This is a genomic window from Paenibacillus campi (genome assembly GCF_034659835.1).
GTDB lineage: Bacteria > Bacillota > Bacilli > Paenibacillales > Paenibacillaceae > Saccharibacillus > Saccharibacillus campi.
The window spans coordinates 1-57,671 of the sequence record NZ_JAXSQZ010000004.1; the positions used below are offsets into that span (position 1 = coordinate 1).

A 57,671-nucleotide genomic window follows, 5' to 3' on the forward strand; every position below is an offset into this window, starting at 1 on the left:
GAACAAAGGCATGACGCGCGCGATGTTTGCGGCAGTCATGGGTCGTCTGTATGAGCGCAGTTATGGCACATTGTCAACGAGCGGTGCAAGCCAGTTTAAAGACGTATCCGCAAGCAGCTGGTACGGCACGTATGTAAACTGGGCAGCGCAAAACGGGATTATCAAAGGGATAAGCGACACATCATTCGAACCAAACCGCAACATCACGCGCGAAGAAATGGCAGCACTGCTGTATCGTTTTGCTTCGTTCATGAAAGTGAACAATACGATCAATACCGATCAAAAGTTAACGTTTAAAGATGCAAGCAGCATCGGAGCATGGGCGAAACCAGCTGTTCAATTCTTTGCACAAAAAGAAATCCTGAACGGACGCAGCAGTACGCAATTTGCGCCAAAACAGACGGCGACGCGTGCGGAAACAGCCGCTGTATTGGAGCGCTTTATCGAGCTGGTCGTTGCACAAGCAGCTCAATAATGTGACCTTAACGCGTTTTCGATAATTAACTAGAACCAAATCAATAGCGACCTTACCCGATGCGCATGTTGGGTAAGGTCGCTATTGATGTTAAACAAGTATGGGCAGTCAATCGTACATATGTATAATCGTCTTGTAGTGCAACAGAAACGCTTCCTTCCATTGTGCGTGTATCTAGCCACTCATTTATCTTATATAGGAACGGATCGTAATTTACGACTTTCAGAGAATGGCTTTAAGGCAATGAGTGATATCTAGCATAGTACGGTATTGCCCTTATTTCTGTATATTCTCAAAAATATTTTGCGAATGTTGGCGAAACGAAGCGTTTAGTTAGTATTAATGATGAATTTGTAAGTGATTTGTAAGTTTTTTGTAAGTAAAAACGTTTAAACTGTGCCTTAGTAGTGAATGGTTATATTGTAAAAAGTCAAACAGGAGATATCGTCTGTTATGGAAGCTATACAGATATATACGATACAATCCGACACTTGTTCGGACAAAAAAGGTTTTATATTTTAGGCGGAGGCGATGAAATGAGGCAACAACATCAATGGAAGAATCGTATTGCAATCATTTGTATGACAGTTTTAGTGATGATGGGTGCGATTCCGGTACAGCCAGTGCATGCCCTACCGTCTGCGGTAGCAATTAATGTGAATACACAAACTGCCTATAGTGATCTTCAAGCTGCGTTTAACGGAGCGAGTGACGGAGATACAATCCAATTAACGAATAATATTACGATTAGTACTTCCGGTAGTACGATCTTGTATAACTATCCCAATACATCAGTCACGCTTGATCTGCACGGCTATAATCTGATTCGCCAAGCACCGGCAGGTATGCTGGACGGCGGTGACGGTGCGACGATTCAAATCGGTTTCGGTAAGCTGACGATTCAGGATAGCAGCGTCGGTCAAACTGGCTCCGTTCAGTTGCAAAATCGTACTGCTAGCGTGGGTTCCGCAGTCAATATCGCTGCTGCTGGTACGCTGAATTTGAAATCCGGTGCACTGCTTGGTGACGGACAAGGGATTTTCGCGTATGAAGCGGGTGCACATTTCGATATTAGCGGTGGTATGGTATACGGCAGCGCCAATACAGGCAGCTCGGAAGGGATTGCCGCCACAACGAATGTATACGGTACGATTTCTGGTGGATATATCGGTACGAAAAACTCAGCTTCCGTGATGATCTGGACAGCGTCTCCACTACGTGCTGCTTACTGGAGCATTACCGGCGGTTACTTTACCTCTGACTCATATAACGATTCCGGTACGCATACGATCGCCAGCTTTATCACAGCCGGTACGATGATTACATTAAATCCGCCAGTAACCCAGCCGTTATCAGGTACAACGAAATATATGTACCAACTGTCGCCATTATCTAGGGAAAATACTCCTCTGGCGTTTCTGAATCCATACAATGAAGCATTGTTTAATTTTGTCCCTAATGAAAGTTATACGGTCAATGGTGATACGTATACAGCAGATGCAGGTGGTGTGATTCCACTTCAAGCGAACTGGATTAACAGCAATCTGAGTATTGTAAAAACAGGCACTCCGAATGTATCGTTAGACAGCCTACCGCAATTGCTAACGATTCCCGCACGTCCTGCCGCACCAACGGTAACAGCGAATGATACGCTGGATATCATTGTCGGTATTACGAGCAGTATGGAACTATCGATCGATGGTGGTAGCTGGAGTTCTTATGTGCCCACTAATCCTCCACAGCTTAGTGGCGCTCATACCGTAAAGGTGAGATATGCAGCAAGTTTAATACCAGCAGCAAAGCTAGCGAGTGATGCAACCGTGCTGACCTTTACTGTTGCAACACCGACACCGACACCGACACCGACACCGACACCAACACCAACACCAACACCAACACCGACACCAACACCATCGACAGGCTACAATGTGCTTGGAATGGTTGTTGAGTTAAACGGCAGTACCCCCAATGCGGTAGCTGGCGCAAATGTCCAACTGGATCAAGGCAATACGGCGGTTGGCACTGCGGTCGTTACTGATACGTATGGTGATTTCAAACTATCTGGCATCAGCAATGGTGCATACAATCTGGTAGTGAGTAAAGGCGGGCGTATCGCGACCTATCTCGTGATCGTAAATAATGCCGACTATACGTTTGCGCAAAGCATTATTTTACCATCACGCAATACGAACAGTCAGGTACAAATTAGCAGCAATGGCACACCGGATGTTGCGGTTGGTGGTTTGACGAATCTATTCCAGGATTCGCTCAGCTTCACACCAGATGACCAGCAATTGATCAACAATGGTGGTAAGGTCAATATCGCATTGACTGTGCAAAAGCAAGACGCAGCGACCGCAACCGGAGCAGCCGCGATTCAAACGCTCTCAAGCGGGCAAACGATCAATCTATATTTGGATATGACACTGGTCAAAACGACGACGACAGCCGCGAATCAATCTGCGACTAGCACGATTCCGACTGTAAGCAGTTTGCTGCAAATTGTAGTGCCATACGACTCTACCGGACAAAGTAATGTAGCTGTATACCGCTATCATAACGGAGGTACACAAACGCTGACAGCATTGCCGTACAGCACAACCGCCCCAAATACAGAAGGATTTATGGTGGATGCCAGCGGCAAGCAGATCATCATCTGGTCGCAAAACTTCTCCACCTATGCGATCGCTTCCGGTGCCCAAACGACAACGACTGTAGTGAATAATGGAGGGGGAGGGGGCAGCTTCGGCACGGGCGCCACCCTTCCGCGTTCATTTGCCTTTACGTTAACACCGACTGCGGGCGGTACAATTAACCCATCCAGTCTGCCTGCTGTACTGACAGGCAGCAACCAAACGCTCACGTTTACGCCGGACGCAGGCTACAGCATTCAAGACGTGATTATCGACGGTAAAAGCGTAGGTACAGCGAGCACACACACATTTACGAATGTAGCGGCAACGCATACGGTAAAAATTATATTTGCGAAGACGGCAACCACTACGACAACACCAACAGGTAATACGAGCAGCGAAGGCTTGCCGTACTATATGGACGGTAACCAAAAAGTATTTATCGGCTTTGCAACGACGATCAATGGAATGATGAAATATATCGCACCAGCGGGTAAAGAAGTACTGTTCCAAGCAAACACGTACTCATTCTCCGATGTGAACGGAGGCTGGGCAGCCGCACCGGTGAGCTTTGTCGCCGATCGTGAAATTTTCCTCGGCACTGGAGACGGCAAGTTTGCACCGAACAAAGGCATGACGCGCGCGATGTTTGCGGCAGTCATGGGTCGTCTGTACGAGCGCAGTTATGGCACATTGCCAACGAGTGGTGCAAGCCAATTCAAAGACGTATCCGCAAGCAGCTGGTACGGCACCTATGTGAACTGGGCAGCACAAAACGGCATCATTAAAGGGATGAACGACACATCGTTCGGACCAAACCGCAACATCACACGTGAGGAAATGGCAGCACTGTTGTATCGCTTTGCTTCGTTCATGAAAGTGAACAATACGATCAATACCGATCAAAAATTGACGTTTAAAGATGCAAGCAGCATCGGAGCATGGGCGAAACCAGCTGTTCAATTCTTTGCACAAAAAGAAATCCTGAACGGACGCAGCAGTACGCAATTTGCGCCAAAACAGACAGCGACGCGTGCGGAAACAGCCGCTGTATTGGAGCGCTTTATAGAGTTGGTTGTCGCACAAGTGGGGAAATAATCAGCTTGTACGATTAAACGACACTCGATGAGTGAGCTGGAAGTACAACGGATGGACGGGGCTGACCGGAAACGAATGAATAGGTAGGTCAGTTCCACAGATTATTGTACGGATATAGTGTGGATGCGAAATGTGTAACTTCAATAAATTAAAGATAATATTAAAAACGACCTTTCCCGTCTTTTATATCGGGGAAGGTCGTTTTGGCGTACGATATATTTTATTCTAGTTTTATGAATTTTTTTTGTTTTTTGCTAATTTTTTAGAAATAACATCGTTGACTCGTAGAATACAACCTTTTTGTAAGTGTTTTGTAATTATATTGTAAGTTATAAAGAATACAATACAGCTTAGGCACTAAGTTACTGGAATGCAATTAGTCAAAAGGGTGTGTTGTATGTGATGGCGTATACGTATATGAGCGTCATGACATGCGGCGAAAGTAGTACGTTTAGACAAAGGTTTTTACATTTTAGATGGAGGCGATGTAATGAGGCAAGGGGATAAGTTGAGAAAGCGTATTGCAGCAATTGGCTTGATCATTTTATTGATGGTGGGCATGATTCCGCCACAACATGCTCTGGCTAGCGGAGATGTAGCAAGGAATGTGACGAAGAATACTTCATATAGTGATCTTCAAAGTGCACTCAACGCAGCAACAAGTGGCAACACCATTCAGTTATTGGACAATGTAAGTGCAGATACGTATTTCAAGTACAATGTCCCAAACCGTACAGTAACACTTGACTTATACGGATATAATGTTGTCCGTTATGCTGGCAATAGTATGGCGAATGATGGCGACGGTTCAGCGATCCAAATCGCCGCAGGTACACTGACGATTGAAGATACTAGTCTTACTGCAAGCGGTTCGGTTAAAGTGACCAATGATTATGGTAACACTGGTTCGGCGGTAAGTATTGGCTCTACCGGTACATTGAACCTGAATTCCGGTTCTCTGATCGGTCCAGCAGAAGGGGTACTCGCTTACCAAGATGGTGCCACGGTGAACATCAACGGTGGTCTCGTATATGCGAGTGCCGATGATAAGGCTACCGCAAGCATCTCGGCAACGGCTGCTGTATACGGTACAATCTCAAGTGGATATATCGGTGCGAAAAATGCAAGTGCAACGGTATTCTCCACTACGTATGCAATCGGTACGATTTCGAAATTGAGTGTTAAGGGTGGCTATTTTACAGGTAACTCCTATTACACCGTAACGGGAAGTACGTATGCGGCGCTCTCCGGTCTGGTGACAACCGGTACATTAGTAACACTAAAAACACCGGTAACACAATCGCTGTCCGGTTCTACGCAGTTCCTGTACCATGTGGAACAACCAGCAGCGACACCGACTGCGGCACTTGATCCTGTAAATGAAGTATTAACAGGCTTAAATGCTAAGGCAGGCTATACGGTAACTGCAACGACGTATACAACGAACCCATCGGCGTATACAGTTGGTCAAGCAACGTATGTTATAGCCGATACGTACGGAACGATTCCGCTGAATGCAAGCTGGATTGGCACGACACTTAGCATTGTGAAGGCAGGTACGGTCGATCAAACGACGGACAGTGCGGCACAATTGCTGATCATTCCGGCACGTCCATCCGCACCAGCGGTAACAGCGGACGATACGAATAATCTGATCGTCGGTATAACGAGCAGTATGCAATATTCGATCGACGGGGGCAGTTGGACGACGTATTCGTCAAGCAATCCGCCACAGTTGAGCGGTGATCATACGGTGAAAGTACGCTATGCTGCTACAGTTTCACCACCAGCACTGGCAAGTACTGCGACAACGCTGACGTTTACAGCAAGTACAACACCGACACCAACACCGACGCCAACACCGACACCATCGACATCAACATATACGGTAAGCGGTAATGTGATCGAGTGGAACGCAGGTGTAGCTAGCGCTGTAACTGGCGTAACGGTTCAATTGTATCAAGATACGACAGCGGTTAGTAATGCTGTCGTAACCGATACGTATGGTAGTTTCGCTATTACAGGCGTAAGCAACGGAACGTACAGCCTCGTGATCACTAAAGGCGATCGTACGGCAACGTATGTCGCGATCGTTAACAACAGCAACTACACATTTGCAACCAACAGCGTGTTCCTGCTGCCAGCGAATGTGCAAATCGAGACACAAATCGGCCCAGGTACACCCGATATCGTTGTTGCTGGACTGAGCGATCTGTACTTGGATACACAGTACAGCTTTACGGCAGAAGATCAGCAATTGATCAACAGCGGCGGTAAAGTCAACATTGCGATGAGTGCACAAACACTAAGCGCAGCGAATGCGCCAGGTGCAGCAGCATTGCAAAAGCTCGCCAATGGTCAAACGATCAATATGTATCTTGATCTGACGCTGAACAAAACAAGAACGACAGCAGCGAATGTCTCAACTACAAGCACACTGCCTGTCGTCGGTAAATTGCTGCAAGTTATCGTTCCATATGATACCGTAGGTCAAAAGAATGTATCGATCTATCGTTATCACCAAGGTGTAGCACAATGGATGTCTTCCTTGCCATACAGCACGACTGCACCGAATTCCGAAGGCTTTATGGTTACTCCGGATCAACAACAAGTGATTATCTTCTCGCAAAACTTCTCGACTTATGCATTCGCTTCCGGTAGCCAAACCGTTATCGGTGGCGGCGGTGGTGGTGGCGGATTTAGCAGTGGTGGCGTAGCAGCTACATCGTACGCGATTACACTGACTGCTTCCGCAGGCGGTACAATTAGCCCAGCGAGTTTGCCTGCTGTACCAAAAGGCAGCAACCAAACGCTGACATTTACACCGGATGCAGGGTACAGCATTAAAGATGTACTGATCGACGGTAAAAGCGTAGGCGCGGTCAGCACGTACACGTTTACCAATGTAAGTGCAGTGCATACCGTCCAAGTTATTTTTGCGAAAACAGCTGTGTCGTCAAGCAGTGAAGGTCTGCCATACTATATGGACGGCAGCAAAAAAGTGTTTATCGGCTTCTCCGCTACCATCGATGGAACGATGAAATATATCGCACCAGCGGGTAAAGAAGTATTGTTCCAGCCAAACGCATACTCGTTCTCTGATGTGAACGGAGGCTGGGCAGCCGCACCGGTAAGCTTTGTGGCGGATCGTGAAATCTTCCTCGGCACTGGGGACGGCAAATTTGCACCGAACAAAGGCATGACGCGCGCGATGTTTGCGGCAGTCATGGGTCGTCTGTATGAGCGCAGTTACGGCACATTGTCAACGAGCGGTGCAAGCAAATTTAAAGATGTATCCGCAAGCAGCTGGTACGGCACGTATGTGAACTGGGCAGCGCAAAACGGTATCATCAAAGGCATGACGAGTAGCTCATTCGAACCGAACCGCAACATTACACGTGAAGAAATGGCAGTATTGATGTATCGCTTTGCTTCGTTCATGAAAGTGAACGATACGATCAATACGAATGAAAAGTTGACGTTTAAAGATGCTAGCAGCATCGGAGCATGGGCGAAACCAGCCGTTCAATTCTTTACACAAAAAGAAATCCTGAACGGACGCAGCAAAACGCAGTTTGCACCAAAACAAACTGCGACGCGTGCGGAAACGGCAGCTGTATTGGAGCGCTTTATCGAGTTGGTTGTCGCACAAGTTGGGAAATAATAAGCTTGTACGATCAAACGATTATCGATGAGTGAGATTGCAGCAAAATGATTCAATCAAAAACGATCTTTCCTGGCTTAATCGGGAAAGGTCGTTTTTTTATACATAACGATGTGTTGATGGATTAACAGGAAGATATCATATACTGCAACCAATAGCAGGCGATAACTCGACTGAACGATGCCTATAGGGCGGATACGTTTTAATATGTTGCACGTAGCGCATCGTTGCCGTATAATTCATGACCAATCGCAGCGGCTAGTAGCTAGTAATTTGACCGCTTTCAATATTTGCTTTGACTCCACTTTATGCCCTTATTTGTAGCAGTAATCTACATCGTTTTAAACGATATATTTAAAATGGTCAGAGTACTAATACCTTGTCTCAGATACATTCAGGATATGCCTTTGTCATCATCGCTTGATCATGAACGTACCTTAACCTATTTATCATCAAGTGATTGTTAGACAGACTGTAAATGTACTTAACACAGCCCCAGCTACTGTTTGGCTCGCTTAACGACCGAGGTGAGGTTATAATTTGTTTTGTTAAGCTATTTTTAGTCGTTAGTGATCTATAATTGCCATAGTGTACAATTTGGTGTACACATTTGAATTAAATGTTCAGTCACTGATTTTTTTATAGTAAGTCTGGTTAAATAAAAATGTAGGACATCTTGAATAGAGTCTTTATCCAGAGGAGGGCTAATGACAATGAGTACAGAAGCAATCTTTGAGGCGATGAAGAAAAGAAGAAGTATTTATGGGATTAGTAAAGAAGCCGTAACGTCAGATGAGCGGATTCAGGAAATTGTGGAGCAGGTTGTACTGCACACACCATCCGCATTTAACTCTCAGAGTGCCAGAGTCATTATTTTGCTTGGTGATAAACATGACCAGCTGTGGGATTACACGACGAACATACTGAAAGAGATCGTACCTGCAGACAGCTTTGAGTCCACTCAGCAAAAGATGGATAGCTTCAAAGCTGGGTATGGCACCATTTTATTTTTCGAAGATGAAGCGGTCATTCGTGGCATGCAAGACCAGTTCCAGGCGTATCAAGATAAATTCCCAGTCTGGTCACAGCAAGCATCCGGCATGCACCAATATTTGATTTGGACGTTGCTGGAATCGGAAGGTTATGGCGCATCGTTGCAGCATTATAACCCGCTAATTGATGAAAAGATCAAAGCCGAGTGGGATATTCCGGAAAGCTGGACGCTAATTGCACAAATGCCATTTGGCAAACCGACAGCGCCGGCAGGAGACAAGGAATTCAAGCCGCTGGAAGAACGTATTCGTACGCTACGTTAAGTTTGATCGTCCGCTTAAGGTCGCAGATGAATAGCGCTAATGTAGCGTATAATGCGGTCGATTTCAAGCGATCCAAACGGATATCCATAGGATGGAAAGAAGTAAACAAACAGCCTTTTTCGCTGCCTGATATGGTAGCGGAAAAGGCTGTTGTTGAGTTTGCATGTGCAGGGTATATAAATGGATAATATTTGCAACCGCAACCGCAACCGCAACCGCAACCGCAACCGCAACCGCAACCGCAACCGCAACCGCAACCGCAACCGCAACCGCAACCGCAACCGCAACCGCAACCGCAACCGTAAAATGAACTGAACGGAGTGCTAATTTTCAAGCATTGCCCTTCAAACCGTATTCTCGTTACACATCAAGCAAGCGCTGTTTTTTCCATTTGCGTATACGGGTGCGAAAGGTGTGGAAAGGCGCTACAGCGTTCATATGCAGCCATTTCCACAGTTGCCATCCGGCTGGGGTCGTTGCCCAGCGGCGTTGTACGTCGCCAAACAATTCCTGTTCGCTCAATTCCTCAATCCATTGACACCATTGCTGTACCGATTGGCGTAGCTGCTGCCGTAATTGTGTGAGCGTATACTTTTTGTATCGTTCATAGAAGCTGGCATACAGCTCGCCAAGCTGATGCCAGCGCAGCCCTGGTGCTGGCGTGATCGCTGTTCCGTCTTGTTGCTCGCTTCGTTCCCATTGCTGGATAAGCTGTAACGAGCCGAGCAGGTAGGCGAGCATTTCATATGGCGTACGATCGACATCTTCCAACCGCAAGTGAAGCTCCGCCTCGTCAAGATCATCAAATTCCGCGTCAAAGCGCAAATACGTATACCGTATCCGCTCGATCAGCTCGGTGCCGGACAAATAGGCGATCATACGGCATCTCTCCTCATAGTATAGTTAATAGGGCATGTGCGCCAACTCGTATGTTGCGAGCAGCACGGGAATCTACCATTTACTGCTCATCCGTAGATTCCTGTACAAGAAAGGAATCCGCCCTCTTATTCCGTACCGCAGTGGGGCTGTCCCCACAAGCTAGGTTTGCATACACGCCCTATCGTATGTTATTCATATGTTATTCGGCAGCAGTCACTTCAAACGATACTTCGCCCATTTGCACACCGTTCACATACAGATGCACATGATGCAAGCCGGGATAATAGACCCGTGTCGTGATAAGTTTAAACGAGTGTTTTTTGCGCATCACATGGCGTCCGGGGGCAAAGTTACGCGATACCCAGCGGAATCGTTTGGGTGCTTGCTGTCCGTTTGCTTTTATAAACTGCATTTCGTAATCGATCCGTACATTTTGTACGGTCGCCGCTTCATTATGCAGTACGAACGACAATTCTACTTCTTCACCAATCGGGACGGTGGTGCGGCTAATCTGCAGATCGCTTAGGCGGATATGCTCGCTAGGCAAATAGCCAAACAGCTCCATCATTGCTGGATGATCCTGTTTTAACAATGTGCGACAGCCATGTTTGACAATCCAGTCGGTATCCGCATGCTGTCCGTACCAGCTTTGTGCCACGGCAACGATGCGCTCCGGGTGATCTTTGGCGATATCGTTCAGGTGATTTGCTACACTTTTGCGCACATAGAGCGAAGGATCGCGTTTTAGCAGCTCCAACACTGCCAGTGTTGGCTCAGGATCAGCAACAAAGCTGCGCAATTGAAACGACCACGGCAACCGTGGTCGAAAGCCTTCGCTAGCAAGTCGCCGCACATGTTCATCTTTATGCAACGCCCACATTCGCATTTGCGCCAGCATCCATTCCATATCCTGCACGATAAATGGACGTACCGCAAATTCAGAGCTGGAATACGCCGTCAACTTCTCCAGCGCGTTCATCGACAGTTCCGGTTGCGTCAATCCATTCAACTCGATACAATCCGGGACAAATAAATACTCCACTCCCCGACATTCCGGTGCCATCGCGATTAGCAGCTCGCTCAGTTCCGCAAACGACAGTTGCAGCGCACCGGTCAATGCTTCACTAATGCGCCGAATACGCTGCTTAAACGCCAGTTCCTCCCAGCCGTCCCCATGCACCAGTTCATCAAAACGCTGCTCATCAAAAGCCGCTGTATGTCGCTGCACAATCCCGGCAAACCGCTGCAAAAATGTATCGCTATATCGCTCTTTAAACGTCTCCATCTATACCTCCATCGTATCGATCCGATCTCGCCTGTAATCGGTTATTATGACTTCTAATCCAACATGATCGCTCGTAATCGATCATTATTTGTTCCCAGCATAGCATGGAATGGTGACAAATCCTGTCGCCATTTCTGATAAAATAAATACAGGCGTAGTCATCGCTATCATCGTGCAGATAAGAAAATGCTGGCAGAGTCTTTTGAGCATGGGAATTTACGATGTCCTCCTCATCCGTAGATTCCTATGCAAGACAGGAGTCTGTCGCCTTATTCCGTACCGCAGTGATTGTTGTTACAACGCAATAGTTTGCGTATATGTCCTTGTACAATGAACGAGTTAAATTTTAATTTAAATGATGTACTGGAAGTTTTATACATAAGAGTTTTAACCAGCTTTAAAAATGGAATTATACTTGGTCAGTTCAGCCTGCTAGTGGCTTGACCAGCTTACATTCAATGTCTGATTGATTACATCTTATGAAAAATAAACTGAAATCGTAGCACAAAAATTTTGCTGTTATGTAATATCGAACTGCATATTTAATGCGGTCAGCCTACTAAGCTAGTAGCTTGACCAAGTTAAATGTTAATTTGGATTGTGTGCTGAAATTGTGATCCATGCGATCTTAAAACAGATTCAACACTCCAATTCATCTCGGTCAATGTACTAGTTAATGCAACGATCAAAAAGGAGCGATCCCATGTCCAAAGCACAGCGTCTGATCGAACTGATGCTCACCGTCAATACGCGACGCCAATTTACCGCATCCGAGCTGGCGCGTCAGTTTGGTGTGTCGCGTCGTACGATTCAGCGTGATTTGCAAGAGCTGGCGGCGGCTGGTGTGCCGTTGTATGCAGAGCCAGGTGCGGCGGGCGGTTATCGCGTATTGCGTGAACGGATGCTGCCGCCGATTTTATTTTCTGAAAATGAGGCGGTGGCGATGTTTTTCGCTTATCAATCGCTGCGTAATTATCGTTCGCTGCCCTTTCAAAAAGAATCGACTTCGGCGTTGGACAAGTTTTATCATTATTTGCCGTCAGAGACAAAGCAGCGTATTCGGGAACTGCAAGCTCGGTTTGCCTTTTGGACGCCAGCACGTAATTTGGCGGTGCCGTACGTAGCAGAGCTGGTGGATTATTGTGTGGAGCAGACGGTAGTGCAGATGATGTACGATTCCAGCAGTGGCGAGCAGCAGCGGCGTGTTCAGCCGCTTGGTGTGTATGCGAGCAGTGGGCTATGGTATTGTGTCGCCTATTGTTTTGCACGCAAGCAGCTCAGAACATTTCGTGTCGATCGTATCAAACAACTGGTCGTTGATCCGCATCCACGCGGCAAAAAGGACTTTTCTCGCTGGAACATTAGCGACTATCTCGGTCAGACGTCAGCGGAGCGTACATTACCAATGAAAGTATGGCTGGAACGTGAAGGGGTACGCCGCTGTGAGACCGATCCGTGGATGGAGCAAGGACTAACGGTAGCAGCGGATGGTACAGGGGTGTTGGAACTGGCATTGCCGGAATCGTATGTACCGTGGGTCGTGCAGTTTTTTGCGAGCTGTGGCACAGCAGCGAGGGTAGAATCCCCGCCAGAACTGCTGGCAGGATTGCGCGCATGGATTGCCGGGCTGCAACAGCAATATGGACAGGAGCAGTAAACGGTGAGTGCAGAGAGGCTGGAATACAAAGAGCAGAGGAGTATGGAATGCAAAGAGCAAAGAGGAACGGATGGAGGGGACATAGCAGCATCAAATTACACGCTATATGACCGAATGATACAAATAAACCGGTGCGCCCATTCACCTCTTTCAGGAGAAAATGGGCGCACCGGCTAAGGAACTATCGGTACAAATGAGCGGTTGAGCACTACATTGCCATGATCACTCGCTCACTTGCTCTACATAACCGTCAAGCCAGCATACTTCCAAGCGATCCGATTCGCTCTCACTTGGCGGTTAAGCTAAGCACAATAAATTGATCTTACACATGGCTTGCTCATTTGACTGTGAACGTTTACGGCGGTTTAAGCTTTTTCCGTATTTTGATCTTTAGCTGCGTCTTGCTCGTGCGCTGTACCTTGTTCTTGCTCTGTATCTTGTTCTGTAGTTTGATCCTGTTCTGCATCTTGTGTTTGCGCAGTTTTTTCCTCTATCGGCTCAGCTGGCTCAATGTTCAGCAGATCGGAGCCTTCTTCCAGCACGCCTTCTTCCGGCAAAGCGATACAAGGTAGACTGGATTCATAATACGCTTCCACTTCATCTTCGGTCAGGTCTTGTTCAGGCTGTGCCCATACCGACACACTGCCACCATTGACCGGGAATGTTGCCCAGCCGTCTGTTTCGATCTGCACATGGTGACGACGGTTACCGGTCAGGTCGATCCAGATTTGTCCGGCGCGTGCTTCACCGACAAACATCCGTTTCTCGCCTTCCTCGCCATTGGTCATCACGACCGCACAGCCAGAGCGCTCGATGTCGGTACTGCCTTTGCGTACCCAGCCAATCGTATTCGGATGGTCAAAATAATCATCCTGCTCGCCATACGATTTGTGATAGCGTGCATACAGCATACAGTTGATCATATCTTTTTTGTCTGGAACGGGATGCTCGCCGCCAATGCCAAAATAGTCGCCATAAAATACGCATGGATACCCATCTTGACGCAGTAAAATGAGCGAGTACGCCAGCGGCTTGAACCAATCTTCAATCCACGATTCCAGCGCTTCATTCGGCTGTGAATCATGATTGTCCACAAAAGTAACCGCATGGGTCGGGTGCGTCTGTACGAGTGTATCGTTAAAAATCGTCGACAGATCAAACGAATTGCCTGATGTGGAAGCTGCATGTAACTTATAATGCAGCGATACGTCAAACAGATCGATCTGGTAATCTACCGTATCCAGAAACTCCTGACATGCCGCCAGCTCCGGGTTCCAAAACTCACCGACAATGTAGAAGTCCTGTCCACGCTTGTTAATCATCGAGCCTACAAATTCGCGAATAAATTCGTAGTTAATATGCTTGATCGCATCAAGCCGGAAGCCATCACAACGGGTCGTATCGATCATCCATTTCCCCCAGTTGGTCATTTCTTCACGCACTTCCGGCATATTGTAATCAATGTTGGCAAACATCAGATAGTCGTAGTTGCCAAATTCGTTATCTACGTTTTCATTCCACTGTTTGCCCTCATCAGCAATGCGGAAAATGCCGGTTCGCTGTTCCCGATTGTCATAATCGGTGCCGTTAAAATGGTGATAATTCCATTTCATTGGCGAATACGTATCGCCACGTCCAGGGAATGTAAACTTAGTCCAGCCTTCGATCTCAAACGATTCCTCAGAAATCTGTTCGGTGCGGTTGTTCGGATCGACTTCAACGACATGGAATGTCTCGGTTTCATCGGCACCTGCTTTATGGTTCATAACTAGGTCGATATACACATTCATACCGAGGCGGTGACAGATAGCGATGCCATCAAGCAATTCCTTTTTCGTGCCATATTTGGTACGTACCGATCCTTTTTGATCGAATTCGCCCAGATCGTACAGATCATAAATACCGTAGCCGGTATCTTCGGGCGTATGTCCTTTCGTTACAGGTGGAATCCACAGCGTGCCAATGCCTGCGCGCTTCAGTTCAGGCGCCAGCTCCTGCATTCTTTTCCAATGTGAACCATCAGCCTCTACATGCCACTCGAAAAATTGCATCATCGTTACATTGCGATTCATGCATACCTCTCCTTTTCTAGACCCCGGGCAGTTTACGCGCATCGTCTAATGAAAATTGGCTTTCGCAAACACAAAGCTCTTTCATTTCATTCATTTCCATACAAGCAGACGGCCTGCCAATCAAACCAGATACGGAGGGTCATATGACCACATCATGCACATCTGTTGCAGGCGGCACGCGGCTGTGAGAAACATTACCCATTTAGTTATTAAGATTAAACATACAACTATAGTCGAGACGATGTATATTTTTACATCTCTAGTGAAAATTGACGGAAACAGAAATCGTTTATTCGTCATACACTAATTACCCCCGAAGCGAATCGCCTCAGGGGTAGTGTCAATGTATAAACGGTTAGGGGTATTGATACGCTAAGGTTGCTTTGCAGCATGGGTAGAACAGAATGGAGCATATAGCGTTATGCATGAAGCATTGTGTATTGATGTGCGTTTAAGCATTATGCATGAAGCGCTGTACATTGATATGCATTAATGATAAATCTGGTATTTACGCTTCTTCAACGTCAAAGCCTGCTTGTTTCCATGCAGCTGTACCACCATCGATGTAAGCGACATCGGTAAAGCCCATCAGTTTCAGTGCATATGCGCCCAATGCAGCTTGGCCGCCAGCGCCACAGGTGATCAGAATCGGACGGTTGCGATCACTCAGACGCTCGTCACGCAGTTCAGCCGGTACACCCAAATCAGCGCGAATCGGCAGCATACCAAGCGAGATGTTTACGCTGCTTGGGATCAGACCGCAAGCGCCTGCATCCTTGGAATCTTGTACGTCAATAACGAGTGTGTCCGGATTGCTGTTGATTTTCTCGCGTGCTTCCTGGGAAGTTACGCCTGGTACGTTGTTTCTTGCTTGAGTAACCATGTCTGTGAATGTTAATGCCATTGTTCATCATCCTCCTGAGTTTGGGGTTTGTACATTTGGAGCATATGCGTTTTAAGTATAATGTCGGGTCTGTCCTGCTATACGATAGGAAAAAGGGAGATTTACCCTTTTGTGCGTGCAGGATCAGTTTACGGTTACCGCTGTTAATACTTACAGCTTGTACAGAACACCGTTTCACACAGCTTCGGTAAACGTAACCCACGTATATTTACCCTGAAAATCGTAATGAGCTTCAGGAAATAGACTCGCCAGCAAGCAATTTCTGAATATCCTGTTCGATTTCGGCAGGATCAAGACGGGATGGATATTGTTTGACAACATGACCATCGCGATCAACGAGGAATTTGGCGAAATTCCATTCGATATCTCCAGTACGAGAAGGTGCAGGCGCTTCATCTACCAGATAACGGTACAGCGGATGAGCATGTTCACCTTTAACATCCACTTTGGCAAACAGTGGGAAAGTTACGCTGTAATTCATTTGGCAAAAGTCCTTGATTTCTTGCTCGCTGCCTGGCTCCTGACCCATAAACTGGTTACACGGAAAGCCGAGTACTTCAAATCCGGAATCTTTGTACGTATCATAAAGCTTTTGCAATCCTTCATACTGAGGAGTCAAGCCACAGCCGCTTGCGGTATTCACAATTAACAATGTTTTGCCTTTGTAATCGGACAATGATTGCTCCTGCTTGTCGATCGTCAGGGCAGAGTAATCATGTACTGACATTTTTGAATCCCCTCACTTTCATTTTGCAAAATTATATTTTATAAAACATAATTCAATTATAACGCACCGTCAGCAAAAGTCAAATAAAACCTGCTGCCAATTTCAATGCGTCTATCGTCTATTGTACGGTATGGAAAGCGACAGTTCTATTTTACGATCAATATGGGTATGAGTAACCGCTTTTGTCAGCCTCGATCATGCTGTTCGCAATTGCAGACTGATACAGTTGAGCTGAAATTTTATATTAGTAAACGATGATCATTGGACAGCCTATCGTTTTACTGGCAAGGTTTAAATGTTATTTATGTTTATATTTTCTATTATTTTAATTTCAGTTGATTTAGTTATGTATGTCTGTACTCGTTACCGTTCATTTTAGACGTGAAAATCGCAAGAAATGTTAAAAGTTTACACGATTACACCTGTTCTGTTCCGAATTGTTAAGGTAAGATAAAAATAGGTTTCAAAATGTGAAATACAGGTTCAAACGTTTTATCCATCCATCTGGGAGGTAGAAACAATGAGAATACTGATATCCGGATTTGAGCCATTTGGCGGACATGCCATTAACCCGACGGAATACTTGCTTGAGGCGGTACAAAATTATGCGTTTGCAGATATTGGGGTTGAACTGCGAACCGTATTATTGCCAGTACATTATGATGAATGTGTCGATTTGCTTGTGCGCGAGGCGGAAGCGTTCCAGCCAAACGCCATTATTATGTGCGGTTTGGCGGCAGGACGGAGCGCGGTGAGTTTGGAGCGTGTTGCCGTAAATGTAAAAAGTGTGGAGCTGGACGCAGAATATGCGGATAATCGCAATAGTAGGCCGCGAGATATGCCGATTCGTGAAGGCGGAGCGGATGGTCTATTTTCAACATTGCCGATTCGCAAAATGACGGAACGGTTGCTGGATAACGGCATTCCGGCGGTGATTTCCAATACGGCGGGAACGTTTATTTGTAACAATACGATGTACGGTATGCTCGATTATTTGCAGACAAATCATCTGAACGTACGCGCAGGTTTTGTGCATTTCCCTGCTTCGACCCAGATGGCGGTGCATAAACCGACATTGCCGTCTCTGCCGATGGATTTGATGACAAGGGCATTGCAACTCATCATTCGTACGACTGCCGAGCAATTGCATCATGATGCCGAAAGGCTAGACCCGGCTTCGGCATGAATGAAGCGAAAACATATAACGATTTATATTGGTTACTGGTATGCTCACAGTTGTTGTCCGCATACCGGTTTTTTTTGTCCATTTATAGTGAATAGTGGAGATGCCGAGTCGCTATTGCAGCGCGGGTGAGCTAGCGCTAATGGTGCGTATGTTCACAATGTTGCTAGTAAATAGCAGATGGAGCAGTTTGTCGTAGCTAGTAGGCTGTCTCAAATGAAAATCGTGTTTGAACGTACCTTAGTCCATTGATAATCAAGCGGTTGTGAGATCGACAAACTGTACATGTACTTAAGACAATCTACTAGTAGTAACGATAGCGATTTCGATCGTTGTCGGAGAGTATGTTGGGTATGTTGCAAAGTTTAGTGGCAGAAGCTATGCCATAAAGAGGTATACAATAAAAGAGAGTTGACTTCAGAATTTGTTGTAACTATAATGGTTACAACGGTGGTGAATACATTATGAAACAGATTAGCACGCGCTTTTCGATGGCAGTGCATACATTATCACTGATCGAGATGTGCCCGCTGGAATGTACAGGCGATTTTATCGCTGCCAGTGTGAATACGAATCCGGTCGTAATTCGCCGCCTGATGAGTATGCTCAAAAAGGCAGGTTTAATCGAAGTACGCGCCGGCATTGGTGGAGCGTATTTGCTCAAGCCTGCACATGAGATGACGCTGCTCGATATTTATCGGGCGGTGGAAGTAGCGGAGGAGAATCGTCTGTTTGGCATTCACGATCATTCTAATATCGCCTGTCCGGTTGGACGCAATATTGAACAGGTGTTGCAAACAGAGCTGCAAGCAGCACAGCAAGCGTTGGAACAACGGCTTGCCCAGACGACATTGCAGCAATTGAGCGGGCAATTTGTCTGAATCGATCGGCTGACGATGGATAGCCATACTAGTAGCTTGTCTTCCAACTGTCCTACGTATTATTTATTGTTCACAAAGGTTAGAAATAAGACCCTGTACAGCTTAGTGTGACGCAAATTACCCGTATCGAACAATCTGTAAAGTCGTTTGAAGACACGCCCTAGTAGCTTGTCTCAAATACATGTACGGTTTGTCGATCTAACCATTGCTTGATGATGAATCGGTTAAGGTACGTTCAGACACAATTTCCACTTGAGACAGCTATACTATATCCATCGATAAAGTGAGCTGTATGGCTGAAATGACATTAATTTGAAATGACATTAATTTGGGAAATGAGAGCTCTTGAATGGGCTTTTATTTTATACATCCGTTGTAACCATATTGGTTATGACAACAGTTACACGATATCATAATGAACTTATAGGAGGAAATAAAATGACAATTCTCGTTACAGGTGCAACAGGTCAACTCGGTTCCAAAGTCGTTACACAATTGCTAGAGAAAGTGCCTGCCAGTGAGGTGGCGGTCAGTGTGCGCAATCCGGACAAAGCGGAGCATTGGAAAACGCTTGGCGTAGATGTGCGTCATGGTGATTTTGACAAACCGGAGACGCTGGATACGGCATTTGCAGGTGTGGATCGTCTGCTGCTCATCTCGGCAGATGGCGATAATGAGACGCGTATTCGTCAGCATACCGCTGCTGTTGATGCGGCGAAGCGTGCAGGCGTAGGCTTTATCGCATATACGAGTGTTGGCAATGCACAGGAGAGCGGTCTTGGACTCGCACCGGTACACAAAGCGACCGAGAATGCGATCATAGCAACAGGCATTCCGTATTCGTTCCTGCGCAACAATTGGTATTTGGAAAATGAACTGTCCAGCATCCAGGCAGCGGCAGCAGGCGCGCCGTGGGTCACATCGGCAGGTTCAGGCAAAGTAGGCTGGGCAACACGTGATGACTATGCGGCAGCAGCAGTAGCTGTGTTAACTGGTGCAGGACATGCCAATACAGTTTACGAACTGTCCGGGCCACTACTTAAGCAAGAGGAGCTAGCCACTGCTGTTGGTCATGTGCTCGGTAAAGAAATTACCGTACAGCAAGTAGATGATGCAAAATATGCTGAGATCATGAAAGCGGCAGGGTTGCCGGATTTCCTGCTGCCTATTCTCGTTAGCATTCAGCAAGGCATCCGCGAGCATCATTTGGAAGTAGTGCACAGCGACTTTGAAAAGCTGCTCGGTCGCCCGGTCACACCGCTTGAAGAAGGTATTCGTCAGATTTTGGCATAAAGGGCGTAGGGGAACGTTAGGTTAGCGGGTAGATGAAGCTGACTTAAAGCTAAGACGATTTGTATTGCCAATTATGTATAAAATAAATAAGATAGCTGGAAAGCCGCATCATCGGTCAGGAAAACCAATCCTGATCAGTGATGCGGCTTTTATTAGCTTACTTAAATGGGATTGTAATTGGTTATCCTATCCAGATCAGCTTGTCCATGCGCATCTGGTATACTATTAACGATCATACCACCCGGCGACGCTGGCGTAACAATCGTATCATCCAGGCGACAATCGCCCAGACAAAGCTTACTGCTATAATCGGGAACATCAGCAGCAACGGAATATCAATCATAGCGCCGATCGGCTCCGGATGTGTCAATCGATATACCCAACCAGGCACGATGGCGACTAGCGCCAATCCGAACAGTACACTACTGCCAATCCAGGCGCGGCGTGAGAAGCGCAGCGCGGTAAGAATGAGCAGCAGCAAGGCAATTAGCTCCAGCAACCAGATCAAGCGAAACCACGGATCAGGAAATGCAGTCGACGGGTTAATTAGCCACATCTTCATTCTCCTTCCGTTTCTTTATTCATTGACTTTGGCAGGGCTAACCTTCTCAACGGGAGTAGCAGATATACACTATAAATCAAGTACCGTAGACGATTGCTATCGTTTTGTCGCTGGATCAGGACTGAAAGCGGGCATTAATCTGCAAACGAAATGACAATTTTGCCTTTCGCATGATGGGTTGCACTTAGGCGATGCGCTTCACGCAATCCTTGCTCGGAAAACGGCAATGTTGTGCCGACGATCGCATTAACTTTGCGTTGTTCCATAAGTTTGCCGAATTGTTGAAGCTGTTTGCCGTCCGGCTGTAGCCAGATCGATTTAGCAACGACATCATACTGCTTAGCGAGTTTTTCGTCCGGTTGCTCCAAAATAGAGATTAATCGCCCGCTACCTTGCTTAAGCACTTTAAAGCTGTCGGCTTGAATCTGTCCACCCATCGTATCAAACACGAGATCAACATCGGACAATACATCGACAAAAGAAGTCGTTTTGTAATCGATCACTTCATCCGCGCCAAGCGAGGTGAGGAAGTCGGCGTTTTTGCTGCTGGCGGTCGTGATCACATGAGCGCCGGCGTGTTTGGCAAGCTGAATTGCCAGTGTGCCGACACCGCCTGCACCGGCGTGAATTAGTACTTTTTCACCTGCTTTGAGCTGTCCATGATCGAATAGCGCCTGCCATGCGGTCAACCCGGCAAGCGGTACAGATGCGGCTTCTTCAAAACTAATGCCCGGCGGCATCGGGGCAAGCAGATGATCATCGATCGCTGTATATTCGGCATACGTGCCAAAACGCGTCGTCTCCGGGCGCGCAAACACGGCGTCTCCAATCTTCCACTCGGTCACCTCATCACCCACCTCGGTAATAATGCCAGCCGCATCCCAGCCGAGAATGATCGGGAATTCCCAATCCATCATACTTTTCAAATGTCCTTCGCGCAGCTTCCAGTCGATCGGATTGATTGAAGTCGCTTTTAGCTTGATGATGACTTGTTTGGGACCTGGCTTCGGATCAGGTACATCCTTCAGTTGAAGTTGATGTTCATCGCCATATTGTTCGATTACGACTGCTTTCATAATAATTTCCTCCTTGGACACGCCAGTTGGCGCTTTATTTGCTTGCTTCATTGTATTGGATGTACAGATTGTTAGGTGATGATGACGTTTTGCTCGTTCATGCTGGAAATACTTCTGTGCTTCTTTTAAGTACATACCCATTCTGGCATTTGAAAACGCATGCTGAAATAATGGCGCGTGATGTGAATTTGGCGTATCGTCATATCGTAGTTAGCGTGATATCATTTTGGGGACAGGGAATGTATGTATTCGCTTTAATGTCCATGCAACTGTAGCGAGACGATGATTCAAGCCAGAAGGAGCGGTCAGATGAACCGATTAAAGGTATTTATTATGCACACCAGCAAAGCATTTATCCATATGCCGCGGCAACAAGTACAGCGTAACCAACGGAGTACTTTTTTCGATTGGTGTGGGCAAAAGGAAGCCTATACACGTATGCTGCACCACGCTATTCATAAGCAGACAGATATCAAGCAACAGCTGCATCGTAGCAACATTATGTCCGATCGAGCCGGACAGCAGCACGATCGCTTGACATCGCCAAGTTCGCGTATGCTGACACTGCTATTAACAAGTTGCTTGCTGTTTACGATCGCGATCCCGGCAGCTGACGCACAATCTTATTCGGTACATTATACGATCTATACTCCTGCACCTAACACGGCGGCACAATTGGCAAACGTAATGCTTAATCCGACGATTCCGGCGCTGGAGCAGACGAGCACTGCGATGCAGTATAGTCTTGATTCGACAGATGGTAGCAATGGCAACTGGACGGATGCAGCGGATGGCGAAACACCATTTACACCTGTTCAAGGCTGGTTGATGCTACGATGGCGCGATGATCCGTCCAGCGCTTTTCGGCTTGCTTATATTGAAATCAATAATAGTGGCAGCGGTATGGTCGTCCAGCGTGGAACATCTGACCGTACAGGGCAAACAACGGGAGCAAGCGGCGCAGTAACAGGTAATAGTAATAGTAATAGTAATAGTAATAGTAATAGTAATAGTAATAGTGGCGCGCCTACGGGGAGTGGCGTTTCGGATACTGGAACAACTAACAACAATAGTGATTCTGGCACAACGGCGTTGCCGGATCGTAATGGGCTGTATACGGCGCAGTCATCCGCTCCGGGGCAGATTACAGTTACGCTTAACAAGGACGCTGTTTTGCAGCAGTTATATCCGGCACCGAATCGAATCGTACCGATCGTCATTCCATCAAAGTATACTACTATTGATTTTGTGCTAAATGGAGATGTATTGCAGGCGTTATACGCTGCACAGGGAGGAATTGCGATCCAGTCGCTGCCGGGCGATTATGTATTACCAATTGCCGCTATTGATCCAGCGGCATGGTCGAGCTTGCCGGGTCATCCTGCCTCGTTGCAGGCGGTAACGCTGCATGTGAACATACAACCTGTTGCTAACGATGTAGCAAAGGCGATCCAGCAGACGGCTACGCGTACAGCTATTCACATAATCGGGACGCCGGTACAATTTACACTAACTGGTTCCGCTGGACAACAAGCACTACAGCCAATCAATCCAGCCGTATTATTCCCGTCAGCTGCTACTCGACAAGCAGCAGGAACGACACAACATACAGACGCAAATCGTGCACAGACTGGAAATGGAATGGAAAAAAAGACAGGTACAAGCACGGATACAGTTGAGACGATAGATACAAAAAATACCAATACCAATACCAATGCAGCGGTAAGTGCACGCCAACTTATTTTGCATCCTTTCGATACGGATTCGGCTGAAGCTGGCAATGCGGATACATTCACTACCGTTGTGCGCTGGAACCCGGTACTGCAACAGCTTATTCCGGTTCCTACCTTCAAAGTGGGCAGTAGTTCCGGCAGCGCGGTGTCTGCTATTGTGCATGGAGCTGCGACGGACGGCATTTATGCGCTGGCGCAAAGCAATCCATCCTTTTCGGATATGACGCATCATTGGAGCCGGGACGATGTGAACGATATGGCAACACGTCTAATCGTCAACGGTGAAAATGGGCAGTTTGTACCGGATCGAGAAGTGACACGAGCGGAGTTTGCCGCTATGTTGGTACGTGCGCTAGGATTGGCAGATGAGCAAAGTGATCATTTGCCGCGTGATGTGCAGCGTTCGGATTGGTATGCGGGTGTCGTCGGTACGGCGATTAATCATAAGTTGATCGAAGGGTATAATGATGGAAATTTTCGTCCTAATCAGCCGATTACACGCGAAGAAGCAGCGATGATTTTAAGCCATGCGATGGACTATACCGGACAATCGACGACGTTATCGGACAAGGATGTAGAAGGACAATTAAACCGTTTTACCGACCACAGCGAAGTATCCAGCTGGGCGAAACAAGCGGTCGCTATTACAGCGCAAAGCTCGATTGTCGGCGGCGACCAAGGACGCTTTGCACCACAAAGCCATGTGACCCGCGCCCAATCCGCCAGCATGATCCGCCGTCTGTTGCAAAAAGCAGGCTGGGTGAATTAAAGCTATGGAGGTAAAGCGGATCGTTGACTGACCTGGGTGGGATGAGAACATTTGAAGTAGAAGTAGAAGTAGAAGTAGAAGTAGAAGTAGAAGTAGAAGTAGAAGTAGAAGTAGAAGTAGACAGGTGAGATGGCGACAGGTGTATTCCTGTCGCCGTTTTTTATTTTTTAGAAAGCATGATCCATTATTGTTACCGAAAGCCGTGGCGAAAAGGATGAGCTGAAGTTTTTATGTCAATTCCGCCGATTGGACAGACTTGTTTTATGTTAGAGGTAACTAGTAGCGATCATCTACCCAGTATGTACGATTAAGCGAGCACCGTTTACTGTGCAAAAGTGGATATGTACTTTTAAATATTGTAATGTATTCTCTCCCTGTCCATTTGACAGATGCACACCTATCGCTTTGTAAAGTTGGCATATGAAACGGATACATAGAGCGAATAGATTATAAATATCAAAGGAATAGTATAATTTATTCATCAATTGTCACAAACTATTATTTTTTGAAGTTATATGTATAAAAGGAGGTTTAAGATATGGCTTCACAGCAAATAAACGAAAATATAAAACCGATTTTAGAAAAAGTAAAACAAGGGGAAAAACAAGCGTATGCATTAATTATCGAGCAATTTCAAAAACCTATCTTTTTGTACTGCTACTATATGCTGCGCAATCAGCAAGAAGCGGAAGATACCGCACAAGAGACATTTTTGAAAGCATATAAGTATCTTGATCGTTTTGCCTATACTCATTCTTTTTCTTCCTGGCTCTATAAAATTGCACAAAATTGCTGTATGGATGTGTTGAAAAAAAGAAAAAAAGACAGCCAGCTATTATCACTTTACCAAACAGAACAGTCTGAGCAAAGTGAGCGATCTACAGCGAATGATGTATATGAATGCCTGGACATGCTGACAGAGGAAGAAAAGCAAATTATTCTTTTACGATCGCTTGAAGAATACAGCTATGACGAGATCGCCTATATTTTAAATATACGGGCAGCTACGGTACGGAAACGCTATGAACGTATCAAAAAAAAGCTAATCCAACAAAAAAAGCAGGGGGTTAATGTATATGAACACTCGTATTGATCCAGATCAAACGATCAGCAAGCTACAAAAATCGATTTTGGCAAACCCGATTGAAGTGGATTTAACAGACAGAATTATGAAAAATTTAGATCATAACGATAAGCAAGTCAAACGTATACCTACGAAATTTAGAGAAACATGGAAGTTTAAAACATTAGTCACACTGGGGGCATCTGTTGCGGCGGTTTCGATCCTTATTGGCGCTGGCATGGCATCACCAGCAGTAGCGGCAACATTGAATAAAATTCCGCTTGTGAACAGTTTATTTCATTTTGCTGACGATAGCGGATTAAATGTGGCAGATCGGGATGGATTGTACAATGCTTTACATGTTAGCGACACACATGATGGCTTGACTGTAAAAGCTTCTGCTGTTTCATACGATGGAACTCGTGTGTCTGTGGCGATCGAGAGTAACGAGAGCGAAGCTGGACGCAATTTGGCAAGTGAAGTTCAAAATGTAACGGTTAAAGTCGACGGTAAAGATATCGAATCGTACGCTTCTGCTGCTGACAACAATGTAGGTATGTTTTTCTTCCCTACGTCTAATCCGGATTCATTAATTTTGGAATTTGGAGATTTGAAAAATCAAGGGGGTGCTTCATTCCCTAACCATTTCAATGCTACCGTTGATTTGAGTGTGAAAGGGATTCAACAAAGTTTCAAATTGGACGTGCCAGTGCAATTGAATACGAGCGATACGGTAGTACTAGAACCTGCTATGCGCAAAGATTATAATGGCATAGCATTTAAAGTTAACAAAATCGAGATGACACCGATTACGACCAACATAACAACTGAAGTGACAATTCCCTCAAATGCAACGAATGTCAAAAAGAATTTTGGTTATGAATTAGTAGATGATGCAGGCAAAAAAGTAGGGGTTATTTATGCGAACGGTTGGAATGCCGACAATGGCAATACGTTCATTACCGATACCAAATTCGAACCTTTCACTAAAGTACCAAAGTCGATCACGATCAAACCGTTTACGTATTTATATCAGGATCATACGAATAAATATTTGCTTGATGCTGATGGAAATATAAAAGTGAATTATATTCCTCAGTTGGAAACTACGATACATGTGAAATAAAGCAAAAAGAGAAGGAACGATAGGTTCCTTCTCTTTTTGTTAATTATCGTTGAAAATTTAAATTTCTTACCGTATTACAGAGATATAATAGGCGCCCAACAATTGTCCATTCCCTTTATAGGCATATACAGTAGCATCTCCATAACCAATCGTAGTGATGGTAGCACCGGACAATTTGACTACATCACTGCCTGACCAAATCAGCCAGTTGCTGCCGTTTGTCATCACATATTTGCTGCCGTTTGTCATCACATATTTGCTGCCAATGCCTTTTAATGTAATATTTTGTGCTTGAGCATTGATACCACCAAGAGATGGTTGGGCTGCTGGGGGAAGTCCAGTTACAGCAGCAGGAACATATGTAATCTTGATTGTTGCATTTTCTGCTGCTGCTTCTGCGGTATAGGCGCTTGCTTTACTTGGTGAAGCTATTACAGTTACTCCTGCTAAAGATAAAGCTAATGCTGAAGCTGATACGGCTAGTAATACTTTTTTCATTTACTACAACTCCTCTTATTTGTTTGTGATACAAGTATATGTATTCTTCATTGCTAACTAAATACATTCTTTTAAGGTAATATTTTCAAAATTATAATTTATGAAATAAAAATATATAAAATATACTATTTACCCCAAATTTTATATTTTTCAAAAAATGATATTTATAATAAAAGATTTATGAGCGAAACACACAACAAAAACGGCGACAGACCTATCCCTGTCGCCGTTCATTGTATGATAACTCCACTCCAACTGCACCTATCAACGATCTAACCCATCATTCATCACACGCGCACGATACATCTCAGGAGTAACCCCGGTTTCCTCTTTAAACATCCGGCTAAAATGAGCGGGCTGCTTAAAGCCGGAAATACGGCTAATTTCGCTAATTGGCAATTTGTGCTGGTATTGCAGCAGCAGCTTCGCCTGACTGATCCGCCGATGGTATAAATATTTAAAAATGGTCATGCCTGTCCATGTTTTGAACAGTGAAGCCGCATAGGAACGTGACAGGTGCAAATGGTCGGCAATCTGCTCTAGCGTAATATCGTCCATATAATGCTGCTCGATATAATCGAGAATATCGTGCGCATACTGCTCTTTGCCTTCCTGCATCACCGGCGTTTGCGCTTGTGCACAGCAGCTTGCCAGCAGCGCCAGCACATCGCACAGCTTCATCATAACCGTAAGCGGCACTTTGCCATCGTGCCCAATCGGTAGCCGGTGCAACTGTTCCAGCAGCACTTCCAGGTCGCTGCGCTCCTGGATGCCAAGTGACAAACGGTAGCCGCCAGTCTGCTCGAACGGCTCCAACAACGCATGAATATGAGCAGGTTGCACATACCGTTCCACCAACGCCGGATCAAAATGCAGTGTGGAACGAATATACGGATAGCCAGGCTGTGGATGCGGACGATGCAATGTGCGTCCATGCATAAGCAACACATCGCCTGGACGTAAATGGTAAATATGCTCCCCAACAATATACGTACAAATACCTTCATGAAAATAATAAATTTCATAATGCAAATGCGAATGAAATCCGTCTACGGCAATCGACTGAAAGCTTTGATCTTGACGGTATACATAGCTCACGGCATGCTCCATCCGCAAATTGTGCGGCATAGGACGACACCTCCTCGTGATAACGTTTACAAGGTTGTGTCCATTTTAGCATGTGCGGATGGAGAATGGCGCGCTTTTGAGCGATTCGAATCATAATTTTACGTGCTGTATACTATAGGGGCAGTATAGGCAGTTTTTGAACTCATTTGAACTCAATAGATAACATGGTTAGCTTGCCTTAGTTAAATGTATAGTGTGTCGATCTAATTATCGCTTGATCATAAATATGCACACATACGTTCAAAATTGATGTCCACTTGAGACAGCCTACTATGGCAGCTTCGGATTATATTTTCCACTCAAACGATATTGATTTGGCAGCATCGGAAAAGCGAGTTTACTGCCCATTTGTATGTTCCGATCCATATATTACATGCCCAATATGTGCAAATGAACTTAGCGTAGCGGTGATGAAGTTGTCTGTGCAGACACCGTATGACCAGCGCGGAAACCGGCTAATCCTTCCGCTCGATTCCAAGCTTGTTGCTGAGCAAGCAGACATAGCTCGGCAGCTTTAAAGGCGTGTTCCTGCGTCATCGCTGTTTCCGTCCGCTCCAACACGTCGCGGATCAGTTGACCGAAAAAGGGATAGCCGATTTTGCCGGACACGCCAAAATGGTATTCGCCTTCATGATTGACGAGATACACATGGTCTTTGGCAGGATCGCGCGCGATATCGATATATTTACGTAGCTCAATATAACCGTCCGTACCCAAAATGACCATGCGTCCGTCACCCCATGTGCCCAGTCCATTCGGTGTAAACCAGTCAACCCGCACATAACCGGAGGAGCCGCTGCTGCCAGTTAGTGAAATTTCGCCAAAATCTTCTAGTTCAGGATACTGTGGTTGATTAAAGTTGGCGACCCGGCTATAGTTGATCGTCGCATCATTGGAACCGGTAAATGTAAGAAATTGCTCGATTTGGTGACTGCCGATATCGCATAAAATGCCACCATACTGCTGCCGATTGAAAAACCAGTCTGGACGGCGATGCGCTGCTAGCAAATGCGGGCCTGTGCCCATCACCTGCACTACTTTGCCGATCGCGCCTTGCTCGATCAGTTGCCCGGCATAGATGGCGCTTTCTACATGCAGTCGTTCGCTGTAATAGACCATATATTTTTTGCCGGTTTGCGCGGCTACGGCGCGTGCCTCGGCAAGCTGTGCAAGCGTTGTGAACGGTGCTTTATCGGTAAAATAATCTTTGCCCGCCTGCATCACACGCACCCCGAGCGGGCCGCGTTCATTGGTGATCGCTGCGGCGGCAACGAGCTGCACGGTATCGTCGCCTAATACCGCTTCCAGCGAAGGGGCAAGCTGTGCTTCAGGATGTTTATTTTGCAGCGCTTGTGCGCGCTCGGGCACGGGATCATAAATCCATTTGAGCGTACCACCAGCTTCAGCGAGCCCAGCGCACATACCATAAATATGCCCATGATCTAGTGCGACCGCCGCAAATACAAATTGTCCTGGCGCACACACTCGTTCAGGTTGATAATTACTTTCCGGTACATAAAACATGCCATCCTTGCTCATAGGGACACATCCTTTTTAGATGATAAAATATCGGCTTATTCGCGTTTTATTAGTGCATTAGTGGAGTGAACAATCGCTCTGCATTACATGTTATGATTTTAGAAGTGCTGATTCATTGGCGTTTTGCAGTCGCGTTGCTGTTTTAGCTATCAGCGAATGAGCAGTAATTACAAACTGATTTTTCAAGCGGTCAATGGATGAAGGCATACAGACAAACTATGTTACTTCCGCTCAATTTGCGCACCAATATGCAGCTATGTTGCTATCTATTTAAACGTCCCGCTCAGATCGGCAGGCACATCCTGCTCATTATCGACGGTGCTGCCTGGCTGATATACCGATTGTTGACGACGCTGCTCTAGCTCGGCGGTAAACTGCTGCTCATCTAGCGGCAAATGTACCCAGCTATCCGTCCACGTAGATAACAGCATCGCATTGGATAATGTTAGCCCGTAAATGCCTTCTTCACCCGGCGATAACAGCGGTGTACCGTAACGGATCGCGTCAATCCAGTTGCGCATAATGCCCGGATGTCCGGTTTCTTCACCTTCGATCGGAATATCACATTGCCAACATTCCGGGCTGCCAAATTTGCCGGTATAGTGGCTGTTGAACTCCGGCTCGGATTCGCGCAGTCGCCAAAACGTCAGCCGATCGTGTTCAATGACGACTTTGCCGCGATCGCCGGTCATTTCCAAGCGGTTCGTACCTGGCGCTTCGCCAGTCGTCGTAATAAATACCGCGCTAGCACCATTAGCATATTCTGCATAAGCGGTCACATCGTCTTCGACCTCAATCTTACGATAATGCCCGAAACGGCAAAAGGCACGGATGCGCTCCGGCATCATCCCGGTCGTCCATTGCAGCAAATCGAGCTGATGCGGGCATTGGTTGATCAGTACACCGCCGCCTTCGCCTGCCCATGTCGCGCGCCAGCCGCCGGAATTATAATAGCTTTGCGATCGATACCAGCTCGTAATAATCCAATTCATCCGGCGCAATTCGCCCAGTTCACCGGATTGAATCAGCTCGCGCAGTTTGCGATAGACCGGATTGGTGCGCTGATTGTACATAATCGCAAATACGCTATCCGATGCAGCGGCGGCAGCATCATTCATTTGCCGTACTTGAGCGGTGCTAACGCCAGCAGGCTTCTCCACCAGCACATGCAGACCATGCTGAAATGCAATGATCGCCTGCCGTGCATGATCATCGTGCGGGGTAGCGAGGATGACCGCATCAATTGTGCCAGACTGGATCATTTGCTCCGAATCGTTCCAAAATGTGACCGTTGGCGACAGCTGTTCGGCTGTCCATTGCCGCATCGATTCGCGAATATCGCACACGGCGGTTAACTCGGCACCTGGTATCGCACCGGATAACAGTGTGCGGGCATGAGAGCTGCCCATATTGCCGATGCCGATCACGCCGACGCGAACGGTGGCGGGAGAATTAGTACTAGTGGATGTAGCTGCCAGATCAGGACTCATTATGAATTCGCCTCCAATTGTGTAGATGAGGATGTTAACGATGCAGATGAGGAGATTAACGGGCGGAACGTATCGGCAAATTGCTGTAGCATATCGTTACTAGCAAGTTGCCCGCTAAAATCTTCGATACCGATATAACCGTCATAGCCATTAGCGAGCAAAATGCGTAGAATATGTTCCCACGGCACGATGCCTGCATGCAGTGGTGCCCATTCGCAGCGCCATTGTACATTTTGCTGCTGCCAGGCGGCATTTTTGACATGGACATGGGCGATGTATGGACCGAGTAATTCAATGCCCATTCGGTAATGTTCAAAGCCTTCGTGTACCATATTGCCCGGATCGTACAGTACGCCCACATGCTGCGGATTTAAGCCATCCACTAACCGCAATGCTAGCGATGCACTCGGTGCAATCGTACCGTGATGTGTTTCGATCAGCGCCTTGATGCCGTAGGAAGCTGCCATATCCTGAATGGCGTGCAAATAGCGCACCGCTTCTTGTTGCAGCTCATCGATATGACGTGTGCCATCATAACTAGGCACGCCTACACGCAGCATTTGTACGCCAAGCTGTGCTCCGGCGGCAAATGCTTGCTGGGCGGCGTCCAGATCGCCACATTTTAAATACGGAACGAGCGCAATCGGCTGTATCCCGTACTCGTTACAGTGCGCGCGCAGCTGTGTCAGCTCATCCGCAGCGCTGCCCGGTGCGATCGAACAACGGTTATGCCGCCAAAAGGAAGGCGCTTCGTCTTGCGCATCGGCGGGGATTGCAGCATAGCGCCACTCTATACCGTCAATGCCTGCGTCACGGGCAGACTGGATTAACTGCTCTGGTGTCAGGTCAGGTGTACAGACCGTAAATACCGATAATCGAATCATGTCGGTTCATCTCCTTGAGTGAACATTTTCGCTGGAAACAATGGCATTGTAGCATGATGACATCCCCTTTATGCAAGCGTTTACAGAAATGAATGAACGACAGATAAGCCGCAGTGCAAATGCCGCAACCGCAGATAATTTAAAATTGGAGCGAACATTGCTACGCTATACGTATAAACGGCGAATGAGTGGTGATTAGGCAGTAAAGTCGATTCATTTTCATATTTATAACGTATACAGCGTCAGTAACATTTGTTATGCGATCCTCCGAAAACGGGTATTAATCGTAAAGGGACTGTCGGATGGCAGTACGTGTACAAATGGAATTCGTTTTATGCAACACGCCAAATTTTTGTTTTTTTGTTTATGCATCCAAACGACTTACTGCACGTATCATTCCAAACAAGCAAACAAGCAAACAAGCAAACAAGCAATAAATCAATCATCGTACGAGCAATAAGCAAACAACAAAAAATAAGCTTCTGCCAGAGGAGGGCATTCCGATGACACAGACATTAATGAAAGCGGTAGGTTTAACCCGTTATTTACCGATTGATCAGCCTGATAGTTTACAGGATGTGACCGTACCGATGCCAACTGCCAACGGTTATGATCTGCTCGTTCGAGTCGAAGCGATCTCGGTTAATCCAGTCGATACAAAGCTGCGCGCGCCCAAAAGTAAAGTGGAGCCAGAACCGCGCATTCTCGGCTGGGACGTTGCCGGTGTTGTGGAAGCGGTCGGTGAGCAGGTGGAAGGTTTTCAACCGGGTGATGAAGTGTATTATGCAGGCAGTGTGACACGCGCAGGTGGGAACAGTCAGTATCATGTCGTCGATAGTCGGATCGCTGCACATAAGCCGTCCAGTATTGATTTTGCCGCTGCTGCTGCATTGCCTTTGACTGCAATAACGGCATGGGAAGGCATCTATGAGCGGCTCGGTATTGCTCATGATCCAGCGACAAATGCGGGCAAAACGATTCTGATCATTAACGCCGCTGGCGGTGTCGGCTCGATCGCTACCCAGATCGCACGCCATGCCGGGCTAACCGTAGTCGGCACGGCTTCACGTGCGGAAACGGAAGAATGGACGCTTGCGCACGGCACGCAGCATGTGATCAATCACCATCAGCCGCTGCTGCCACAGCTGCAAGAGCTGGGCATCGGTGAAGTGGATTATATTTTTTGCCTGAATCAGACGGATACGCACTGGCAAGGCATGGCGGAAGCGATCGCGCCACAAGGGCGTATTTGCTCGATTGTGGAGACGTCGCATCCGGTCGATCTCGGCTTGCTAAAAGACAAAAGCGCATCTTTTGCATGGGAGTTTATGTTTACTCGTGCTAAATACGGCACCGCAGATATGCAAGAACAGCAGCGCATTTTACAGCAGGTCGCTGCGCTCGTGGATGAAGGTGTTTTTCATAGTACAGAGGCAGAACGTCTGTCTCCGATCAATGCCGAAAATTTGCGTGAAGCCCATCGCCAGTTGGAAGCGGGCAGCATGATCGGTAAGCTTGTGCTGGAAGGTTGGGCATAAGCTGGGCAAATGGCTATGCAAATAGCTATGGATGAACAAGCAAAAGCTGCCTACAGCAACCGAGAATGTGGGTGCGGCTGTTGGCATGACTAGTTTAAAGCCCAAGTTAAGTCATAACCGCATCAAGGGCAAAGCCCAAACAGCTGTAAACATCTGATTAATTATTAAAACAGTTATTAAAACAGTTATTAAAAAAGTAATGACTGACATGCCGTTCTGTATGTTTCAATAGCGAATCAGAGGCTAAACGCGTCAATGACGTTTGCTAGGAATCACTGTAAAAATAGGTAACCGTGTACACAAGTGACCAAAAGATACGAGTAACAATCGGTCTTGCTTGCCTACAGTGCATAGTATGATAAAGCTGGCATAACGTGAATGAGGCAATGGTTGGGCAATAGGTATAGCGACCAGGCGAATGGAGGAACAGTGGATGAACAGAAATGAGCAGCTCAAAGCGGATATTCGGCGGCAGGCGGATCAGTCATTTGATCAGGAAATGGACGAGATTAACCGTCAGATGAAAGAGCGTGTTATGATCGCGCTTGTTGGCGATGTGAATGCAGGCAAATCGTCCACGATCAACCGTATTATCGGTGATGAGGTAGCAGGTGTAGGCGCAGAGCCGGGCGAGACGACAGAGATTAAGGAATATCCGTATCGCGATAAAATTATTTTGATCGATACGCCTGGACTGAACGATGTGAACACAAGCAATTCTGCACGCACACGGGACTATTATCGTCAGACGGATGTCGTGCTGTTTTTTCTTAATGCTGCGGGTACGGTATTTTCTGAAGCGGAAAAGCGGTCACTGGAAGCGCTGGAGAAAATTAATAACAGCATCGTAATCGTACTGAACAAAATCGATGCCGCCGATGAAATCGATCGCCTTGTACGCCGGATTCGGCAGGAGACAGGTGACCGCTATGACGTTATTCCGGTATCGTCACGTACAGGCACGAATATCGAGCAGCTTCGCTATACGATCCTCGATCTGCTCAAAAAAAAAAGTAAGGATATCGTGTTCGCTCGCACGATCAAAGAAAAATCGTCCATCGCCAACAAATGGATTATCGGCGCCGCCACCTCGGCGGGAGCGATCGGTGCTGCGCCGATTCCTGGCGCGGATATTATCCCGCTGACCGCGATTCAGATCGGTCTGCTTACCCGTTTGGCGACACTGTATGAGCGCCCGATCAGCCGCGAAACCGCCAAAGAGATCGTAATCGCCTCCATCGTTGGCAATCTGGGCAAAACGCTATTCGCGCAAGTCGTCAAACTGTTTCCAGGCGCTGGTTCCGTTGCCGCTGCCGGGGTCGCTGGCTCAGTCACATTGGCGCTCGGTTATTCGGTCAAATACGCGTATGAGCGTGGCATCGACGTTACACCGGACAGCATTAGCCGCTTGTACCGCAAATTCCGCAGCAAACCCGACAAAAACAAGCTGCCGGAATAAGGAGAAAAGATAAAATAGTAATAATAGAAAATAAATAAAGTAAAATGACGTTGTTAGTTGTTAGTTGTTAGTTGTTAGTTGTTAGTTGTTAGTTGTTAGTTGTACAGTTGCGGAATCCGAGCGTGCTGAATAGCAAGCTTGTTTGGTTCGATCAGCATAACCATTTTGCATTGCGTACTGTGTAGAGTATACAGATAGTGTATGATCCGGCTCGCAGTACGATCGTCGCCAAAACAACTTGTCGGATCATATCGATATCGAATTACATCTATAAAAGACGGACAAGCCGATAGAAGCAATTGCAATAAAAGCAACACTAATGAGAGCACTACCAATAAAAGCACTGCTGCCTTGACTGTTTTCAATATTGGCTTTGAATTTACGGTATGCCTTTTTTATAGCGGGAAGCTACATGATTTTAAACTATATATTTGAAGCAGCCAGAGTACTACTACGTTGACCAAGTTCAATATTAATTTTGATCGTGTACTGAAATGCTGATCGATGCGATCTTAAAACAGATTCAACACTCAAATTAATCTCGGTCAACGTACTACTAATAAAAATACACCCAATGAGCGGAAAATGAGCACAAACGGAAGGGCGGGAGCGATTGAGAGCATTACAGCGCGCTAAAGGGCATATGACCCGCTGGCTACAGGAGCGATATTATACACCGGGCACGATCATACAGCAGCGTTACCGCATCGTCGGCGCGCTAGGCAGCGGCAGCTATGGCGTCACCTATCGTTGCGAAGACGTGCTCAACAACAATCAAATAGTCGTATTGAAACGGGTACATCCACTGCGTGGCGGCGACGAGCGTGCCCGTTTGATTTATGAGCGTGAATGCAGCGCGATGAGCGCATTGCAGCATCCGCATATGCCGGCATTATTGGATCGGTTTCTGTATCGGAGGCAACATTGTCTCGTCATGCAATATATGGAGGGACGCAGCATCGGTGAGCTGCTGTTTCAGCAGCAGATGGTCTGGAATGAAGCGCAATCGCTCCAACTGATGTTGCAACTGCTGGAATTAGTCGAGTTCATGCATGGACGCGATAGGGTACATCGTGATATTAGTTTGTCTAATGTGCTGCTGCATGAAGGCGATGTGCAATTGATCGATTTTGGCTTGACATGGCATCGTAGCGAGCCGAGCGAGCTTGTGCATACATTGGACGAACTAGTGAGCGGCGATGAGCAGGAGAAAATCATTCGTCGCTCGCTGCATGTTAGCAGTGACTTTTATAGTATGGGGCATTTGCTGTTGTATTTGTTGTATAGCGGCTATGATGAAGCAGCAGGAGCGCGTCGACAGCTACCGATAGCGGCGACGGAACAAATACCATTGCACACGCCAGGCTGGGAAAGTGAGCTTGTGCTGCATCCAGATACACGCCTGTTGTTGCGCCGTTTGCTGCAAGTGGATCAGCCCTATACCGATGTAGCCGAAGTAAGGCGAGCGCTAGAGCATGTTGTGGGCGCAATGCGAGTACATTGACTAGCTTAGTATGTAATGATTGCTTGCTTCCATCTTCTGAAACTATATGTGCAGCTCACTTCGCGATGCTACACGAGCGTAAACTTCGCAGTTAGTGCGGTCAATGTACTAGCTGCCACATCCACATCCGGCACATCGTTTGTAAAATGAAACAATCCCCATTCGGAGAGCGACTTCTGCCACCTGAACTTCAGTTAGCGTAAAAGAGTTTCAATCCACGCTCTCGCACGGATGCCAGGCAAGCCAATCAGCTATAAACAGACATCGATACACAATAGGTTTAAACGAGACATAACGCCATCATAACCAAATAAAATAAAAGCCGCTTCTTTCATCCAAAGAAGCGGCTTTTGCGTATATTCCATTGTATTTAGCATCGAATTGTATATACGGCATGAAAGTGCTCGCCATAAGATGATCATTATCATTCATCACATGTGTGCGCCTACATGTTAATTGATGGATGATGGATCGTTTATACTAGGTGGTGTCTTCAAACGATGCTACGCATCATTTTATTGTTCACAAAGGTCAGAAATAAGACACTGTACAGCTTAGTCTGCCGTAAACTACCCGGATCGAACGATCTGTAAAGCAGTTTGAACACACACTTTAGCTTTATTCGTAACCAGATTGTGCTCGATCCGAACTTTGGTTTGAAATGAGACAAATGACTTGGACGTATACGTAAATGCGTATGCTGCCAGCCATCCGTATAGGGTGATGCGCCAGCACTTCATGTTGCGTAGACCGTCTTTTTTACTGCGTATATATTGACATAATACGTTGTCAGCAGAAGTGAATCGTTCTACACTCACATCAACTATATCAACTACATCGTCGTGTTCATGATGAAGCGATTCTAACGTACGTACCCGCTGAATGAATCCACTGAATGAAAATGCAATAAAGAACTATGCGCTCCTATTTCTTAACTGCTGCTATATGAACTTCCTTTGCGATGACGTTTGTAATGGCTATGTCCGTATTGGTTGTGAGCATGTCCTTTATGTCCACGGTAACGATCACTGCTGCTATAAGAACGGTGACGATGCTGTCCATGTGACGACTTTGACTTCATAACCTGTTTGATAATACTTTTTAGCAAACCCATAACGCGTAACCTCCTTGTAGTTAAGCTTATGATCTATATACGATAGTTACACAGTATGGTTCCTTTAAATTTAATACTTTTTGGATCATTTGCAGATGATATGTACATAATAACAGTTTGTTTTTGCGTCCAAATATGATTTTTAAATGAATGTATTTCACACATTTTTAAATTTTTTTCATAAATTTGTTAAAAATCTTGATTCAATTGTCGAAATTTGTGATATATTCTCGTAGGTAATTATAAAGAACTATATATATAAATGTAATAAGTCCTACAATGATATTCATTAAGTACATTGGCACCATTTTGAACAGAGGGAAAGCGATCGTTTCATTATGACATAGCGACGGATTGCATACATTTTTGAACACAGGGAGACAGGACATTCATGAAACAATTTAAACAATGGACGGGCAGCCTTTTTGTCCGCATTCTCGGTATTGCGGCGGTATGTATTATTGTACCGATGCTGATTGCGATGGGAATTGTTGGTTATAATGTGAGCCGTTCGTATGAACAAGTGACGATTCAGTCGCTAAATAGTATCGTAGAGGAAAAGGTAAAGGAATTAGGCATTATTGTGCGTGCGAAACAGACGGCAGCCGATGCGATGGTGGAAGACCCATATGTGGTCGATTATTTTAACAATCTAAATAAGAACGGCACGACGAATCAGGCGCAATTCGAGCGTATTCAAGATAATCTTACGGACAAACTTCAGGAAGCAAACGGTCTGTATGAAAATATATTTTTTACCCATGCCGGTAAAATCTATATGGATGGCATTGGCGGCAAGTCGCAAAATCATGTTTTGCAGGCGAGTACCGATCCGTGGTATCCGCTTGTGCAAAAGCAGCCAGGCCCATTCATTAGCGATATTATGACCTCGCCGGTATCCGGTCAGCCGGTAATCGTAGTGGGTGATGTCGTCGGTGGCAATATGGAAGATACACCAGCGGCAAAAACGAGTACAGACGGTGAGCCCGATATTTTTGGGATGCCGCTTAGTGTAAATGTATTGCTCAAAGAAGTTGTACAACATAGTCAGAATGATCTGCTGAACACGCTTGTGCTGAATAAATCCGGTGATGTGGTCGCTTCTTCAAATGCCGCTCAGATTATGAAGGTGAATTTTGCCAAGCTGGATACGGGAGGCATGTATAAGCAGATGCAAACCAGTGAATCCGGCAGCGGCTTGATTACGCTGGATGGTGTACGTTATATCGCCTCTTTTCAAAAGGATGATCAGATCGGACTGGATATCGTTACGATGCAGCCGATTAGCGTTTATATGGATCGTGTCAAAAGCATGATCGGTTTAATGGTGCTCATTACGGTAATTAGTCTGATTGTAGCGCTGCTTATTTTGTTCCTGATCGTACGCAACATTATTCGTCCAGTCCAGCTCGTCTCGACACAATTGGAGCAGATGGCACAAGGCGATTACTCGAATGAGTTGCCGGAAAAATACCAACGGATGAGCGGCGAAACCGGTCAACTTGTCCGTACGCTAGCGAAGATGCAAACGACGACTCGCGATATGATCTACCGTGTAGCTGAAGAAGTGCGCACATTGCGGGCGATTAACCATCGGACAAACGAAACGTTCCGCGATACGGCAACACATATCAAAAACGTCTCGGCAACGACGCAAAATATGTCGGCAGGCATGGAACAGACCGCTGCATCTGCACAGGAAATTAGCGCTTCAACGCGTGAATTTGAGACGGCGATTGATACGATTGCCAGCGGTGCGCACCAGGGTGCCGAACGTGCGACAGCGATTAACGAACGTGCTGGCACATTGAAGCAGCGTCTGGAAGATTCGATTGCGATCACGAGCAAGTCTTATTATGAAATCAAAACAGGGCTGGATGAGGCGATGGCAAAATCGCGTTCAGTGGAGATGATCCAAGCGCTTAGCGATTCCATTTTGCAAATTACGAAGCAAACGAATCTGCTGGCGCTAAACGCTTCAATCGAAGCAGCGCGTGCAGGTGAAGCTGGGAAAGGATTCTCGGTCGTAGCAAGCGAAATTCGTCTGCTCGCAGATGCTTCGCGTGAGACGGTGAATCAGATTCAGCAGATCGCTAGCGAAGTTGTCGAATCGGTCGGCAGTTTGCAGCAGTACAGCTCGCGTCTGATGGCATTGTTAACCGGTGAGATTGCCGCCGATTATGGCATGATGAGAGAAACGAGTGAGAACTATATTCAAGATGCCGGCGATATCGATAAAATGGTGAGCGAATTTAGCGCAACCAGTCAGCAGCTCAGCGCATCCGTACAAAATTTGGCGCAGGCGATTCATGAAATTGCCCTCTCCAATAACGAATCTGCGGACAATACTGAAGAAATTGCCGCAGAAGCACAGCGCATTATGCAGCATGCCACCGAGGTGACGGAAGAAGTGCGCAAGACGAGTGATAGTGCGGAGCGACTGAGCACGCTGGTCGACCATTTTAAATTTTAAGGCAAGCTTGCTGCTGATCCGTAAACGGCAAACATAACCGTAGTTTTGCTCGCCTTCATTCAACATAGCGGCAGCTTATAATTGCCTGATTGATAAATCATTTCAGCTCAATCTACCCGCTATTTGTTGGAGACATACGACTGTAAATTATGTTCCTGATCGTATAGATGCACAGTTTGTAAACATCGTCACACAGCCAAAGCAGCGGGATTAATGTGGATGACGGATCGAATGCCCTGCCCAATGTTCTAGCAATGGCCCATATTTACCAAATATCGGGTCGGTAGCAGGTACAGGCACATGGGGGATTTCTTTGAGCGCTTGTTCATGTTCACCGGGTTTGCCAGTGCGCACATTGTAGGACATGCCTTGTGGATAGGCACCGACGATACGAAAATCAGCGCTTGCCTCCAAACGACAATGCCCGGTGCCTGCTGGCAGTACGATGATATCGCCGGTATGGAGTGTGACGATATCGCCGTGCTCACCGCCAAGCTGCAGTGTAACAGTGCCGCTAATGACGCCCAGCACTTCATGTGCATTGCTATGGTAATGATGATAATCAAACACACCGTTCGTCCAGCTATTGCGCCAACCGTTGTAGTTGAATAAAGCTTCCATCGTATCGGGTGTTTCTGCTAATGCACCGCTATACAGGATCACAGGCAATATTGAATGATTCGGAATTTTGCCGTCATCGGTAAATGAATACGTGTGGATGGAGCAGGATGGGGATGGTTTCATCATCGTTCCTCCTTAAAATGGCGTTATGGTCATTATGTATACGATAACCTGTACGGTGTAAGTGAATCAGTGTGATGGACAATAAGCGTGTGATCGATCATATGTAGCAAACGTGTACGTTTAGATCGATATATTGCCTGTACTAACTTTTCTGATATCGTTTTTCTGATATCATAACCCCTGTGCCCTTATTCCATATCGCAGTAATTGATGTCCGAATAGGTTATGTTTGTATACATGTGCTTGTACAGATCAAATATATACTGTGCAAAGCAATACACTATACACTGCAAGTTGAAATAGTACAGCAGCAACAGGACAGCCGTCTACTGGCTGTCCTGTTGCTGTTTGGTCTGGGCGCGCAGCAGGCGATTGACCGTTAGGCAGCACAGGTCGATCAATTGACCGAGCTCGTCTTGGGTCAACAGCTCGGTGATTGGGATTCGTACACATAGGTTGCAAACGAGCGCTGTAATTGTCACTATTGATCGATTCGTGTTGTACGAGTCCAATTGGATACATTATGATCAAATAATGATAGACACGATTTACATGCGGACGTATACTAATTTCAATTCAATTAGTAAAGGAGATTTACTAAATCTCTTGATGCAAAGGAGACATGATGCTAACATCTATCGGAAATCCGCAGATGATCCGTCATTTTAATGAATATTTGATTTTGGAGTTGCTCGTGCAGGAACCTGGATTATCACGTGCTGAGATTAGCCGCCGTACCGGTCTAAGCAAGCCGACTGTATCGTCGGCAGTGTATCATTTGTTGCACCATCGGCTAGTAATGGAGACCGGGCAGGCTACGAACCAGCAAGGACGCAAAGGACAAGTATTGCAATTTAATCCACGGGTGTTTCATGTTTTGTTGCTCGCTATCGGAGCGGACGGAATCGAGATTGGTATCACTGATCTGTTAGGAAATATACGCCGTATAGGGTGGATCGCATGGGCACAGCTGGAAGATGCAGCTGATGCGGAACTGCAATTGCAGCAGCGTTTACAGGAGATTATGGCTGCGCATTCGTCTGCGGCAATGCCGATTCGTTTTGTTAGTGCAGGCATTCCAGCAGTCGTCGATCCGCAAACCGGATATGTGCAAACATGGCTGCCACAGTTGGAGCGTTATGGGAAGCTACTTTCCGGCACAGAATTAAGCCGTTTGCTCGGTGTTGAGGTGCTGCTTGATAATGATGTTAATTTGGCGGCAGTTGCCGAGCAGGAATATGGAAATGGTGCAGGCGCTTCCAGCTTTGTGTACATTTCGCTCGGTGAAGGGGTCGGTATGGGCATCGTCATCGAAGGGCGGATTTATCGCGGTCTGGCAGGTGCTGCCGGAGAATGGGGACAAGCGGTGCTGCGTTTGCGGCAACATCATAGCGGTGCTGGGCAAGCAAAGCATGATATCGCTTTATATGAGCAAAGTACACTAAGTACACTAAGCGCACTAAGCACGGATGATCAACGATTGGAGCATTATATCGGCAATGCTGGGTTGCGCGAATTGCTGCATGAGGCGTTACAGCATGATGTCGCTCCGCATACTGATCATCATACGGCAGCGGAGTGGTCGGTCGCGCAGTTGTTACAAGCAGCGCAAGCAAATCATCCGCTCGCACTGCACATTATGGGGCGCTATGCCGAGCGCTTGATTTTACCGTTAGCACAGCTAGTTGCTCTACTCGCACCGGAGCGGATTGTGCTAGGTGGGCAGATCGGGCAAGCGGCAGAACTGTTTCTGCCGCTCGTGCAGGAAGCATTGCCGACGCTCGTGCCTGTTATGCCACAGCTTAGCGCTTCCATGCTGGATGAACGTGATGAAAGTGCAATTATGCGCGGAGCAGCATGGGCAGGTGTGCAGCGCTCTTTCCGTTATATTCGCGAGCAGATGCTGGTGATTGGTGGGAGAGAGTAGAACGATTGTAAATGACCGCTACCGCATTGGCGTTACTCATTCATATGCCGGATGACCCGATTAAGATGACGATAGCTCGTTCCAATCTAACGCACCAATCTAACGCATCGGCGTTACTCGTTCATATCGCGGCTACATGATGACAACGCTAATGCTCGTAGATTGTCTTAAAAGTTCAGAAACAGGCAAGCTTAAACTCATGTGCATTAGTAGATGGTCTCAATGGAAAAGCAGGTTTGAACGTATGTAAACTTGTTCATGCTGAAGCGAACATAAGCTAGACAGACTATAAATTCAATGGAGACAAGCTAGCAGCAGGCAAATGATAGGTTGATCTCAATCAAGGAGGAGTATGACAATGAAGCAATCGACAGCACAACTGATCACCGGTTTTTCCGGTTCCGGCTATATAGCAGGCATCGATATCGGAGGCACCAAAACATTAATTTTAATTACAGACAGCAGCGGGCAAGTTATTGCGCGCAGCAAAAAACCGACCGTGCAAACAGAGCAAGCGGAAGCCTTTGTTGCAGCGGTATTTGCACAGCTGGATGAGGTGCTGCATGAAGCGGGTTTGGTACGCGATCGTCTGAACGGGATTGGGATCGGCTTTCCGGGGGCGGTCAATACGGCAACAGGCATCATTCATCATGTGCCTGCATTGCCGCTTGACGGAGCCAATCTGCTGGAGCTGATTCGTCCGCATTATAGCGGCGCCCTTTATCTCGATAATGATGTGAATATGGCGGCATTGGGCGAGTGCTGGCAAGGGGCAGGTGCAGGTAGCACGCAGATGGTAATGGTAACGATCGGTACAGGCGTTGGCGGGGCGATGATTCTAAATGGGGAGCTGCATCGTGGTGCTAGTTATACCGCAGGGGAAATTTCTTATTTTGTCGTCGATTATCAGCCAGAGGAAACAAGCGGTACAATTAGCAGTGTGGAATTTGGACGCTATGAATCGCTCGCTTCCGGAACCGGCATCGGTGAACACGCACGGCGTTGGTTGCGTCAACATGAAGGGCAGTCAGGCGCGCATCTCATCGCTCAAGCAGGCAGTTTGGAGCAGGTACAAGCGGTACATGTGCTGCAACTGGCTGCCGCTGGTGATGCCGATGCACAGGCGATTATGCAAGCGCCGCTCGGTTATATGGCAGCAGGGCTAGCCAATATCATTTCGCTGCTAAATCCAGAGCGAATCGTCGTCGGTGGCGGTGTGTCGGAATCCGGCTATTATATGAGTGAACTAAAACGAAGGGTAGGACAGTTTACACCGATTGAAGCCCAGCTTGTGCCCGCATTGCTCGGTAATGAAGCGGGGGCACTCGGTGCGATTTATGGCGTATTGCACACGTTGCAGTTGCACACTCTGGCTAAACGCTGAACAATATTCATGCTTCACGCGCAGCGGTAGCGGCTAAGCCGAGCGAACGATAAGCGAGCATCAAGCTATGCCAGTACCCGAAAATAACGTGTTTACTGGCGGACTATGAAGTATCAGTTGCTCAGCAACTTGTTTGTCTTTTGCGTATATGCTTTAGAGTGTACATTCATACATTTAACACAACACCATAGAACATGCTCCATAACCATACTGTATATAACTAGTAGCTTGACCGAGATTAATTTGAGTGTTGAATCTGTTTTAAGGTCTTATTAATCAGGATTTCAGCAAACAATCAAAATTAACATTTAACTCGGTCGAGGTACTATAGGGCTGGAATCCCCTGGCACCTGGAGAATAAAACGAAACGAACGGCGCGTTCCGAAGCTGATGAGGCATAGAAGCGAACCATATGACTAACACAGTTCGCCACCTCTTGTTTGCACAGCGCGACCGTTATAAATAAGCTGCTGCCCTGAAGCAGACAGCGCCATACTTGGATAATGGATAGAGAAGGAGTAAATGGAATGGGTTCATTATTTGGTGAAAAGGCAAGCACAAGACGTAGTGCCGCCATCTCGGCAACTGTAAATCGTGAGGCGCAGCAGACATTGCTGCGTATGCGCAGTTTTTATTTGTTAGCTGGACTGGCTGGTGGTATGTTCAATCCGTATATGTCGTCGATGCTTGTGCATGGCGGGATGGGCAGTGCACAGGTCGGCTTATTGATGTCGATCGGAACGTTTATTTCCATTTTGATTCAGCCGTTTTGGGGTATGGTTGTCGATCGTTTCCAGCAGATGCGACTCGTATTGATGCTAAGTGTAGCGGTGCCTGCGCTGTTGTCGATCTTTTACCAGAGTCCGTATTTTATCGTCTTAACGATCATTTATACGATCTCGATGGTGTTCACCGCCACACAAGCACCGATGGCGGATTCGTATGCGCTCGTCACGGCGCAAAAGGCAAATACGACGTATGGTGCGATTCGTTTTTTGGGTAGCCTTGGCACGGCGGGTGGCAGTTATCTGGGCGGGTTATACATTAGCCGGATCGATGTATCGCTGATCTGGATTCCGTTTCTCGTCTTTAATTTGCTGGCGGCGGTATTGACGTTAACATTGCCCAGCCGTTCGGATGAAAGCCGTGTGTTGCAGCAGTCGTTCTCGTCCGGCATTCGCAGTCTGTTGGGCAATCGTCTGTTTTTGTGTTTTCTGGGCGGTTGTTTGCTGGTCAATCAGACGTTGACCGCATTTAACTCGTATTTTGTGCTGTCGTTTGAAGAAGCGGGGGGGACGCTAGAGCTGGCAGGGGTCGGTCTGTTTATCGCATCGGCGGCGAATATTCCGGCGATGCTAGTTGCAGCGCGCATTATTGCGCGTTATGGGCATGAGCGGATGTTGCTGCTGGCGGCATTTGCGTATATTTTGCGCTGGGGCATTCAGTATGTGTTCCCGCTACCGTGGGTTATGATTGCGGTGCAGCTATTGCACGGATTGTCGTTTGGCTTTTTTTACATTTCGGCAGTGGAATATGTGTCGCGCATCGCTTCCAAGGGGATGCAGGCGACCGCGCAAAGTGTGTTTAATATGGTATTTGTCGGTCTTGCCGGGATCGCTGGTAATTTGCTAAACGGCTATTTGCTTGAAGTAGGCGGCGCGGCGGCGATGAATTTGTCGTGTATGATCAGTGCGGTGCTTGGTGCAGTACTGCTTGGATATGTAGCGAGCCGCAGTCGTAAACCTGCGCCGGTTATAGGCTAACAGATCATAATACGAACACCAAATTAAATTTCAACTTGGATTGTGTACTAAGTTCCTTATCAATAACAGCTTGATCCAGCTTCAAAACTCATATGAATCTCGGTGAAGGTAATAGGTAGTATCACTTTAATATGGAAAGTTTGCTTTCCGTCAGTGTTAGCTCCGGGCAATGTATTGCGTCTACCGGAGCTGTACAGCTGGCGTAAATAACATATATGCCTTGTTATGGTTAACTTCGAAAAGGCTTTATGGCTACTGTACGTTGCTACTCCTTCTCGTTCCTCTAACGATCTTCGCTACATTGTAACTATGCTTATTTCGCTATATCCAACGCTAAATCCCACAAAAATAATTACCGAAATGACTCTACAGAACACGCAGAAAAGTGTAAAATAAAAGTCAATGTATAAGCTGGAGGAAGTACGGTATGCATACATTCATATGAAGCCAAAATGCTCTATATTCGATGTGGAACGTATCGCTTGGCGTGTAATTTGCGCTTACGTATAACGACATCTATCATAATAACGATGTACACAAGATAGATGAACGATGCTGCATATGGACAGAGTATGCTAGGGAAGGGGGAAGTCCATTGCTGTCAAAAAACTGGTATCGCCGTTTGCTGCTGTCTTATTTTCCTATTTTCTTGCTGACGATTTCCATGCTTATTTTCCTATCATTTATCGTTATTAATGAGATTTCCAAAAAGGAAACCGCACGTGCCGACCGCATTTCGACCAGTTATATGCTGGATACGATCGAGCGCTCGGTGCAGGAGATTGAGATGGATGTGTTACGGGATGTGCAGACATCGCCGGTATATGATCAGTTTCTGGCAGAAAAAGATACAGGCAACACAGGCGTAACATATCAGGTTGTGGAGCATTTGCGTCAGTTAATGGACAATAACGAGTTACTGCAATCGGTGTATGTATATCGTAATTCGGATCAAAGTGTATTGACGGTACAGGGCTTACAGCCATTGACCGATTTTCGTGATGAAGCGTTTATTAAGCGCGCACTGGCAGAGCCGGAGCAGCAGGGATGGTCGACGGTGCGTTCATTTGCCGAGATGAGCGGGGATCAGCAGCGCCAAGTGATCAGTATGCATAAAAGGTTACCGCTGCCTTTTGGCGATCAAGGGATGTTAGTCATTAATGTAAGCGTGTACGGATTGCAACAGCTTGCAGCATCGATGGTGAATAGCCAGGTGTCTTTTCTGACGATTACCGATGCGGCAAGTCAGCAAATTTATCCGCCAGTGCTGACGGAACAAGATACGAACGAGCATGATCAGCCATTGACGGTGCTACATTCGAAACGTCTCGGCTGGACGCTGGAAAGCGGCTTACGTGCGGGCCAGTTATTTGCCTGGGTATCGGTCATTTCGTACATCTGGGTGTTGATTGGTGTGCTGGTCGTGCTTGCCTCAATCGCCTATATTATTTATATTACACGCAAAAATTATAAGCCGATCCAAGTGATGATGCAGCGGATCGAATCGCTGCAATTGTCTGCGCATGATTCCCCGCGCAAAGATGAGATGGCATTGATTGATCAGGCGCTGGAAAGCTTGATTGAGCAGACGGTCGATTATGAGCGCCAGCATCACGAAAATTTGCTTATTCATCGGCGGCGCCTGTTTATGAACTGGATTGAAGGCGAGCCGCCAGAGCAATTGCAGCACGAACTGGAACGATTGCGCATTTTCCCAGAGCTGACCGGACATAGCGAAACCGGGGCAGGGCTGACGTATGCGTTTATCGTAGCCGAAATTCAAGATTACGATGCATTTCGCGAAAAAGGTAATTCACAGGAGTACAATACACTTAAATTGGCGTTAACGAATGTATTTCAGGAACTGGCGCAGCAGGATGGTGTATATGGCTGGTCCGAGTGGATCAGTGTGCGCCGGGCAGGTATTATTATCGTCGGTGAAGGCGACGAGCGCCAGTGGATGCGGTTGTTGTTCTCGCTCGCGGCAGGCAGTAAGGAGTGGGTGGAGCAGCATCTGCATCTACCGATGATCTTCGGCACTGGCGTGACGGTCAAACATTCATCCGAGCTGCACCTTGCCTACGAGACGGCGGTCGAATCGATGAAATATTCGATGACGCTCGGACGCGATGGCGTAGTCATGTACAGCGATCTGCCGGAAGGCGGCGAGCCGGACAGTTACCGTTACTTGCAGGCGGTTTCCGACTGGATTAAGGAGTTCCGTCTGCGGCAGCCGGAATGGCGCGACCGTTTGCAAACATTACTCGGTGTGCTGGAAGATGATGTGCTGCGTGATGACAGCATTCGCTCGCTCGTGTTATCGCTGCTGCAAATGTTGACACGTGAATTGGAAGGCATGTCCGAGCCGCTCGATCGTCTGCTGGCGAGCGAGCAAGCGGATGCAGTCATGGAGCAAATTGCGCATGCCGAAACGGTTGATGAATTGCAAATCGTACTAATGCCATATTTGGAACAGGTGTACCACATCTATGCAGAAGCTGGCGATTCCACTAACCAGCGCGCACTAATCGGTGAGATGAAGGCGTATATGGAAGCGCATTTTGCCAATCCTGATCTATCGCTTAATCATTTGAGTGAACGATTTAATGTGACACCCAAATATGTTAGCCATCTGTTCAAAGCCGAGCTGGATGTGAAATTTATCGATTTGCTCGTACAGCTTCGTTTGCAACGTGCCGAGAAACTGCTCTATTCCACCGATGATACGATTCAAAATATCGCGATTCAGGTCGGTTATGCCAACTCTATCACATTTGGACGGGTATTCAAACGGATTATCGGCGTGACACCAGGCGATTATCGCAAGCTTAAAATGAAGCCAGGCAGCTTAATTCCACCACCGGGCGAGCAGCGCAAGTAAGCGGGGCAGACGGTTGGCATCGGAATAAAGCCGAGATTTTACTGCTTACTGCTTAACTGAACTGATGGCGCTATTTGAGTATACTAAGATAAAGTATTGGTTAATTTATGATATTTATAGAGTGAAATAACAAAAATAAACCGAATTCTACCCAGCCAAAGAAGCGTGTCCAAAGTGACATGCTTCTTTCATTATGTCGCTTAAAGCCGGCCGTTATGCGGTTTAGGAGCTGCTGAAAATCGTTTATATAGCGAATTTAGTTGATTACATCAGATGTAAGCGTTTTCTTATGAGGTTTATGAACGGAATCAAGTTTATTGAGTATTTTAAAATGTGAATGCCATAATTGGCACAACCCTAATTTGAATACATGAACATTATGCACGTTCGGAACAGTTATCACTCATACAGGGGAAAAGCCAATAAAAGGGGATGGGTAAATGAAAGCGTATTCAGAGAAAAAATGGTTGAAAGGACTGACCGGAACGATGTTGGCGGTCATGCTCGCAGGCACAACCGTATTGGCAGGCTGTTCCAGTTCAAACAGTGAAAATGGAGCTACTACCGCTGATGGCAAATCGGTCTTAAAAGTTGAAGTGTTTGACCGTGGTAATTCGCCGGCAGGCGCAACCGTTACGAACAACTATTTAACCCAACTCGTGAATGAACGCTTCGGTGCACCGAATAAAATCGACGTCCAATATGTACCGATTCCACGCTCTGAAGAATTGCAAAAGCTGAACGTGCTAATGGCAAGCGGCGGTGACGTACCGGATATCGTATTCACTTATGATCAAGGTACATTTAACCGTTACGCCCAGCAAGGCGGCTTGACCGACCTGACTGAGCTGCTCAATCAATATGGCCCGAACCTCAAAAAGTTTCTCGGTGACGACACGCTCGCCTACGGACAAATCGAAGGTAAACAATTCGCGATTCCAGGCAAACGCTCGGTACTCGGTAAATACGCTTCTTATATTCGTCAGGACTGGTTAGACACATTAAAAATGCCAATGCCACAAACGACGGATGAGCTGTATACGACACTTAAAGCATTTAAAGACAAAGACCCTGGCAAAGTCGGTAGCGGTGTCATTCCGTTCGGCATGACGATTGAACCGGCACAATATGAGCCGCTGCTGTGGTCGTTTATTAAACAACCACTGACCGATGAGCAAAAATATACGATGACCCAGAAACTCGGTTCTCGTGACTATCCGATCTTGCTGCCAGGTTTCAAAGACGGTCTGCAATTTATGAACAAACTGTACAATGAAGGTTTGATCAGCCGTGATTTCAGTCTGGATAAAGATAAAAAGCAGCTTGGACAAGATGTGCAAAACGGCAAAGTCGGCTTCTACACAGAAGATGCAGGCAACCCGTATTATGCAAACGGCGACTACGAAAATCTGCAAAAAAATGTGAAAGGTGCCGTACTGACACCAACCGATGTGTTCACTAACAATGAAGGCAAACATATTAAACCACAATACGCATCTAACGGTTTGTACATTATGATCCCAAAATCGAGCACTAAAGCGGTCGAAGCGATCAAGTATTTGGACTGGATGGCATCTGGCAAAAACGTGTTTGATATGCAAAACGGCGTTGAAGGTGAAAACTATACACTCAAAAACGGTTTGCCAATCATGAAAGAAGATGCACCTGCTGATGTGACGAACCGCATTTATAACTATGGTGATATGGTTATTATCGCTAACGGCAAAATTGTCGGCACCGAACAACAAAACAATGATGCTTACATTATGCAAATGCCGGAGAAATACCAAGCGGATATGCGCAAATCGGTCGAAATTTCGAATTCCGATACGTTCCCGCCAATCAATTTCAACAAACCGATCGATTCGGAAGCGAAATATGGCAGCGCATTGCAAGACAAATTTGATCAACTGGTCGTAAAAGCAACGATGGTTGCACCAGATCAATTTGAGGCGACATACGATTCACTGATGAAAGATTATATGAGCAGTGGTGGACAAGCCATTCAAGATGAGCGTACGAAAGCATTCCAAGAAGGCGCCATCAGCAAATAAAAACAGACGGAATTACAGGCAATAATGTGAAAAGAGACCGCATCACTATATATGACTCATAAATAACAAATTGCGTCATATTTAGAAATGATGTGGTTACAAAATACGCTGGACCAGCCTTTTCAAAGCTATGTTTATGTTCGGAAACAAGTTTATTGAGTCTTTTTCGACCATAATGCCATAATGAGAACATCCCAAACACGACAACGTGAAATAAAAGTTAACATTTATAGTTAACAAAGCTAAAGGGAGAAAAGCGGATAAAGGGGTTGGAAAGATGAAATTGGTTTCTGGAAAAACATGGTTTAAGAGCTGGTCTGGCATGATGTTGGCAACGGTACTCGCAGGTACAACCGTACTCGCTGGTTGTTCAAGTTCAGACAGTGAAGCCGGAGCAACGACTACAGATGGCAAATCGGTCTTAAAAGTCGAAGTGTTTGATCGTGGTAATTCGCCAGCAGGCTCAACCATTAGTGACAACTACTTGACCAAACTAGTCAATGAACGTTTTGGTGCACCGAATAAAATCGATGTTCAATACGTATCGATCCCGCGTTCCGAAGAACTGCAAAAGCTGAACGTGCTGATGGCAAGCGGTGGTGACGTACCGGATATCGTATTTACGTACGATCAAGGTACATTTAACCGTTACGCCCAGCAAGGCGGTCTGACCGACCTGACCGACCTGCTCAACCAATACGGCCCGAACTTGAAAAAATTTCTCGGTGACGACACACTCGCCTACGGACAAATCGAAGGCAAACAATTCGCGATTCCAGGCAAACGCTCGGTACTTGGCAAATACGCTTCTTATATTCGTCAGGACTGGCTGAACGATCTGAAACTGCCGGTTCCACAAACGACGGACGAGCTGTACACGACACTTACAGCATTTAAAGAGAAAGACCCTGGCAAAGTGGGCAACGGCTTGATTCCATTCGGGATGACGATCGCTCCGGCACAGTATGAACCACTACTCTGGTCATTCGTACAGCAGCCATTAACGGATGAGCAAAAGTACACATTAACACAAAAGCTCGGTTCTAGTGATTATCCAACCTTGCTGCCAGGCTTCAAAGACGGTCTGAAGTTTATGAACAAGCTGTACAATCAAGGTTTGATCAGCCGTGACTTCGGTCTGGATGAAGACAAAAAGCAGCTTTGGCAAGATGTACAAAACGGTAAAGTTGGCTTCTATACCGAAGATGCGGGCGAGCTGTACTTTACGTACAATGGCACCTACAAAAACTTGCAAGCGAATGTAAAAGGCGCCAAACTGACGCCGACCGATGTGTTTACGAACAATGAAGGCAAACATGCCAAACCGGAATATGCATCCAACGGTCTGTACATTATGATCCCGAAATCGAGCAGCAAAGCGGTGGAAGCGATCAAATACCTCGACTGGATGGCATCCGGCAAAAACGTGTTCGATATGCAAAATGGCGTAGAAGGCGAAAACTATACGCTCAAAAACGGCGTCCCGGTGACGAAGGAAGATGCGTCACAAGAAGCGCAAAACCGTCTGTACAACTACGGTGATATGGCGATTATCGCCAACGGTAAAGTTGCCGGTACAGCAGAGCAAAACAACGATGCTTACATTATGCAGGTACCGGAAGAATACCAGGCAGATATGCGCAAATCGGTCGAAATTTCTAACACCGATACGATTCCGCCGGTTAACTTTAACAAACCGATTGAAGCGGAAGCGAAATACGGCAGTGCACTGCAAGACAAATATAAGCAGCTGATCGTCAAAGCAACGATGGCACCAACCGCACAGTTTGACGCAACTTACGATTCGCTGATGAAAGATTATATGAGCAGTGGCGGACAGGCAATTCTCGATGAGCGCACCAAAGTCTTTCAGGCAGGTGGCGCGACGAAGTGAGTCGGAGTAGACTCTTTTGGATCGACGCAGTGCTGGCGCATGATACGTTTGCAGGCGGACGAATGGCATACAGCATAAGTAGCGCAAGTGCGGCTGCATGAATGTCTGTTTATGTGTTCACACGCTAAGCATACTACGTATTTTATGCCATTTATCTTTGTAAATTTTGGATGAGAGCAAAACATACAGCGTCTATATCCACATCGTTAAATCGTTATACAGTATTACTAAACAAAGCATGATCCAGTCAAAGCGGGCAAGCGCCTGCGCGCATAGCTACAGGCGCTTGCCCACATTTATAAGCTGAAAGGGGAGTACGACAGTGAAGACGTCCACCTACCTGAGAAGATACTGGCAGCTGTATTTCCTGCTCATTTTGCCGCTCGCTTACTTTGCCATTTTCAAATACGGACCGATGTACGGCGTGCAGATTGCGTTTAAAGATTTTAACTTTTTCCAGGGCATTAATGGCAGTGAATGGATTGGTTGGGATGCTTTTCGTGAGGTTTTTCAAAACCAGGATTTTTATCGTACTCTACGCAATACGCTCATGTTGAATATTCTGGACCTGATCGTTTCGTTCCCGGCACCGCTGATTTTGGCGATTATGCTGTATGAAGTCAAAACGGTGTGGTTTAAGAAACTTTCACAAACCATTCTCTATATTCCGCACTTTATCTCCTGGGTCATTATCGGGGGAATCGTGTATCAAGTGTTTGGCACACAATCCGGTTTCATTAACAATGTATGGGTATCGTTCGGCTTTCAGCCGATTCCGTTTTTGACTGATCCGCATTATTGGATGGTTACGTATTTACTGACCGGTGTATGGCAAAGTGCGGGTTGGGGCACAATTTTGTACCTCGCTGCATTGACTGGCATTAACCGAGAGTTGTATGAAGCGGCTGAAGTAGATGGTGCGACACGGATGCGCCGCATTTGGCATATTACGTTGCCGGGTCTGCGTCCGACGATCATTACATTGCTCATTATTAACCTCGGTAATATGGTGACAATCGGATTTGAACGTCCGTTTGTTATCGGTAACGTAGCGGTACAGGAATATTCGGACGTACTGAGTACATTTGTGTATCGGATCGGTTTGGAATCTGGACAATACACATTGGCGACGGTCGTCGGTTTGTTCCAGGCTGTAGTAGGATTGATTTTCGTACTAGGTGCCAACTTGGCGGCGAAGAAAACGACCGGGGAGGGGATTTTGTAATGGCTGAAGCAGCTCGCGTAAACGAAACCGATCGCATTAAGATCAAGCCTGACGTCAGTCGCGGTGATCGCATTTTTGATATTGTGAATATGACGTTACTTGCTGTCTCGGTACTGATCTGTATTTTCCCGTTTATCCACGTCCTGGCGATTTCGCTTAGCTCATCGCGTCCGATTATGTCAGGTGCGGTAACGTTGTTCCCGAAGGAATTTACGATTGAGGCGTATACAAAAGTGTTTAGCGATCCATCGATGATTCGCTCGCTCGGCTTTACGATTATGCTGACGGCGGTATTTACGTTATTTTGTATGGTGATGACGGTTGCGGCAGCATATCCACTGTCCAAATCGAATTTGAAAGGTCGCGGCTTTTTTATGGTCGTGATCATCATTACGATGTTTTTTAGCGGCGGTATTATTCCGGAATACATTTTGGTGCGTAATTTGCATTTGCTTGATACGATGTGGGCGCTTATTTTGCCGGGATTGATTAGTCCGTTTTATTTGATCATTATGATCTCGTTTTTTAAAGGTATTCCGGACAGTTTGGAAGAAGCGGCAGAGATTGACGGTAGCAGTCATTTCCGTACATTGCTACGTATTATTTTGCCGCTGTCGATGCCGGTGTTAGCGACGCTTAGTCTGTTTTATGCAGTGGGACGCTGGAATGGATTTATGGATACGCTCATGTACATTAACAGTCCGGAACTGTATCCGCTGCAATTGAAGCTGTATCAATTGATTCAGAACAATATGGCGACCGAGCTGATGCGTAATGAAGTTGCTGGCAGTGCGAATATGATGCCGGAAAGTTTGAAGGCGGCAAGCGTTATTTTTGCAACGGTGCCGATTTTGATCGTATATCCGTGGTTGCAGCGTTACTTTGTTAGTGGGGTTATGCTTGGGGCGGTAAAAGGTTGATGGTGGGGCAACAACATTGATCGTTGCGTATACCGAACTTATCTAACACCTGTCTTCAAACCGTCATACGCGTCATTATATTAGGCGAACGAGTTCATGTTTCCAAAGAAATGAAGCGCATCTACAGCGTAAACGAAACGATTAAATGCTCTGTCAAGCAGCTTGAAGACGGTGCATCGCCGATTGTCTACATGCTCTAATCTACAATGTATAACGAGGATCGCGGCTTCCCGTATAGGGGGCCGCCTCCTTTTTACTGCGTATTTTTACTGTTTATAACGAAGGTGCAGTCTAAGGACGGTAAGCGGACGAACGTTACGATATAGAGAAAAGGAAGGGTTGACTATGTATACATCTAAAGGCGAATATTCATTTTCTACTTGTTGGAACATTAAGCGTCATCCGCACGACGGAGCGGCGATGATCGAGGAAATTAAACGTCTCGGTTTTCAAAATGTAGAGTTGAACTACAATGTGACGATGGACATGCTGCAAACGATCGAGCCGATGATCGAACGTGGCGAAATCGGCATCTCCAGCGTGCATAATACGTTTCCGCATACGCCTGACCCGGATTATGGCACCGATTCGGTGCTGCTTGGCTTTGATGATCGGGAAAAACGCCAAAAAGCGATCGATCTGCTCGTCGGTTCGGCGGAATATGCGCATCGTTATGGTGCCAAAGCGGTCGTTGTGCATCCAGGTGAGGTACCGTTTACGTACAATATCGATGAACAATTGAAAGGCATTTATCATGAGCAGGGCAAAGATTCGCCTGCGTACCAGAAGCTATGGACAGACATGTTGGAACGGCGCGAAAGTTTGGCAGCTACGTATTTGGAGCGGATTCAGCACAGTTTGGAAGAAGTGTGTGATCGCACGTTGTCAAAAGGATACAATGTTGCGTTTGGCATTGAAACACGGTCGCGCTGTTATCAGATGCCGACACTTGCTGAAGCGAAAACAGTGCGTGAGCGTATGAAAGGGGCACCGGTCTACCTCTGGTACGATATCGGACATGGAATGATGATGGAGCGGATGGGGCTGTATCATAATGCTGAGGAAGCCAATGCGATGAAAGAGGATATTATCGGCGTTCATATTCACGAAACGCTCGGTTTGTCGGATCATTGGTGCCCGTATGTGCATAGTCGTGATCTGGAATTTTTTGATCGTTTTCTCGATATTATCGACTATGCGCCTATTAAAGTGTATGAGCTTAAGGCGGCATGTGAGCCGGATGAAATCGAAGCAAGCCATAAGCTGCTGACGGATAAAATCGCTGCACGCCAAGCAGGCAGTATGAAGGGAGTATAAATGATGCGGACGCTGGATAAGCTCGTTAATTTGAATGAAGAATGGGTTGAACACGGACTACACCGACAAATCATCGACCCGGATAGCCGCTACGATGGCGGGGTGATCGATATTACTAACGGCATCCCGTGGCCGAATCATCATGCCGGTACGCCGGTCTGGATGGCGGTGTGGACAGCAGCACTCGTCAATCCGGATTCCGTTTATTATCATAATGCTGACATATTGCAGCGGTTGGAACGGGCTGCCGAATATATGCTACGTGTGCAGCATGAAGACGGCTCGATCTCGCCGGGGTGGACGAATTTTCATTCACCGCCGGATACAGGCTTTGTCATTGTCGGTTATGCGCAGCTGTATTTGCTGTTATCGTCGCAAGTATGGTCGGAGGCGGAGCGGGTTGTTGAGCAGATAAAGCTGTTTTTGGAACGCACGATTCCGGTGATGCTGACGGGTGGTTGTCATACGCCGAATCATCGCTGGGTGCTATGCGCTGCACTTGGGTATTTGTATCGCATTTTCGGGGATGAGCGACTTACACAGCGTGCGGAGCAGTGGTTGGCGGAAGGATTGGACATTACGCCAGATGGCGAATGGACGGAGCGCAGCAATGGCATTTACAATGCGGTCAGCGATGTGATGCTGATCCATGCGGCACGGGAGTTGAATCGACCGGAGCTGTTGCAGCCAGCGCGTCGCAATTTGGAGATGATGATATATTTAATCCATCCGTCCGGTGAAGTGGTAACCGATTATTCCGGTCGTCAAGATTTCGGGCAAATGTTTACGATGGAAAGCTATTTGCTGTCCTATTATTTGCTGAACAAGATCGATCGTAATCCGCGTTTTGCCGCGATGGAGCAGCTTGCCGCGGATGCGATTCAAAATATGTTTAGCAGCGCCAACAATCCGTTGATCGGGATGCTGCTCTATCCGCGTGCTGCTGACGATGAGGTACAGCCGGAAGCATTGCCACACTATTATCGTCGTATGATCAACGGTACATTCGGGCGTGAGCACTACGTGGCAGACGTGCCGGCTGCCGGGCATCATAATGTGATTCGGTATAGCCGCCCCCATCTGGACTTTGGTGCGCCTGTACTGCGGATGCGTCAAGAGCGCACGAGTTTGACGATGATGACGGAAACATCCTCGCTGCTGGCACTTCGTCATGGCAATGTGCGTCTGCTGGGCGTGCAGCTAGCGTCTTATTTTAGCCCTGGTTTTGTGCCGATGCAGACGCTGACTGAGACGGATACTGGATATGTGATGACGGCGGTATATTACAAAGGCTATAATGGCCCAATTGCGGCGGAGCAGCTACCGGATTCGGCGGCGGGTGAAGTAAGTCCGTGGTATTTGTTACCGCATCAGTTTCGCGCGCCGACCCATACGTGCGCGTATCGGGTGGAAGTGGAAATGGTGGAGCAGATAGGTGGATTGGATTTGTATATTCGCTCGATCGAGCCGGCGGAAGTGATGACACAGTTGTCGTTTGTGTTTGGCAATGAGTCGGTAGTGGTAGCTGAAGATGGCGAG

The 57,671-nt window shown here is 46.8% G+C and carries 40 protein-coding genes (1 of these 40 running past the window's edge); 26 read left to right on the forward strand and 14 right to left on the reverse strand.

Features of this window, described 5'->3' with window-relative positions; genetic code table 11:
* From U1I11_RS11165 to U1I11_RS11185, 5 genes are all read left to right on the forward strand, one after another.
* Nucleotides 1-475, forward strand: a 475-nt coding sequence (locus U1I11_RS11165; protein ID WP_322906208.1) for an S-layer homology domain-containing protein, incomplete at its 5' end; no start/stop codon positions are given.
* Nucleotides 476-1,011: 536 nt separating this feature from the next.
* Entirely contained in the window at nt 1,012-4,206 is a 3,195-nt protein-coding gene (locus tag U1I11_RS11170; RefSeq protein ID WP_322906209.1) for an S-layer homology domain-containing protein, read from the forward strand.
* A gap of 508 nt (nt 4,207-4,714) precedes the next feature.
* Nucleotides 4,715-7,870, forward strand: coding sequence for a DUF4073 domain-containing protein (locus U1I11_RS11175; protein WP_322906210.1), 3,156 nt, complete (start codon nt 4,715-4,717; stop codon nt 7,868-7,870).
* A 713-nt stretch (nt 7,871-8,583) separates the two neighbouring features.
* The gene (locus tag U1I11_RS11180; RefSeq protein WP_322906211.1) at nt 8,584-9,186 is read left to right on the forward strand and encodes a nitroreductase family protein; all 603 of its coding nucleotides are present in this window, start codon (nt 8,584-8,586) and stop codon (nt 9,184-9,186) included.
* A 180-nt stretch (nt 9,187-9,366) separates the two neighbouring features.
* The gene (locus U1I11_RS11185; RefSeq protein ID WP_322906212.1) at nt 9,367-9,501 is read left to right on the forward strand and encodes a hypothetical protein; all 135 of its coding nucleotides are present in this window, start codon (nt 9,367-9,369) and stop codon (nt 9,499-9,501) included.
* Between the two features lie 45 nt (nt 9,502-9,546).
* Here U1I11_RS11185 and U1I11_RS11190 read toward each other — a convergent pair whose 3' ends face one another.
* Together U1I11_RS11190 and U1I11_RS11195 are read right to left on the reverse strand one after the other, a co-directional pair.
* Nucleotides 9,547-10,065, reverse strand: a complete 519-nt coding sequence (locus U1I11_RS11190; protein ID WP_322906213.1) for a ClbS/DfsB family four-helix bundle protein — start codon at nt 10,063-10,065, stop codon at nt 9,547-9,549.
* Nucleotides 10,066-10,264: 199 nt separating this feature from the next.
* On the reverse strand, nt 10,265-11,350 hold the full coding sequence (locus U1I11_RS11195) for a DNA alkylation repair protein (protein ID WP_322906214.1): 1,086 nt from the start codon (nt 11,348-11,350) through the stop codon (nt 10,265-10,267).
* A gap of 703 nt (nt 11,351-12,053) precedes the next feature.
* Between U1I11_RS11195 and U1I11_RS11200 the strand changes: the two genes are divergently transcribed.
* Entirely contained in the window at nt 12,054-13,007 is a 954-nt protein-coding gene (locus U1I11_RS11200) for a helix-turn-helix transcriptional regulator (protein ID WP_322906215.1), read from the forward strand.
* A gap of 365 nt (nt 13,008-13,372) precedes the next feature.
* Here the strand turns inward: U1I11_RS11200 and U1I11_RS11205 are convergent, their stop codons facing one another.
* The 3 genes from U1I11_RS11205 to U1I11_RS11215 form a co-directional block, all read right to left on the reverse strand.
* Nucleotides 13,373-15,079 carry an alpha-amylase gene (locus U1I11_RS11205; protein WP_322906216.1) on the reverse strand — a complete coding sequence of 569 codons (1,707 nt, stop codon included), beginning with the start codon at nt 15,077-15,079 and terminating at the stop codon, nt 13,373-13,375.
* A 508-nt stretch (nt 15,080-15,587) separates the two neighbouring features.
* Entirely contained in the window at nt 15,588-15,983 is a 396-nt protein-coding gene (locus U1I11_RS11210; RefSeq protein WP_322906217.1) for a rhodanese-like domain-containing protein, read from the reverse strand.
* A gap of 232 nt (nt 15,984-16,215) precedes the next feature.
* A complete protein-coding gene (locus U1I11_RS11215) occupies nt 16,216-16,710 on the reverse strand; it encodes a glutathione peroxidase (protein WP_322906218.1) in 495 nt (164 codons plus the stop codon).
* A 520-nt stretch (nt 16,711-17,230) separates the two neighbouring features.
* Here U1I11_RS11215 and U1I11_RS11220 point away from each other — a divergent pair.
* The 3 genes from U1I11_RS11220 to U1I11_RS11230 all read left to right on the forward strand — a co-directional run bounded on the left by U1I11_RS11220 (nt 17,231) and on the right by U1I11_RS11230 (nt 20,067).
* Nucleotides 17,231-17,896 carry a pyroglutamyl-peptidase I gene (locus U1I11_RS11220; protein WP_322906219.1) on the forward strand — a complete coding sequence of 222 codons (666 nt, stop codon included), beginning with the start codon at nt 17,231-17,233 and terminating at the stop codon, nt 17,894-17,896.
* A gap of 461 nt (nt 17,897-18,357) precedes the next feature.
* Nucleotides 18,358-18,774, forward strand: a complete 417-nt coding sequence (locus U1I11_RS11225) for an Rrf2 family transcriptional regulator (protein ID WP_322906220.1) — start codon at nt 18,358-18,360, stop codon at nt 18,772-18,774.
* Nucleotides 18,775-19,212: 438 nt separating this feature from the next.
* Entirely contained in the window at nt 19,213-20,067 is an 855-nt protein-coding gene (locus U1I11_RS11230; RefSeq protein WP_322906221.1) for an SDR family oxidoreductase, read from the forward strand.
* A gap of 232 nt (nt 20,068-20,299) precedes the next feature.
* Here the strand turns inward: U1I11_RS11230 and U1I11_RS11235 are convergent, their stop codons facing one another.
* Together U1I11_RS11235 and U1I11_RS11240 are read right to left on the reverse strand one after the other, a co-directional pair.
* Entirely contained in the window at nt 20,300-20,623 is a 324-nt protein-coding gene (locus tag U1I11_RS11235; RefSeq protein WP_322906222.1) for a hypothetical protein, read from the reverse strand.
* Nucleotides 20,624-20,763: 140 nt separating this feature from the next.
* Nucleotides 20,764-21,705, reverse strand: coding sequence for an NADP-dependent oxidoreductase (locus U1I11_RS11240; RefSeq protein ID WP_322906223.1), 942 nt, complete (start codon nt 21,703-21,705; stop codon nt 20,764-20,766).
* A 309-nt stretch (nt 21,706-22,014) separates the two neighbouring features.
* Between U1I11_RS11240 and U1I11_RS11245 the strand changes: the two genes are divergently transcribed.
* The 3 genes from U1I11_RS11245 (at nt 22,015) to U1I11_RS11255 (ending at nt 26,396) form a co-directional block, all read left to right on the forward strand.
* Nucleotides 22,015-24,207: an S-layer homology domain-containing protein gene (locus U1I11_RS11245; protein ID WP_322906224.1), complete on the forward strand. Its 2,193-nt coding sequence runs from the start codon at nt 22,015-22,017 to the stop codon at nt 24,205-24,207.
* A gap of 538 nt (nt 24,208-24,745) precedes the next feature.
* On the forward strand, nt 24,746-25,300 hold the full coding sequence (locus U1I11_RS11250) for an RNA polymerase sigma factor (RefSeq protein ID WP_322906225.1): 555 nt from the start codon (nt 24,746-24,748) through the stop codon (nt 25,298-25,300).
* Nucleotides 25,284-26,396 carry a DUF4179 domain-containing protein gene (locus U1I11_RS11255; RefSeq protein WP_322906226.1) on the forward strand — a complete coding sequence of 371 codons (1,113 nt, stop codon included), beginning with the start codon at nt 25,284-25,286 and terminating at the stop codon, nt 26,394-26,396. The genes U1I11_RS11250 and U1I11_RS11255 overlap by 17 nt, the downstream gene beginning before the upstream one ends.
* 66 nt (nt 26,397-26,462) lie before the next feature.
* Here the strand turns inward: U1I11_RS11255 and U1I11_RS11260 are convergent, their stop codons facing one another.
* The 5 genes from U1I11_RS11260 to U1I11_RS11280 all read right to left on the reverse strand — a co-directional run bounded on the left by U1I11_RS11260 (nt 26,463) and on the right by U1I11_RS11280 (nt 31,935).
* The gene (locus U1I11_RS11260; RefSeq protein WP_322906227.1) at nt 26,463-26,894 is read right to left on the reverse strand and encodes a BLB8/JUQZ-1 family protein; all 432 of its coding nucleotides are present in this window, start codon (nt 26,892-26,894) and stop codon (nt 26,463-26,465) included.
* A 264-nt stretch (nt 26,895-27,158) separates the two neighbouring features.
* Nucleotides 27,159-28,022: a helix-turn-helix transcriptional regulator gene (locus tag U1I11_RS11265; protein WP_322906228.1), complete on the reverse strand. Its 864-nt coding sequence runs from the start codon at nt 28,020-28,022 to the stop codon at nt 27,159-27,161.
* 396 nt (nt 28,023-28,418) lie between these two features.
* Nucleotides 28,419-29,561, reverse strand: a complete 1,143-nt coding sequence (locus U1I11_RS11270) for a Gfo/Idh/MocA family protein (RefSeq protein WP_322906229.1) — start codon at nt 29,559-29,561, stop codon at nt 28,419-28,421.
* A gap of 266 nt (nt 29,562-29,827) precedes the next feature.
* Entirely contained in the window at nt 29,828-31,051 is a 1,224-nt protein-coding gene (locus U1I11_RS11275) for a Gfo/Idh/MocA family protein (RefSeq protein WP_322906230.1), read from the reverse strand.
* Nucleotides 31,051-31,935, reverse strand: a complete 885-nt coding sequence (locus tag U1I11_RS11280; protein WP_322906231.1) for a sugar phosphate isomerase/epimerase family protein — start codon at nt 31,933-31,935, stop codon at nt 31,051-31,053. Before U1I11_RS11280 ends, U1I11_RS11275 begins: the two co-directional genes overlap by 1 nt.
* 503 nt (nt 31,936-32,438) lie before the next feature.
* Between U1I11_RS11280 and U1I11_RS11285 the strand changes: the two genes are divergently transcribed.
* From U1I11_RS11285 to U1I11_RS11295, 3 genes are all read left to right on the forward strand, one after another.
* Nucleotides 32,439-33,473 (forward strand): zinc-binding alcohol dehydrogenase family protein, encoded by a 1,035-nt coding sequence (locus U1I11_RS11285; RefSeq protein WP_322906232.1) that lies wholly within the window; start codon nt 32,439-32,441, stop codon nt 33,471-33,473.
* 433 nt (nt 33,474-33,906) lie between these two features.
* A complete protein-coding gene (locus tag U1I11_RS11290; RefSeq protein ID WP_322906233.1) occupies nt 33,907-34,932 on the forward strand; it encodes a GTPase in 1,026 nt (341 codons plus the stop codon).
* Nucleotides 34,933-35,545: 613 nt separating this feature from the next.
* Complete coding sequence (locus tag U1I11_RS11295; RefSeq protein ID WP_322906234.1) at nt 35,546-36,436, forward strand: serine/threonine protein kinase; 891 nt, start codon at nt 35,546-35,548, stop codon at nt 36,434-36,436.
* Nucleotides 36,437-37,367: 931 nt separating this feature from the next.
* Here the strand turns inward: U1I11_RS11295 and U1I11_RS11300 are convergent.
* On the reverse strand, nt 37,368-37,550 hold the full coding sequence (locus U1I11_RS11300) for a hypothetical protein (RefSeq protein ID WP_322906235.1): 183 nt from the start codon (nt 37,548-37,550) through the stop codon (nt 37,368-37,370).
* Nucleotides 37,551-37,941: 391 nt separating this feature from the next.
* Here U1I11_RS11300 and U1I11_RS11305 point away from each other — a divergent pair, with 391 nt between their 5' ends.
* A complete protein-coding gene (locus tag U1I11_RS11305) occupies nt 37,942-40,023 on the forward strand; it encodes a methyl-accepting chemotaxis protein (RefSeq protein ID WP_322906236.1) in 2,082 nt (693 codons plus the stop codon).
* Between the two features lie 210 nt (nt 40,024-40,233).
* Here the strand turns inward: U1I11_RS11305 and U1I11_RS11310 are convergent, their stop codons facing one another.
* On the reverse strand, nt 40,234-40,770 hold the full coding sequence (locus U1I11_RS11310) for a cupin domain-containing protein (protein ID WP_322906237.1): 537 nt from the start codon (nt 40,768-40,770) through the stop codon (nt 40,234-40,236).
* A gap of 619 nt (nt 40,771-41,389) precedes the next feature.
* On the opposite strand from U1I11_RS11310, the gene U1I11_RS11315 reads away from it, so the two are divergent.
* The 10 genes from U1I11_RS11315 to U1I11_RS11360 form a co-directional block, all read left to right on the forward strand.
* Complete coding sequence (locus U1I11_RS11315) at nt 41,390-42,694, forward strand: ROK family transcriptional regulator (protein WP_322906238.1); 1,305 nt, start codon at nt 41,390-41,392, stop codon at nt 42,692-42,694.
* Between the two features lie 358 nt (nt 42,695-43,052).
* On the forward strand, nt 43,053-44,078 hold the full coding sequence (locus U1I11_RS11320) for an ROK family protein (RefSeq protein WP_322906239.1): 1,026 nt from the start codon (nt 43,053-43,055) through the stop codon (nt 44,076-44,078).
* A 527-nt stretch (nt 44,079-44,605) separates the two neighbouring features.
* Nucleotides 44,606-45,841 carry an MFS transporter gene (locus tag U1I11_RS11325; protein ID WP_322906240.1) on the forward strand — a complete coding sequence of 412 codons (1,236 nt, stop codon included), beginning with the start codon at nt 44,606-44,608 and terminating at the stop codon, nt 45,839-45,841.
* A 595-nt stretch (nt 45,842-46,436) separates the two neighbouring features.
* Complete coding sequence (locus U1I11_RS11330) at nt 46,437-48,722, forward strand: AraC family transcriptional regulator (RefSeq protein ID WP_322906241.1); 2,286 nt, start codon at nt 46,437-46,439, stop codon at nt 48,720-48,722.
* 440 nt (nt 48,723-49,162) lie between these two features.
* The gene (locus U1I11_RS11335; RefSeq protein WP_322906242.1) at nt 49,163-50,776 is read left to right on the forward strand and encodes an extracellular solute-binding protein; all 1,614 of its coding nucleotides are present in this window, start codon (nt 49,163-49,165) and stop codon (nt 50,774-50,776) included.
* Nucleotides 50,777-51,053: 277 nt separating this feature from the next.
* The gene (locus tag U1I11_RS11340) at nt 51,054-52,670 is read left to right on the forward strand and encodes an extracellular solute-binding protein (protein WP_322906243.1); all 1,617 of its coding nucleotides are present in this window, start codon (nt 51,054-51,056) and stop codon (nt 52,668-52,670) included.
* Nucleotides 52,671-52,992: 322 nt separating this feature from the next.
* Nucleotides 52,993-53,895 carry an ABC transporter permease gene (locus tag U1I11_RS11345; protein ID WP_322906244.1) on the forward strand — a complete coding sequence of 301 codons (903 nt, stop codon included), beginning with the start codon at nt 52,993-52,995 and terminating at the stop codon, nt 53,893-53,895.
* 89 nt (nt 53,896-53,984) lie between these two features.
* Nucleotides 53,985-54,815, forward strand: coding sequence for a carbohydrate ABC transporter permease (locus U1I11_RS11350; RefSeq protein ID WP_322906596.1), 831 nt, complete (start codon nt 53,985-53,987; stop codon nt 54,813-54,815).
* A gap of 345 nt (nt 54,816-55,160) precedes the next feature.
* Nucleotides 55,161-56,132: a sugar phosphate isomerase/epimerase family protein gene (locus U1I11_RS11355; RefSeq protein ID WP_322906245.1), complete on the forward strand. Its 972-nt coding sequence runs from the start codon at nt 55,161-55,163 to the stop codon at nt 56,130-56,132.
* Nucleotides 56,133-57,671: the 5' portion of a hypothetical protein gene (locus U1I11_RS11360; protein ID WP_322906246.1), read on the forward strand. 270 nt of this gene lie beyond the right edge of the window; the window shows 1,539 of its 1,809 coding nt (coding positions 1-1,539); the start codon lies at nt 56,133-56,135; its stop codon lies off the right edge, out of view.

Excerpts from the sequence above, each read along its gene's own strand:
- U1I11_RS11260 (WP_322906227.1), bottom strand. The coding sequence starts at position 26,894 with ATGAAAAAAGTATTACTAGCCGTATCAGCTTCAGCATTAGCTTTATCT.
- U1I11_RS11305 (WP_322906236.1), top strand. The coding sequence starts at position 37,942 with ATGAAACAATTTAAACAATGGACGGGCAGCCTTTTTGTCCGCATTCTC.
- U1I11_RS11250 (WP_322906225.1), top strand. The coding sequence starts at position 24,746 with ATGGCTTCACAGCAAATAAACGAAAATATAAAACCGATTTTAGAAAAA.
- U1I11_RS11200 (WP_322906215.1), top strand. The coding sequence starts at position 12,054 with ATGTCCAAAGCACAGCGTCTGATCGAACTGATGCTCACCGTCAATACG.
- U1I11_RS11325 (WP_322906240.1), top strand. The coding sequence starts at position 44,606 with ATGGGTTCATTATTTGGTGAAAAGGCAAGCACAAGACGTAGTGCCGCC.
- U1I11_RS11170 (WP_322906209.1), top strand. The coding sequence starts at position 1,012 with ATGAGGCAACAACATCAATGGAAGAATCGTATTGCAATCATTTGTATG.
- U1I11_RS11315 (WP_322906238.1), top strand. The coding sequence starts at position 41,390 with ATGATGCTAACATCTATCGGAAATCCGCAGATGATCCGTCATTTTAAT.
- U1I11_RS11335 (WP_322906242.1), top strand. The coding sequence starts at position 49,163 with ATGAAAGCGTATTCAGAGAAAAAATGGTTGAAAGGACTGACCGGAACG.
- U1I11_RS11310 (WP_322906237.1), bottom strand. The coding sequence starts at position 40,770 with ATGATGAAACCATCCCCATCCTGCTCCATCCACACGTATTCATTTACC.
- U1I11_RS11265 (WP_322906228.1), bottom strand. The coding sequence starts at position 28,022 with ATGCCGCACAATTTGCGGATGGAGCATGCCGTGAGCTATGTATACCGT.
- U1I11_RS11340 (WP_322906243.1), top strand. The coding sequence starts at position 51,054 with ATGAAATTGGTTTCTGGAAAAACATGGTTTAAGAGCTGGTCTGGCATG.
- U1I11_RS11180 (WP_322906211.1), top strand. The coding sequence starts at position 8,584 with ATGAGTACAGAAGCAATCTTTGAGGCGATGAAGAAAAGAAGAAGTATT.
- U1I11_RS11220 (WP_322906219.1), top strand. The coding sequence starts at position 17,231 with ATGAGAATACTGATATCCGGATTTGAGCCATTTGGCGGACATGCCATT.
- U1I11_RS11280 (WP_322906231.1), bottom strand. The coding sequence starts at position 31,935 with ATGATTCGATTATCGGTATTTACGGTCTGTACACCTGACCTGACACCA.
- U1I11_RS11190 (WP_322906213.1), bottom strand. The coding sequence starts at position 10,065 with ATGATCGCCTATTTGTCCGGCACCGAGCTGATCGAGCGGATACGGTAT.
- U1I11_RS11285 (WP_322906232.1), top strand. The coding sequence starts at position 32,439 with ATGACACAGACATTAATGAAAGCGGTAGGTTTAACCCGTTATTTACCG.
- U1I11_RS11245 (WP_322906224.1), top strand. The coding sequence starts at position 22,015 with ATGAACCGATTAAAGGTATTTATTATGCACACCAGCAAAGCATTTATC.
- U1I11_RS11300 (WP_322906235.1), bottom strand. The coding sequence starts at position 37,550 with ATGGGTTTGCTAAAAAGTATTATCAAACAGGTTATGAAGTCAAAGTCG.
- U1I11_RS11255 (WP_322906226.1), top strand. The coding sequence starts at position 25,284 with ATGAACACTCGTATTGATCCAGATCAAACGATCAGCAAGCTACAAAAA.
- U1I11_RS11225 (WP_322906220.1), top strand. The coding sequence starts at position 18,358 with ATGAAACAGATTAGCACGCGCTTTTCGATGGCAGTGCATACATTATCA.
- U1I11_RS11235 (WP_322906222.1), bottom strand. The coding sequence starts at position 20,623 with ATGTGGCTAATTAACCCGTCGACTGCATTTCCTGATCCGTGGTTTCGC.
- U1I11_RS11240 (WP_322906223.1), bottom strand. The coding sequence starts at position 21,705 with ATGAAAGCAGTCGTAATCGAACAATATGGCGATGAACATCAACTTCAA.
- U1I11_RS11275 (WP_322906230.1), bottom strand. The coding sequence starts at position 31,051 with ATGAGTCCTGATCTGGCAGCTACATCCACTAGTACTAATTCTCCCGCC.
- U1I11_RS11350 (WP_322906596.1), top strand. The coding sequence starts at position 53,985 with ATGACGTTACTTGCTGTCTCGGTACTGATCTGTATTTTCCCGTTTATC.
- U1I11_RS11195 (WP_322906214.1), bottom strand. The coding sequence starts at position 11,350 with ATGGAGACGTTTAAAGAGCGATATAGCGATACATTTTTGCAGCGGTTT.
- U1I11_RS11215 (WP_322906218.1), bottom strand. The coding sequence starts at position 16,710 with ATGTCAGTACATGATTACTCTGCCCTGACGATCGACAAGCAGGAGCAA.
- U1I11_RS11355 (WP_322906245.1), top strand. The coding sequence starts at position 55,161 with ATGTATACATCTAAAGGCGAATATTCATTTTCTACTTGTTGGAACATT.
- U1I11_RS11270 (WP_322906229.1), bottom strand. The coding sequence starts at position 29,561 with ATGAGCAAGGATGGCATGTTTTATGTACCGGAAAGTAATTATCAACCT.
- U1I11_RS11230 (WP_322906221.1), top strand. The coding sequence starts at position 19,213 with ATGACAATTCTCGTTACAGGTGCAACAGGTCAACTCGGTTCCAAAGTC.
- U1I11_RS11290 (WP_322906233.1), top strand. The coding sequence starts at position 33,907 with ATGAACAGAAATGAGCAGCTCAAAGCGGATATTCGGCGGCAGGCGGAT.
- U1I11_RS11185 (WP_322906212.1), top strand. The coding sequence starts at position 9,367 with ATGGATAATATTTGCAACCGCAACCGCAACCGCAACCGCAACCGCAAC.
- U1I11_RS11210 (WP_322906217.1), bottom strand. The coding sequence starts at position 15,983 with ATGGCATTAACATTCACAGACATGGTTACTCAAGCAAGAAACAACGTA.
- U1I11_RS11205 (WP_322906216.1), bottom strand. The coding sequence starts at position 15,079 with ATGAATCGCAATGTAACGATGATGCAATTTTTCGAGTGGCATGTAGAG.
- U1I11_RS11320 (WP_322906239.1), top strand. The coding sequence starts at position 43,053 with ATGAAGCAATCGACAGCACAACTGATCACCGGTTTTTCCGGTTCCGGC.